Source organism: Microbacterium sp. PRC9, from assembly GCF_031844125.1.
Classification (GTDB): Bacteria; Actinomycetota; Actinomycetes; order Actinomycetales; family Microbacteriaceae; genus Microbacterium.
Map to the genome: position 1 here is coordinate 1 of NZ_JAUZUR010000004.1, position 57,671 is coordinate 57,671.

A 57,671-nucleotide genomic window follows, 5' to 3' on the forward strand; every position below is an offset into this window, starting at 1 on the left:
GCGGCACCGGCACCGGCTCCCGCACCGGCACCGGCTCCCGCACCGGCACCGGCTCCCGCCCCCGCACCGGCACCGGCTGCTCCGGCGCTCGTCGCCGAGGAGGACGGGATCACGTACGTCACGCCGCTCGTCCGCCGCCTGGCTCAGCAGCAGGGTGTCGACCTCGGCTCGGTGAAGGGCACCGGAGTCGGTGGTCGCATCCGCAAGGAGGACGTGCTCAAGGCTGCGGAGGCCGCATCCGCTCCCGCCGCTCCTGCTGCTGCCGCCGCGCCCGCGCCGCTCGAGGTCTCGCCGCTTCGCGGCACGACGCAGCCGATGTCGCGCCTGCGCAAGGTGCTGGCCTCTCGTGCGGTGGAGTCGATGCAGTCGACGGCGCAGCTCACGACGGTGGTCGAGGTCGACGTCACGAAGCTTGCGACGTTCCGCGACAAGGTGAAGAACGACTTCCTGGCCAAGACCGGCGACAAGCTGTCGTTCCTGCCGTTCTTCGCGCTGGCCGCCGCCGAGGCGCTCCAGGCGTACCCCGTCGTCAACTCGACGGTGGACGGCGACCAGATCGTCTACCCGGCGAGCGAGAACCTGTCGATCGCCGTCGACACCGAGCGCGGCCTGCTCACCCCCGTGCTGCGTGACGCGGCGAGCAAGAACCTCGCTCAGATCGCGCACGAGATCGCCGACCTCGCCGCGCGTACCCGCGACAACAAGCTGAAGCCCGACGAGCTCGCGGGCGGCACGTTCACGCTGACCAACACCGGTTCGCGCGGCGCGCTGTTCGACACCCCCGTCGTGTTCCTGCCCCAGACCGCGATCCTCGGCACCGGCGTGGTCGTCAAGCGCCCCGGTGTCGTGACGGTCGACGGCAAGGACGCGATCTCGGTGCGCTCGTACGTCTACCTGGCGCTGTCGTACGACCACCGCGTGGTCGACGGTGCGGACGCCGCTCGTTTCCTCGGCGCCGTGAAGACGCGCCTGGAGACTGCCGCGTTCGAGGGCCAGCTCGGCATCTGATCCGGAGCGGTTCCCGCTTCTAGGGCTGCTGCGCGACGTCGGAGACGTCGCGCAGCAGCCATTTCTCGTCTCTGCGCAGGATCACGACCATCTGCGACGGGGCGGATCCGTCGTTCGCATCGACCCGCAGCACCGCGATGTCGCCGAAGTCGTCGAGGAGCGTGACCGTCCGCTCGGCCGCGCGGCGGCCGATGGCGCCGCCGGACAACGGTGCCCCGTCGACCGTCACGGTAGAGAGGCAGGAGGCGTCGCCGGCGCACGCGATCCGTGCGTCCAGCAGTTCGCCGGTGACGAGGGCGAGGTCGGCCGGCGCGCCGGGTGGGGAGTCGCTGCCGGGTGTCGCGGACGGGTCGGCATCCGCCGGGACGTCTGGCGCGGACCCGGGCGTCGCTGTGGGCGAAGCCCCCGGTCGCGCATCGGTCGCGACCCCGCTCGCGGTCGGCCAGAGTGCGCCGCCGGCCAGCACCGCGACCGCCACGGCCCCTCCGACCAGCCACGGCGCGCGTCGCGTGCCGGCTCTCGGTGCGTCGCCCGTGCGTCGCAGCCGGCGCCACACCGCTGTCGTGGCGCGTGACAGGGTGTCGGAGAGCTCGTCGTCCACGCCGGCCACGAGCGTCTGCCACATCGACCGCGGCGCGGGGTCATGCGGCACGTCCGCCGCCCGGCGCGTCTCGGCGTGCGCACGTGCGACCCCATCGCTCGCACTGCGGGGGCTGAGGCTGACGGTGCTGAGCGGCTCCGCCTCGGCGAGGGCGAACAGCGCCTCCTCGGCTGCCTCGAGCTCATGGACCGAGATGCGCTCCGCGGTGACCGCTCGCAGCGCGGTCTGCCAGGTGCGCTGCGCGGACGGGTCGACGCTCACCTGCTCGAGGACGGCGGCGGATGCCTCGAACACGCGCCGAGCCGAGGCATCCGTCGCCAGCACCGGCCTGCCGGCATCGTCGAGCCACCACTCGCCCTCGGCATCGGGGGTGCTCGCGACCTCGGTGCAGCCGCGCAGCACGCTCACGCCCAGCGTGACGGCCTCGCCCAGGCTGAGGGGCATGCGTGCGGACCTCCGCCGGACGAAGTCCTCGAGGCGCTCGGAGCACACCGGCAGCAGCGCGTCGTGGCCGTCGACGCGTCGCACGATGTCGTCCGGAGCCAGCACGTGACCGCCGGGTGCGGCATCCCATCCCCTCCAGTGCGGGCCGAGGACGTCGGCGTCGACCAGCACGCAGGCGTCGCCGGCGGCGGTGCGGACGAGGGTGCCCGGCCACGGGCCGTCCTCTCGCGCCCGCACCGCGCGGATCGCGCGGTAGGGGCTCCCGAGCGAGCCGTCGGCGGTCGTCATGACGCCAGTGTGCGACGGTGCGCGAGGCGATGGCCTCGACCGGGGGTCGTCTGTGGAAGACCGGCTCCGGTGCCCGACTGTGGAGGAGCCGAGCAGGAGCCCGCGAAAAGGTAGGCTGGAAGCTATGGCCGCGCGCAGTTCCGCCCCCGAGAAGGGCCCGGGATTCTTCTCCCAGATCCGCACCCTCTACACCTTCACCCAGAAGGAGTTCCGCTGGCTGCCGTTCCTTCTGGTCGGCATCCTCCTCCTCGGCATCGCCGTGGGTGTGGGCATCGGGTTCCTCATCCCGCCGGTCGCCGTCTGGAGCGTCATCCTGTGGGGCGTGACCGGCCTCATGCTCGGCGTCCTCGCGTCGATGATGACGATGACCCGGCTTTCGACCCAGGCGATGTACAAGAAGATCGACGGGATGCCGGGGGCCACCGGCCACGTCATGTCGACGTCGCTCGGCCGCAAGTGGCAGGCCAGTGAGATGCCGGTCGGCATCAACCCCAAGACGCAGGAAGCTGTCTACCGCGCCGTCGGGCGCGGCGGCGTCGTGATCGTGGGCGAAGGCGCCCGCGGCCGGCTCACGCGCCTCGTCAACGACGAGCGCTCGAAGGTCCAGCGCGTCGCGTCGGGGGTTCCCGTGACGGTGCTCTACGTCGGTCACGGCGAGGGAGAGACGCCGATCTCGAAGCTCGCGCCGACCATCAAGTCGCTGCCCACCAAGATCGACCGGGCCACGATGGCCGCGGTCATCAAGCGCATCGAATCGGTCTCGCAGTCGCTGACGTCGCTGCCGATCCCGAAGGGCATCGACCCCACGAAGGTGCGCGCGCCGCGTCCGCGCTGAGCCGCGCGCACGTGAACCCGGTCCGGCCCGCACGTCGGGCCGGGTCCTTGCGTGTCACGAGCGGATGAGCACCGTGCCCGCGGCCTTGTCGTGGAGGCCCCGCTGGTCGGCGTCCCAGATGACCGCCGGGATCGCGAGGATCAGGAGCGCGGTGCGGACGACGGGCCGCCACAGGCCCACCCACGCGCCGTCGAGGCGCACCAGGCGCAGGCCGAAGATGCGGTGACCGGGGCTTCCCTGGAGCGTCGGCAGGAACACGATCTGGATGGCGGCGAAGATCGCGAGGATCGCGAGCGGATCCCATCCGAAGAAGCCCGAGATGAGATACGCGGCGCCGTAATCGAGGCAGAGAGCGCCGACGCGGCGGCCCAGACGGCCGATGGATCCGGTGCCCTCGCGGGGCAGTCCGAGGCGTTCGCCGGGGTAGTCCTGGGTGCTCTGCGTCACTTCCCCAGCGTACCCAGGTCGTCGTAACATCCCTGAAACACAAGTGATACTGGAGGGCAATGCCCTGCGGGTACCGTGCCAGAGTGCCCGGCCCGTACGGGCGGATCCGAATGCCCTACCTCTGGAGTCTTCATGTTCAAAGATTCATCCGAGGTGCTGAAGTTCATCAAGGACGAGGACGTCAAGTTCCTCGACATCCGTTTCACGGATCTTCCTGGCGTGCAGCAGCACTTCAACATCCCGGCCTCCACCGTCGACGAAGAGTTCTTCACGGTCGGCCAGCTGTTCGACGGCTCCTCCATCCGGGGCTTCGCGAACATCCACGAATCGGACATGCAGCTGATCCCGGACGTGTCGACGGCGTACCTCGACCCGTTCCGCGAGGCGAAGACCCTCATCATGGTCTTCGACATCTATAACCCGCGCAACGGCGAGATCTACTCGAAGGACCCGCGTCAGGTCGCCAAGAAGGCGGAGAAGTACCTCGCCTCGACCGGCATCGCCGACACCGCGTTCTTCGCGCCCGAGGCAGAGTTCTACATCTTCGACGACGTCCGCTACGAGGTGAAGCAGAACTCCAGCTTCTACTCGGTCGACTCCGAAGAGGGCGCCTGGAACACCGGCCGCGCCGAAGAGGGCGGCAACCTCGCGAACAAGACCCCCTTCAAGGGCGGCTACTTCCCGGTCTCCCCGGTCGACAAGACGGCCGACCTCCGCGACGACATCAGCCTCCGCCTCATCGATTCGGGCCTGCTCCTCGAGCGCGCGCACCACGAGGTCGGCACCGGCGGCCAGCAGGAGATCAACTACCGCTTCGACACCATGGTGCACGCGGCCGACGACATCTTGAAGTTCAAGTACATCGTCAAGAACGTGGCGAACGAGTGGGGCAAGGTCGCGACCTTCATGCCCAAGCCGCTCTTCGGCGACAACGGCTCGGGCATGCACACGCACCAGTCGCTGTGGCTCGAGGGCAAGCCCCTCTTCTACGACGAGAAGGGCTACGCGCAGCTCTCCGACCTCGCGCGCTGGTACATCGGCGGCATCCTGGCGCACGCGCCTGCCCTGCTCGCCTTCACCAACCCGACGCTCAACTCGTACAAGCGCCTGGTCAAGGGCTACGAGGCGCCGGTCAACCTGGTGTACTCGGCCGGCAACCGTTCGGCGGCCATCCGCATCCCGATCACGGGCTCCAACCCCAAGGCCAAGCGCATCGAGTTCCGCGCGCCCGACGCCTCGGGCAACCCGTACCTCGCGTTCGCCGCGCAGCTCATGGCCGGCCTCGACGGCATCCAGAACCGCATCGAGCCGCACGAGCCCGTCGACAAGGACCTGTACGAGCTTCCCCCCGAGGAGGCGAAGAACATCCCGCAGGTGCCGAACTCTCTGCTCGACTCGCTCGACGCGCTGCGCGCCGACCACGAGTTCCTGCTCAAGGGCGGCGTCTTCACGCCCGAGCTGATCGAGACGTGGATCGAGTACAAGATCGAGAACGAGATCCAGCCGCTCAACGCGCGTCCGCACCCGTTCGAGTACGAGCTGTACTTCGGCGTCTGACGTTCCAGCACCGCAAGCGGGCCCCGGGAGACCGGGGCCCGCTTCTGTGTTCGCTGGGAGAAGGATGCCGCGGCCCGGGGCGCGGCCTAGGCTGAACGAGCGCTCCGCGCCCGGAACGACAGCGTGTACCGACAGAAGGCGAAGACGATGCCCAGCCGCACCACCGCGACGACACGACGGCGCAGCGCCCGTCGGTCGCCGCCGGCGCGGAGGCGCAGGCCGCAGCGACACGCCCGCCGGCGCGGCCGGCGCACGGGAGTCGCGCTGGCGATCGCCGTACCGGTGATCCTGTTCGCCGCGCTCCTGGTCGGTGCGGCATTCCTCGCCGGGAGCTTCCGGATGTCATGGGCGGACGAGATCGCACTCGCTCCGGACGATCGTGCGCCCGCGCCGCCGCCGATCATCGAGCCCGCGGTCGCCGGGTACCGGTTCGAGCAACTCACGAACGCCTGCACGATCCTGGCAGCCGGCAGGGACCTCGGATTCGACGCGCGGGATCAGACCATCGCCGTCATGACGGCGATGGGCGAGTCGTCGCTGCGCAACATCGACTACGGCGACTGGGAGACGAGCGGTGTGACCAACCCCGACGGCTCTCGCACCACCTCGATCGGCCTCTTCCAGCAGCAGGACTCCTGGGGCACGCGCGAAGCGCGCCTGGATCCGTACACGGCCGCGACGGTGTTCTACCGCGCCATGGCAGAGCGTGTGCCCGACCGGGCCGCGGTGGAGCCGACCCTCGTCGCGCACCGCACCCAGATCAACTCCGACCCGAACCACTACGCCCGCTATTGGGATCGCGCGGTCCGCGTGGTGGCCGCCGTCACCGGGTACCCGCTGGAGGGCGACCGCATCGACGGCATCCCGCACTGCCCGGGCGCGTGAACGGCCGCGGGGCGCAGCATCCGGATCAGCCGTAGAAGAGCTTCTCGAAGACGCGACGTGCCCGGCGGGTGGTGCCCAGGTAGTCCTCCTCGACCTGTGTGGCCGAGCGGGGCGGGTACTCCAGCAGTCGTCCGATCCCGTCGAGCTTCTTGCGGTCCACGGGGAGGACGTCGCTCGTCTGACCCGACAGGAGCGTGTTCGCCGAGCGGAGGCGGCTCGCGAGACGCCAGGCCTCCGCCAGGCGGTCCGCGGCGCTGGCAGGGATCAGCCCCGCGCTCTCCGCGGCGCGGAGCGCACCGAGGGTCGAGGTCGTGCGCATCTCGGGCACCGCGTGGGCGTGCTGGAGCTGCAGGAGCTGCACAAGCCACTCGACGTCGCTGAGCGAGCCCGGGCCGAGCTTGAGGTGCCGCGAGGGGTCGACGCCCTGCGGCAGGCGCTCACTCTCGACGCGTGCCTTGATGCGCTTGATCTCGCGGGTGGCGGCGAGGTCGACGCTCTCGGGATAGCGCACGCGGTCGGCGAGCTTCATGAACTCGCCGATGAGCTTGACGCTGCCTGCCACGCCGCGTGCCCGCAGCAGCGCCTGTGCCTCCCACGAGAGCGCCCATCGCCGGTAGTACTCCTCGTACGCCTCGAGGGAGCGCGCGAGGGGGCCGTTGCGGCCCTCCGGGCGCAGATCGGCGTCGAGCTCGAGCGGGACGCGGTGGTCCTCGGAGTGGGTGCGCAGTGCGGCGACCAGCTTCAGGGCGAGCTCATGAGCACGCTGCGGATCCACACCGTTCGGGCGGTAGACGTACATGACGTCGGCATCCGAGCCGAAGCCGAGCTCCGCTCCGCCGAAGCGCCCCATCGCGATGACGGAGAAGTCGAGCGCCGCATCCTCCGGAGGCACGACCTCGCGGCGCACCGCCCGCAGCGTCGCCTGGATCGTCACCTCGGTGATCGTCGTGAGCGCGTCCGCGACCTCTTCGATCGTGACGCTGCCGAGGATCGCTCCCATCGCGATGCGCAGCTGCTCGCGGCGCCGGAGCGCCCGCACGGCGCGCATCGCGTCAAGGACCGTCTTGTGCCGGGTCTGGATGGCCCGCGCCTCCTGCTGCAGCGCGACACCGGAGCGCGGACGCAGCAGATCGGGGTCGTCGAGCCACGCGGCGGACTCGGGGATCCACTCGATGAGCTCGCCGACGTAGCGGGAGCCCGACAGCACGCGGGAGAGGCTCTCCGCGGCCCCTGAGGAGTCCCGCAGCATGCGCAGGAACCAGTGCGTGTCGCCGAGTCGCTCGCTCAGGCGGCGGAAGGCCAGGAGGCCGTAGTCCGGATCGACGCCGTCGGCGAACCAGCGGATCATGACGGGCATCAGGTGGCGCTGGATCGTCGCCTTGCGGCTCAGACCGGTGGTGAGGGCCGCGATGTGCCGCAGCGCCCCCGCGGGGTCGGCGAAGCCGATGGCCGCGAGACGGTCGTGTGCCTGCGCGGTCGACAGCACCCGTTCATCGGCGGGGAGCGCCGCGACCGCCGAGAGCAGCGGCCGGTAGAAGAGCCGGACATGGATGTCGCGCACCTCGCGCTTGACCGACTCCCACAGGCCCCAGATCCCCTCGCCGGTGTCGGCGAGGCCCGTCGCGCGCGCGAGGACGCGCAGCTCCTCCGGACGCGACGGCATGAGATGCGTGCGGCGCAGCTGCCGCAGCTGCACGCGGTGCTCGAGGAGCCGCAGGACGCGGTAGTCGCGCGAGAAGGCGGATGCCTCGGCACGGCCGATGTACCCCTCGGCGACCAGGGCGTCCAGCGCCTCGAGCGTGCCGCGCTGGCGGATGCGGTCGTCCGAGAGGCCGTGCACCAGCTGAAGGAGCTGGACCGTGAACTCGATGTCGCGGATGCCGCCCGGGCCGAGCTTGAGCTGGTAGGGCACATCGGCAGGCGGGATGTGCTCGGTGACGCGCTCGCGCATGCGCTGCACGCTGTCGACGAAGTTCTCGCGCGCGGCGCTCGTCCACACCTTCGGCTGCACCGCTTCGATGTAGGCCTGCGCGAGGTCCGCGTCGCCCGCGATGGGCCGAGCCTTCAGCAGTGCCTGGAACTCCCAGCTCTTCGCCCATCGGTCGTAGTACGCCCGGTGGGAGTCGAGCGTGCGCACCAGCGCGCCCTGCTTGCCCTCAGGGCGCAGGTTGGCGTCGACCTCCCACAACGGAGGCTCGATCTCGACGCCGGAGATGCCGCGCATCGTCTGGACCGCCAGCCGCGTCGCGATGTCCACGATGCGGCTCTCGCCGAACTCTTCGACCGCGTCGTCGTCTCCGCCGCCCACGAAGATGACATCCACGTCGCTGACGTAGTTGAGCTCGCGGGCGCCGGTCTTGCCCATGCCGATGATCGCGAGCTTCGTACGCGCCACCTGCTCGTGCGGGAACAGCCCGACTCCGACCGCGCCGCCCGAGACTCGGGTGCGGGCGACCGCGAGGGATGCCTCGAGCGCCGCGCCTGCGGCATCCGCGAGTCGTGCCGACACGGCCGCCACCTCGTCGACCGGTTCGGGGCTCAGGAGATCGTACGCGGCGATGCGCGCGAGCATGCGGCGATACCGCACGCGCAGCGCGACCCAGGCGCTCTCGCCGCCGTCGGCGGCGAACCCGTCCACCGCACCGATCGAATCGAGCAGCTCCGCACGCAGTTCGTCGGGCGTGGGCAGCCGCTCCCCCGCATCGGCGAGCTGGTCGATCTCGGCGGGGTGGCGGAAGAAGAACTCTCCGAAGCCGGTCGATGCGCCGAGCAGCGCCCACAGCGCGCGCCACGCCTCGGGCCGTTCCCGGGCCCGGTGCACGGGCGTGGCGTCCCGACGCGCGAGACGCGCCAGGGCCTGCAGCGCCTCGTCGGGATCCGCCGCGTCGACGGCTCCTTCGAGCAGCGCGTCCCGCGGTACGCCGATGAGTTCGGACAGTTCGGCGAGGAGCGCCTCGGCGTCGGTGAGGCGGCTGAAGCCGAGGCGGGCGAGGGGGGTCAGGGAACCCGGCCGGTCGCTCGCAGACATGCGTCAGCCGGTCTCAGAGCAGCTCGAGGTTGCTCTTGAGCTCGAACGGCGTGACCTGGGAACGATACTCCTGCCACTCGCGGCGCTTGTTGAGCAGCACGTGGTTGAAGACCTGCTCGCCCAGCGTCTCGGCGACGAGCTCGGACTCCTCCATGTACTCCAGCGCGTGGTCGAGGCTCGCAGGCAGCGGGGCGTACCCGAGAGCCCGGCGCTCAGCATCCGTCAGCGACCAGACGTTGTCCTCCGCCTCGGGCGGGAGTTCGTACTCGTTCTCGATGCCCTTGAGGCCCGCCGCGAGCATGAGTGCGTACGACAGGTACGGGTTCGCGGCCGAGTCGAGGGCGCGGTACTCGACGCGCGACGACTGGCCCTTGCTGGGCTTGTAGAGCGGCACGCGCACGAGCGCCGAGCGGTTGTTGTGGCCCCAGCAGATGAAGCTGGGCGCCTCGTCGCCGCCCCAGAGCCGCTTGTACGAGTTGACGAACTGATTCGTCACGGCCGAGATCTCGTTCGCGTGGCGCAGCAGGCCCGCGATGAACTGACGGCCGACCTTCGAGAGCTGGTACTGCGCTCCCTCTTCGTAGAACGCGTTGACGTCGCCCTCGAACAGCGACATGTGCGTGTGCATGCCGCTGCCCGGCTTGCCCGTCATCGGCTTCGGCATGAACGTCGCGTAGACGCCCTGCTCGATCGCGACCTCTTTGATGACGGTGCGGAACGTCATGATGTTGTCGGCCGTGGTGAGTGCGTCCGCGTAGCGCAGGTCGATCTCGTTCTGACCCGGTCCGCCTTCGTGGTGGCTGAACTCCACCGAGATGCCGAGGTCCTCGAGCATGCGGACCGAACGGCGGCGGAAGTCATGGGCGGTGCCGCCCGGGACGTTGTCGAAGTAGCCGGCCGAGTCGACCGGCTCGGGGCCCTCGGTGCCGAAGGACGAGGACTTCAACAGGTAGAACTCGATCTCGGGGTGCGTGTAGAACGTGAACCCCGCGTCGGCGGCCTTCGCGAGCGTCCGCTTGAGGACGTGGCGCGGGTCGGCGACGGCCGGCTGCCCGTCGGGCGTGGTGATGTCGCAGAACATGCGCGCGGTCGGGTCGATCTCGCCGCGCCAGGGCAGGGTCTGGAACGTGGTCGGGTCGGGGTGCGCCAGGAGGTCCGACTCGTAGGAGCGCGTCAGACCCTCGATCGCGGAGCCGTCGAACCCGAGGCCCTCGCTGAAGGCCCCCTCGACCTCGGCGGGGGCGATGGCGACGGACTTCAGCGTGCCGATCACGTCTGTGAACCACAGCCGTACGAACTTCACGCCTCGTTCTTCGATGGTCCTCAGAACGAAGTCACGCTGCTTGTCCATCGCGTCCTCTCCGGTGCCGGATCCCCCGAGGCGTCTCTACCACCGCGGTGAAAGCCAGACTACTGGTCGTCGCCGCCCTCGCCGGACACCGTGTCGGCGCCCCAGGAGTCCTCGCGTGCCTCCTCCGCCGCCCAGGCGCGCGAGCGCTCCTTGATGACTTCGGGGGCGCTGGCCGCCTCCTCGGGAGTGTCGAAGGGGCCTGCGCGATCGGGGGCGGGCGATTCGAAGCCCTTCTCGACCTCACCGGTCTTGAGGTTGTACCAGTACTTGTCGCTGCCGCTCGTCATCGTGCACGCTCCTCGCATCGCGGGCTGGTCGCCGTCAGCACGATCCTACTGACGCCCGCCTCGTCGGCGACGGCTTCCGCGTCGATAGGCTGTCGACATGGCATCTGACGCGGCACGCGCCGTCGGCGTGGACATCGGCGGCACCGGGATCAAGGCGGGGATCGTCGATCTCGACAAGGGCGAACTCGTCAGCGACCGCGTGAAGGTCGCGACTCCCGCCGGGGCGCACCCGCCGGACGTGCTGGCGGCGGTGCGGGAGGTGCTGTCGACCCTCGGCGTCGCCGACGACCGGTCGGTTCCGCTCGGAGTGGCCTTCCCCGCGATCGTCAAGAACGGCCGCACGCTGTCGGCCGCGAACGTGTCGGACGAGTGGATCGACTTCGCCGCCGAGAAGTTCTTCGAGGACGGCCTGGGCCGCGACATCCACTTCGCGAACGACGCGGATGTCGCGGGCGTCGCGGAGGTCCGCTACGGCGCCGCCAAGGACCGTCCCGGGCTCACGATCCTGACCACGCTCGGCACTGGGATCGGCTCGGCGCTGCTGTACAACGGCGTGCTGGTGCCGAACTCCGAGCTCGGTCATGTGCAGCGTGCCCGGCACGGGAAGGATGCCGAGGCCTACGCCGCCTACTCCGCGATGGAGCGGCACGACCTCACGTGGGAGCAGTGGGCCAAGCGGCTGCAGTGGTACTACAGCCACATCGAGTTCCTCTTCAGCCCCGACCTGTTCGTCGTGGGCGGGGGCGTGTCCAAGCACGCCGACAAGTTCCTGCACCTGCTCGACCTCACGACGCCGATCGTGCCGGCGGTGCACCGGAACAACGCGGGGATCATCGGCGCCGCGGCGCTCGCGCGCGGCTGACACGACGGCCCGCGCCGCGCGAGCGGCGGAGAGGGCGAATGGGCCGGCCTGTACGCCGGGTTCTGTCCGGGGGCGTGAGCCCCGTGGACGGTCATCTCTCTCGGCGACACGTTGCCGTGCCGCTCCAGCGGCCTACCCGGGGACTCGGCGGGCCGCGTCTTCATCCCCTGTCTGGCCTTGCTCCGGGCGAGGTTTACCGTGCGGGTCGTGTCACCACGACCCCGGTGGTCTCTTACACCACCCTTTCACCCTTACCCGGCCGAAGCCGGGCGGTCTGCTTTCTGTGGCACTGTCTCGCGGATCGCTCCGGGTGGGTGTTACCCACCGCCCTGCCCTGTGGAGCCCGGACGTTCCTCGGCGCGGAGCGGCGAACCACCCGCGACGCGACCGTCCAGCCGACCCATTCGCTCGCCCGATCTTAGGCGATCCTGCCGAGGCGCGCGTGAGGACAGAGGTTCCGCCGGGCGGAATGTGGGAGTAGAATCACGCGCGCGCTCCTCCTGGGGAGGAGGATCGTCAACCGGGCCCACCCGAGCCCGGTCACGAGCCTCTGGGGAGGCAGTTGTGAAGCGTTCATCATTCAGTGTGCTCGCCGTCGTGATCCTCGTCGCGCTGGGAGCACCGGCATCCGCGCAGGCGGATTCCGAGGATTACACGCCCAGTGAGCATCAGACGCCGACCCTGGCCGGCTCGACCGCCGTCGGCGTATGCGACAAGGATGCCCCGTGGATATCGTTCGACGTGAGGCTCACCGATCCGGACGAGCAGGTCACGAGCGACTCAGCGAGCCTCATCCTCACCGACGGCACCAACACCTCGACCATCCCGCTGGGCACGCTCGTCGACGGCAGGCTGGCGGGCCGGGTGCTGTGGCCAGGAGCCGCGGTCAACGCCGCGGGTGAGGCGACGGGATGGCCCGGCTGGGCATTCCAGAACGGGCAGTGGGTCGAGATCGACGGCAACTTCGCGTGGACCCGCGGCAGGATCACCGCGACCATCGAGGTCAACCCCTCGGTCGTCGTGCCGCTGTCGTACCCACCGGCCACACCGCAGTGCGACGCGAATCCGCCGGGCTCACCCGCGGCGGCATCGGCCGCTCTGCCGGCGACCGGCTTGACCGCCGCCGTCGGGCCCATCGCGGCCGTCGGAGCATCGGTGGTGCTCGCCGGGCTCGTCCTGTTCCTGCTGCGACGGCGCTCAGCGCGACGCTGACGCTCCTCGACGGCGATGGCGCGGCTGCAGAGGCGTCGCCGATGGCTCTGGGTCGGCGTGCTGTCCCTGGGCGTGCTCGCGATCGGCGCCGCCTGGCTCGGATGGCGCGTGTGGACGGTGAAGGGCGAACTCGACCAGCTCGCCTCCCTCTCGAGCGAGGCACGGGCGGCGATCGATGCCGGCGATCCGACAGAGCTGTCGGATGCTGCGCAGGCGATGGCCGCCGTCGCGGGTCGAGCATCCTCGGCCATGGCGGATCCGGTCTGGCGCCTGGCCGAAGGGGTGCCCGGTGCGGGACCCAACTTCACTGCGGTGCGCGTCGTGGCGGCGGAGCTCGGCCGGATCGCGGAAGCCGCACCGGCCGTGCTGACGATCGCGGACGGCTTCGAGAACCGCCCCGACGGCGCGGTCGTGGACACCTCCCGACTCGCTGCCGGCTCCGCGGACGCCGAGGATGCCGCGACGTCGCTCGAGGCTTCGTCGAAGGCGCTGGACGCGCTGCGCACCGGCGAGCTGATCGGCCCCGTGGCGCGCGGCGTGGAGCAGGCGCGCGCCGCAGTCGACGAGCTCGCGCCGCTGGCCGGTGCCGCGGCGGGCGCCGCGCGCATCCTTCCGGGTGTGCTCGGCGACCGCGGCGAGCGGTCGATCCTCGTCATGGTGCTCAACCCCGCCGAGCTGCGGACAGGTGGCGGGATCTCTGGCAGCTTCGTGGAGATGCGGGCTGAGGCCGGCCGTCTGACACTGGTCCGCCAGGCGGAGTCGTCCGAGTTCGTCCCCGTGACGCATCCGATCGCGGAGCTTCCCGAAGCTACGACGGCGCTGTACGGAGACGGTGTGGCGCGCTATGTGCAGAACGCCGCGATGACGCCGGACTTCGCGGCCACCGGGCGGATCGCCTCGGCGTGGTGGGCGGGACTGACCGGTCATGCACCCGACATGGTGCTGGCGGTCGATCCCTTCGTGCTGCAGGCGCTGCTGGCCGTCACGGGTCCTGTCGAGCTCTCCACAGGCGCGGCGCTGGACGCCGACAACGTGCTCGACAGCCTTCTCGTGGACCCTTACCGCTCACTGACCTCCGACGAGCAGACGTCGCTGTTCTCGAGCGCGGCGGACGCGGTGTTCACCCGTCTCGCATCGGGCTCCGCGGATCCGCTCGCACTCCTGCGGGCCCTGGAGCAGCCCGTCGCCGACGGGCGGCTGTCCGCCTGGAGCGCGCGCCCGGTGGAGCAGCGGCTTCTCGAGCACAGCGTCCTCGGTGGTCCTCGAGCGCGGCAGGATGCTGCGGGCCCGGGGGCGTTCGCCGTGTACTTCAACGACGCGACCGGCGGCAAGATGGCGGACTATCTGGACATCGCCATCGACACGCGGACCATCGCCTGCCGCGGGGACGGCATCGCGGAGGTCGCGGTCACCCTGACGATGGCCAGCCGAGCACCCGCGGACGTCGCCTCGCTGCCGGTGAGCGTCACCGGAGGCGGACACTTCGGGGTCGGTGTGGGCGACATCGGCACCAACGTCACGGTCACCGCTCCCGCGGGCTCGTACGTCGGCGCCGTGGATGTCAAAGGCGAGCCCTACCCGGCGCCGACGGCGATCGACGTGGACCGTGCCGCCAGCACCGCGCGGGTGAACCTGTCTCCCGATGAAGTGAATGTGCTCGAGTTCCGATTCCTGATCCCCCGGAGCGGCGCCGATTCCCTGGCCATCGTGCACACGCCGCTCATGAGTCCGGCGGAGGTGCGCATCGGCGACGGGTGCGCGGGGGACATCAGTCCTTGAGCGCGGTCTCGGCGATGCGCACGTCGAGCCGGAAGTCGAGCGGGAAGCCTCCGAAGAGCAGGTGCCCCGCGGCGGCCGCCGCCTCCGTCACCGCCTGGGCGGCAGCATCCGCGTGCTCCTCGGGTGTGTGCACGATCACCTCGTCGTGGAGGAAGAACGCGAGATGCGGCTGTCGCGCGAACGCAGGGCCGGAGCGCGGCGCGCTCCGCTCCGCGGGCACGGACGGGAGGGCGGCCAGACGCCCGCGGAGGTCGGCCAGCCAGGCGAGGGCCCATTCGGCGGCGGTGCCCTGCACGACGAAGTTGCGGGTGAATCGGCCCCGATCGCGCGCCCAGCGCCGGGCGCGGGTCTCGTCGGCTCCGGATGCCTCGGCCTCGGTCGCGCGCGACTGCGCGGCCGACCACTCCGGGGACGGCGGGGGGGACGTGCGACCGAGCCACGTGGAGACGATGCCGCCGTCCTCGCCGGTGCGCGCGGCGTCGTCGACCAGCCCCATCGCGCGGGGGTATGCGCGACGCAGGCGGGGGACCAGCCGGCCGGACTCCCCCGTCGTGGCGCCGTACATCGCGCCGAGGATCGCGATCTTCGCCTCCTGACGGGTCGCCACCGCGCCGCTCTCGACGATCCCGGCGTAGAGGTCGCGTCCGCGTGCCGCAGCCGCGAGCGCGGTGTCGCCCGACATCGCCGCGAGCACGCGCGGCTCGAGCTGCGCGACGTCGGCGACGACGAGCCGCCAGCCCGGGTCGGCGCGCACGGCCTCGCGCAGCTGGCGCGGAAGCTGCAGGGCTCCCCCGCCCGACGACGCCCAGCGCCCGGTCACGACACCGCCCGGCACGAAGACGGGGCGGAACCGGCCGTCGGCGACCCACTCGGCCAGCCAGGTCCACCCGTTCGCCGACAGCAGTCGCGCGAGCTTCTTGTACTCGAGGAGCGGTTCGATGACGGGATGCCGCTGCTCGGCGAGCTCCCATCGGCTCGTGGACTCGACGAGCACGCCGGCGCGGTGCAGCGACCGCAGCAGCTTCGGCTGCGAGTCGAGGCTCGCCGCGGGGTCGCCCAGTGCTGCGCGGACGCGCTCCGCCGAGGCGGCGAGCTTGGCGGGCTGCGCGCCGCCGGGCCGGCGCTCCCCAAGCGTCTCGACGAGGATGCGGTCGTGCGCCTCGGCGTCCCAAGGGAGTCCCGCGGCGCGCATCTCGGCGGCCACGAGCGCGCCCGCCGATTCGGCCGCCGTCAGCAGCCGCAGGCGGCCGGGTTCGGCACTGCCGGCGATCGCGTCGCGCTGCCGCCGGAACTCGGCCAGCGCCGCGTCGGCGTCCGCGGGCGGACCGGTGGGGCGCCCGACGGCGTCCAGCTCGAACAGGGCCGGCGCGGCCTCTTCGGTGTCGACGTGCGGGGCGGCATCCCACTCCCGCGACCGTCTCACCGGGGCCGTCTCGGAGACCAGCGCGGAGTCGCGCAGGATCGCATGGCACAGGCGCAGATCATGGCATCGGGCCACGCGGATGCCGTCGGCGAGCAGCGCGGCGTACCACTGCGGGGTGTCGTGCCAGACCCAGCGGGGTGCCCAGCGGACCTCGGCGTCCGAGATCCACGACGTCAGCGCGCCGCCGTCGACCTCCTCACGCCCGAACTCGTCGGCGTTCGCGTCGAGCAGGATGACGGCGGCTCCGCGTTCGGTCCGCCCCAGGACGATCCAGCCCGGGGCGTCAGACACGCCCACCGCAGGAGAGGCCTGGTGCGGTCACAGCCCGGATTCGTCGTCGCGGACGAGGATGCAGCCGCACTCCGGGCACATCACGACGTCGTTCTCGCCGGCCTGGCGCAGCACCTGCAGGTCGGTGCCGGCGAGCACCATGTGGCAGCCCTCGCACGTGCGACGTCGCAGGAACGCAGCACCGGCGCTGCGGACGGCGAGGCGGTCGTACAGGGCGAGGAGGTCTGCCGGGACGCCGCCGGCGACGGCCGCGCGATCACGGGTGGCGGCGTCGAAGGCCGCGGTCGCCTCGGCGACGGCGCGCTTGCCCTCGGCGCTCAGCTCGGCACCTTCGGCGTTGGTCGCCGCGATGAGCGACTCCTGCTCGGCGACGGCGGCGTCGGCGATCTCGAGCCGCTCCATGATGGCGAGCTCCGCGTCTTCGAGGTCGTTCTTGCGGCGGGCGAGGGCGGCCAGTTCGCTCTCGAGCCCCTGCGCCTCCTTCGAGTTCGTCGAGGCGGCGAGGCGGTCCGAGTCGCGAGCCGCGCGGGCGTCGACGACGGCGACGTCGGACTCGATGCGCGACAGCTCTGTGCGCAGGTCGTCACGGGCGCCCAGACGCGTGCCGAGCTCCTGCGAGAGCTCCTGACGGCGGCCCAGCAGCTCCTGCACCCGACCGGCCTGAGGCGGGTTCTTGCGTGCGTTGTCGGCCTGGCGGATGCGGGCGTCGAGCTGGGCGACCTCGACGAGGCGGCGCTGGTCTGCGGGGCTGGCGTTCACGTCACCAACCTACCGTGGGGCATCGACGGCGCGAGCGGCGGGGACTAGCATTCGACGACCGGCCCTTCCGAAGACGAAAGGCGCGAGCCATGGGCGTTCTCCGCACCAAGTCCGTCGAGCAGTCGATCGCCGACACCGACGAACCGGAATTCCGACTCAAGAAGTCCCTGACGGCCCTGGACCTCACCGTCTTCGGCATCGGCGTCGTGATCGGCGCCGGCATCTTCACCCTCACCGGCCGTGCCGCGCACGAGGTCGCGGGCCCCGCGATCGTGATCAGCTTCGTGGTGGCCGCGATCGCCTGCACGCTCGCGGCGCTCTGCTACGCCGAGTTCGCGTCGACGGTGCCCGTATCGGGGTCCGCCTACACGTTCTCCTACTCCTCGCTCGGCGAGCTGTTCGCCTGGATCATCGGGTGGGACCTCATCCTCGAGATGTTCCTGGGCGCCAGCGTGGTCGCGCAGGGATGGAGCGCGTATCTCGGGACGCTCTTCGAGCAGCTCGGGATGCCGATCCCCGCCGAGATCGGATACGGCGGCACCGTCGACCTCATGGCGATCCTTCTCGTCCTCGTGCTCGGCGGCCTGATGACCTTCGGGATCAAGGAATCGCTGCGCGTGAACATGGTGCTCGTCGCCGTGAAGCTCTTCATCGTGCTGTTCGTCATCGTCGCGGGCCTCTTGTTCGTGAATCCGGCGAACTGGTCGCCGTTCGTGCCGGCGCCCGCGCCGAGGGAGACCGCGACGGGACTGAGCCAGCCGCTGCTGCAGTTCTTCTCCGGCGTCGAGCCCACCGCGTTCGGCGTCGGGGGCATCTTCGCCGGCGCCGCGCTCGTGTTCTTCGCCTACATCGGGTTCGATGTCGTCGCGACCACGGCTGAGGAGACGCGGAACCCGCAGCGCGACCTGCCGATCGGCATCATCGCGTCGCTGGTGATCTGCACGCTCCTGTACTGCGCCGTCGCGCTCGTGGTGACGGGGATGGTTCCCTACCAGGACCTCGACCCGGCGGCCGCTCTCGCCAACGCCTTCGCCTTCCACGGCGCGACGTGGATGGCGACGCTGATCTCGGCGGGCGCCGTGGCCGGTCTCACCACGGTCGTGCTCACCCTGCTGATCGGGGCGACGCGCATCATCTTCGCGATGTCGCGCGACGCGCTCCTGCCCGTTCGGCTCGCGAAGGTGCACCCGCGGTTCCGCACGCCGTGGGTCATCTCGATCCTCGTCACGATCATCGTCGCCGTCGTCGCGGGCTTCACGCCGATCGGCCTGCTCGAGGAGATGGTCAACATCGGCACCCTGTCGGCGTTCGTGCTCGTGTCGATCGGCGTCATCGTGCTGCGGCGCAAGCGCCCGGACCTGCACCGAAGCTTCCGCGTGCCGCTCAACCCGTGGCTCCCGGCGCTGTCGGCGGCGATCTGCGTCTACCTGATGCTCAACCTCACCGTCGAGACGTGGCTGCGATTCCTGGTGTGGCTCGTCATCGGCTTCGTGATCTACTTCGCGTACTCCCACCGGCACTCGAGAATCGGCCAGCCCGGCTATGAGGAGTTCGCGCTGCCGCACGTCGTCTCGCACCAGCGCGACGACGGCGATCGGGACGGAGACGCCGATCCGCGAGTGGATCGGTCCTGAAGTGAGTTCGGTGGGCCCTGCCGGGATCGAACCGACGACATCCACGGTGTAAACGTGGCGCTCTACCAGCTGAGCTAAAGGCCCTCGCGGCCAGTCTACGAGGTGCGTCCGGACCGTCTCGAACTCGCTAGGCTGGCAGTTGGTGCGTTTGTGCAGGGCAGACAACGCCCGCGCCGCTCCGGTAGCGATTACCTGGCACGATCTGCCAGACGACGAAAGGTCTTCTGTGACTGTCAACGATCAGGATCCGTACTCGCAGGAACCCCTCGACAGCGATCCCGATGAGACCTCCGAGTGGCAGGAATCCCTCCAGCAGCTCGTGCAGGCGAAGGGCCACGGACGTGGCCGCGAGATCATGCTGAGCCTGCTGCAGACCTCGCACGAGCTGCAGCTCAACGTTCCGCAGGTTCCCACGACGGACTACATCAACACGATCGCCCCCGAGAACGAGCCCGAGTTCCCGGGCGACGAGGAGCTCGAGCGCCGGTACCGCCGGTGGATCCGCTGGAACGCCGCGGTCACGGTGCACCGCGCCCAGCGCCCGGGCATCGGCGTCGGCGGTCACATCTCGACGTACGCGTCCTCCGCGTCGCTGTACGAGGTCGGCTTCAACCACTTCTTCCGTGGTCTGGACGACCCGACCGGCGGCGACCAGATCTTCATCCAGGGGCACGCCTCCCCCGGCATCTACGCCCGTTCCTTCCTCGAAGGCCGCCTGAGCTCCGAGCAGCTCGACGGCTTCCGCCAGGAGAAGTCGAAGGCGCCCCACGCGCTGCCGTCCTACCCGCACCCGCGCCTCATGCCGGAGTACTGGCAGTTCCCGACGGTCTCGATGGGTCTCGGACCGATCAACGCCATCTACCAGGCGATGTCGAACAAGTACCTCACCAACCGCGGCATCAAGGACCTGTCGGACTCGCATGTCTGGGCATTCCTCGGCGACGGCGAGATGGACGAGGTCGAGAGCCGCGGACAGCTGCAGGTCGCGGCGAACGAGGGCCTGGACAACCTCACGTTCGTCGTCAACTGCAACCTGCAGCGCCTCGACGGCCCGGTGCGCGGCAACGGCAAGATCATCCAGGAGCTCGAGAGCTTCTTCCGCGGCGCCGGATGGAACGTCATCAAGGTGGTCTGGGGCAGCGGGTGGGACGAACTCCTCGCCAAGGACACCGACGGCGCCCTCGTGCACCTCATGAACACCACGCCGGACGGCGACTTCCAGACGTATCGCGCGGAGGACGGTGCGTTCATCCGCGAGCACTTCTTCGGGCGCGACGAGCGCACGGCCGCTCTCGTGAAGGACTGGTCGGACGACGACATCTGGGGCAAGCTCCGCCGCGGCGGCCTGGACTATCGCAAGGTCTACGGCGCCTACAAGGCCGCGACCGAGCACAAGGGCCAGCCCACCGTGATCCTCGCCAAGACGATCAAGGGCTACGGCCTCGGGCATCACTTCGAGGGCCGCAACGCGACCCACCAGATGAAGAAGATGACCCTGCAGGACCTGAAGTACTTCCGCGACTCGATGCGGATCCCGGTCTCGGACGCGCAGCTCGAGGAGAACCCCTACCTGCCGCCGTACTACAACCCCGGATCGAACGACGAGACGATCCAGTACATGCTGGAGCGCCGTCGCGCGCTGGGCGGCTTCCTCCCGGAGCGTCGCTCGCACCACGTCGGGCTGCAACTGCCGGGCGACGACGCGTACGCGCTGCCGAAGAAGGGCTCGGGCACGCAGGAGATCGCCACGACGATGGCATTCGTCCGTCTGCTCAAGGACCTCCTCCGCGCGAAGGACTTCGGCCACCGCATCGTGCCGATCATCCCCGACGAGGCCCGCACATTCGGCATGGACGCGTTCTTCCCCTCGGCGAAGATCTACAACCCGCACGGCCAGAACTACACGTCGGTCGACCGCGAGCTGCTCCTGGCCTACAAGGAGAGCCCGCAGGGCCAGATCGTCCACGTCGGCATCAACGAGGCGGGCGCGGTCGCCGCGTTCACCGCTGCGGGCACCTCGTACGCCACGCACGGCGAGCCGCTCATCCCGGTGTACGTCTTCTACTCGATGTTCGGGTTCCAGCGCACCGGTGACGCGCAGTGGGCGGCGGGCGACCAGATGGCGCGCGGCTTCATCATCGGCGCCACCGCCGGACGCACGACGCTGACCGGTGAGGGCCTCCAGCACGCCGACGGACACTCGCTGCTGCTCGCCTCGACCAACCCGGCGACCGTGTCGTACGACCCGGCGTACGGGTACGAGATCGCGCACATCGTCCGCTCGGGCATCGAGCGCATGTACGGCGGCAACCACCCCGACCCGAACGTCATGTACTACCTCACGGTGTACAACGAGCCGCTGGTGCAGCCGGCCGAGCCCGAGGGCGTGGACGTCGACGGCATCGTGCGCGGCATCCACCGCGTCTCGACCGCCGAGGGCGAGGGCCCCAAGGCCCAGCTCCTCGCGTCGGGCGTGGGAGTGCCGTGGGCGCTCGAGGCGCAGCAGCTGCTGCGCGACGACTGGGGTGTGCAGGCCGACGTCTGGTCGGTCACCTCGTGGAGCGAGCTGCGCCGCGACGGCCTGGCCGCCGACGAGCACAACTTCCTCCACCCGGAGGAGGAGCCGCACACCGCCTACCTGACCGAGAAGCTGAAGGACGCCGCCGGCCCCGTGGTCGCGGTGAGCGACTTCATGCACGCGGTCCAGGACCAGATCCGTCCGTGGGTGCCGAACCGCTTCGCGACGCTCGGTGCCGACGGCTTCGGCTTCTCCGACACGCGCGCCGCGGCCCGTCGCTTCTTCAAGATCGACGGCCCTTCGGTCGCGGTCCGGACGCTTCAGGCTCTGGCGGAAGAGGGTGCGGTCGACCGCAGCCTCGCCGCGCAGGCCATCCAGAAGTACCGTCTGCACGACGTGACCGCCGGTACGAGCGGGAACGCGGGCGGCGAGAGCTGACCTGCGGATGGGCAAGTCCACCGAGGTGATGGACAAGGTCGAGACGCTCGCCTGGCTGCGACGCATCTCCGGCGACCTGGCGACCGTCACCATCAAGCGCCTCGAGGAGACGCTGCCCTGGTACGCCGAGATGCCACCAGCCCGACGGTCCGCCGTCGGGCTGGTGGCCCAGGCCGGAATCACGTCGTTCATCCAGTGGTACGAGGACCCCGCCTCGACGCCGTGGATCGCGTCCGACATCTTCGCGGCCGCCCCCCGCGAGCTGCTGCGCAGCGTCAGCCTGCAGCAGACCCTGCAGCTCATCCGCGTCACCGTCGAGGTGACCGAGGAGCGGGTCGCGGGCAAGGGCGAGCACCTGCGCGAGGCGATCCTGCTGTACTCCCGCGAGGTGGCGTTCGCTGCAGCCGACGTCTACGCCCGCGCCGCCGAGGCGCGCGGCCTCTGGGATGCGCGCCTCGAGGCGCTCGTCGTCGACTCGATCCTCACGGGCGAGGCCGACGAGGAGCTGCCGAGCCGCATCGCCGCCCTGGGCTGGCACGGCCACGGCGAGGTCGCGGTCCTCGTCGGCACGACTCCCCCGCAGTTCGACGTCGATCAGCTCCGTCGTACGGCGCGCAAGCTGGGTGTCGACGTCCTGATCGGTGTCCAGGGCTCGCGCCTCGTACTGGTCGTCGGGCGCTCCGAAGCGTCGACCGGCGCGGACGACCCCGTGGTCGACCTTCCCTTCGCCGAGATCGCGCGCCGCCTCGAGCCCGGCTTCGGTGCCGGGTACCTCGTGCTCGGCCCCACGGTGCCGGCGCTCGTCGACGCGAGCCAGAGCGCGCGCGCCGCCCTCGCCGGGTTCGCCGTCGCGCGCGCCTGGCGTCACGCGCCCCGCCCCGTTGAGGCTGACGACCTCCTCCCCGAGCGCGCCCTCGCCGGAGATCCCCTGGCCAAGCTCACCCTCGTCGAGCGCATCTACCGCCCGCTCCAGGCCCACAGCGCCGACCTCGTGTCGACGCTCTGGGCCTATCTCGACAACGGCCGTTCGCTCGAGGCCACCGCACGCGAGCTGTTCGTGCACCCGAACACGGTGCGCTACCGCCTCAAGCGGGTGTCCGAGGTCATCGGCTGGGACGCCACCGGCCCCCGCGAGGCCCTGATCCTGCAGACGGCGCTGATCCTCGGATCGATAGGGACGGATGCCTCGCGCCGCCGTCCGCCGCCTCGACGCAACCCCGCGTGATCTGTCCGTCGGTGTGGGCCACGCACAAAGGAGCGCGTGATTCTTGTGACGGTGTCGCCAGAACGACCTTCCTGATCCTTGACAGGATGGAACGGTGAGAATCGCGGTCTTCCCGGGGCAAGGCTCCCAGTCCCCCGGCTTCCTGACTCCCTGGCTCGAATCGGACGGCGCGGCGGATCGCCTGGCTCAGTACTCCGAGTGGTCCGGCGTCGACCTCGTCGCCGCCGGCACCGAGTGGGACGCCGACCAGATCCGCGACACCCAGGTGGCGCAGCCGCTCATCGTCGCGGCCAGCCTGCTGTCGTGGAACGCGCTGCCCGACCGTGAGCGCATCGGCGGTGTCGCCGGGCACTCCGTCGGCGAGTTCGCCGCCGCCGCGGCGGCGGGCGTCCTCAGCGAGGAATCCGCACTCACCCTCGTCGGCATCCGCGGCCGCGCGATGGCGGAGGCGGCAGCTGCCGCCGACACCGGCATGAGCGCCGTGATCGGCGGGGACGAGGCATCCGTCCTCGCCCGCCTCGCAGAGCTCGGCCTCTCCCCCGCGAACTACAACGGCGGCGGCCAGCTCGTCGTCGCCGGCGCGCTCGACGCCCTTCAGGCCCTCGCGGCCGAGCCGGTCGCCGGGACTCGCGTGATCCCGCTGCAGGTCGCGGGCGCCTTCCACACCCAGTACATGGCGCCGGCTGTCGAGGCTCTGCGTGCGGCCGCAGCCGACCACGACGTGTCCGATCCGGGGGTCACGCTGTGGACCAACCGCGACGGCTCCGCCGTGGTGTCCGGCCGTGCGTTCGTCGACCTTCTCGTCGACCAGGTCGCCTCGCCGGTGCGCTGGGACCTCTGCATGGCGTCTTTCGCCGACGCCGGGGTATCGGGCATCGTGGAGCTGTCCCCCGCGGGCACGCTCGTCGGGCTCGCGAAGCGCGCGCTCCGCGGAGTTCCCGCCGTCGCCGTCAAGACGCCCGCTGACCTGGAGGCCGCCGCCGCGCTGGTGGCCGCCGACGCCTGACCGGAGTACCCCCGCATGACCCGCAGCCTCATCCAGCCAACCGGTGCCGCCCACACGCGCATCTACTCCTACGGCGCCGCCCGTGGCGAGATCGCGGTGCCGAACGACGACCTCGTCGGCCCGATCGACTCGAGCGACGAGTGGATCCGCCAGCGCACGGGCATCGTCACGCGTACTCGTGCGGTGGCCGAGACGGACGCGATCGACCTCGCGACCGATGCCGCCCGCGAGGCGATCGAGCGGTCCGGCGTCGACGCGTCGCAGGTCGACGCGGTCATCGTCGCGACCATCAGCAACCCGAAGCAGACCCCGTCGGTGTCGGCGATCGTCGCCGATCGCGTCGGCGCCAACCCCGCCGCGGCGTACGACGTGAACGCCGCATGCGCCGGCTTCGCCTACGGCGTGGCCCAGGCCGACGCGCTCATCCGCGCCGGCGCCGCGCACTACGCCGTCGTCATCGGCACCGAGAAGCTCAGCGACATCGTCGACCCCGCCGACCGCAGCATCTCGTTCCTGCTCGGCGACGGTGCGGGTGCGGTCGTCGTCGGCCCGAGCGAGACGCCCGGCATCGGCCCCACCGTGTGGGGCTCCGACGGGTCGAAGGCCGAGGCCGTGGGCATGAACCACACGCTGACCGAGTTCCGCGACGGCGTCGCGCCGTGGCCGACCCTGCGCCAGGAGGGCCCCACCGTCTTCCGCTGGGCGGTCTGGGAGATGGTGAAGGTCGCACGCCAGGCGCTCGAGGCCGCCGGGGTCGAGGCATCCGATCTCGCCGCCTTCGTGCCCCACCAGGCGAACATGCGCATCATCGACGAGTTCGCCAAGCAGCTGGGCCTGCCCGACACCGTCCTGATCGGCCGCGACATCGAGACCACCGGCAACACCTCGGCGGCCTCCATCCCGCTGGCCACGCACCGACTGCTCGAGGAGCACCCGGAGCTCAGCGGCGGCCTCGCGCTCCAGATCGGCTTCGGCGCCGGACTGGTCTTCGGCGCGCAGGTGGTCGTCCTTCCCTGACGCGGCGAACCGCGACCCTAGACTGATTCCCGGCCCGCTCGGGCACGCCTACCCCTAACAAACAGGAGAATCCCATGGCATTCACCAACGACGAAGTCCTCGCGGGACTCGCGGAGCTCATCACCGACGAGACCGGTATCTCGGCCGACGAGGTCGCGCTCGAGAAGTCGTTCACCGACGACCTCGACATCGACTCGATCTCGATGATGACGATCGTCGTCAACGCCGAGGAGAAGTTCGGCGTCACCATTCCGGACGACGAGGTCAAGAACCTCAAGACCGTCGGCGACGCCGTCACCTTCATCACGTCGAACCAGGCGTAGGACCATCCCGGTGGGGGCCGCGGGCCCCCACCGGCCATCATCACGAGGACTCTGATCTCCATGAGCACACCCCGTATCGTCGTCACCGGCATCGGTGCATCGACCCCCATCGGCGGCACCGCCCCCGAGAGCTGGTCGGCGCTGATGAACGGAGCATCCGGCACGCACACGATCGAGCAGGAATGGGTCGCGGAGTACCAGCTCCCCGTCACCTTCGCCGCGCAGGCGCTCGTCCGGCCCGACTCCGTGCTGGAGCGCCCCGTGGCCAACCGCCTCGACCCTTCGGCGCAGTTCGCGCTCGTCGCGGCGTTCGAGGCCTGGGAGGACGCGGGCAAGCCGGAGGTCGATCCCGAGCGGTTCGCCGTGGACTTCGCGACCGGCATCGGGGGCCTGCAGACCACGCTCGCGGGCTGGGACACGCTCAAGACCAAGGGACCTCGCCGCGTCATGCCGATGAGCGTCCCGATGCTCATGCCGAATGCGCCGGCCGCGGCCGTCTCGATGCACCTGAACGCCCGCGCCTACGCGCGCACCGTGGCTTCGGCGTGCGCATCGAGCACCGAGTCGCTCGTCAACGCGTTCGAGAGCCTTCGTGCCGGTCGCGCCGACGTCGTCATCGCCGGTGGCGCCGAGGCGGTCATCCACCCGCTCACCATCGCCGCTTTCGCCGCGATGCAGGCGCTGTCCAAGCGCAACGACTCCCCCGAGACCGCGTCGCGCCCGTACAGCGTCGACCGGGACGGGTTCGTCATGGGCGAGGGCGCGGCAGCGCTGGTCCTCGAGACCGAGGAGCACGCCAAGGCCCGCGGCGCGAAGATCTACGGCGAGGTCGTGGGCGGCGGCGTGACGGCCGATTCGTACCACATCACGGCTCCGGAGCCCGAGGGTCTGGGTGCCTCGCGCGCCGTCCGCCTCGCGCTCGAGCAGGCGGACGCCACGCCCGACGAGGTCACGCACATCAACGCGCATGCGACCTCCACTCCCACGGGCGACATCGCCGAGTACAAGGCGCTCCTGAGCGTCTTCGGCGACCGCGTCCACGAGATCCCCGTCTCGGCGACGAAGGGCGCGACCGGTCACCTGCTGGGCGGCACCGGCGCGCTCGAGGCGATCTTCACGCTCCTCGCGCTGCGCGAGCGCCAGGCGCCGCCGACCATCAACGTGAGCACGCAGGACCCCGACATCCCGCTGCGCATCTCGGACGCCCCGATCGCCCTCGGTGCGGGCGATCAGCTCGCGATCAGCAACTCGTTCGGCTTCGGCGGTCACAACGCCGTCGTCGCCTTCCGCTCGGTCTGACGACCCGCGACGCGAAGACGCCCCCGGCGATGCCGGGGGCGTCTTTCGTGTCAGGCGGCGGTTCGCGGTCCCAGGGCCCGGGATTCATGGCCTCCGAGCCTCGGTAGTGGCGCCTCACGCCGCCTGCGGCTGTGGGGTTGTGGGCGTCAGCCGACCTTGTGCAGCCAGACGACGGGCGCATCGTCGCTCGCGTGGCGGAACGGCTCGAGCTCCTCGTCCCATGCGGCGCCGAGCGCGACATCGAGTTCGCGCTGCAGCTCGAACGCGTCGCCGCCGGCGATCTCCATCGCGTAGCGGATGCGGTCCTCGCCGATGACGACGTTGCCCGCGGAGTCGGTCTGGGCGTAATGGATGCCGAGGCCCGGCGTGTGCAGCCAACGGCCGCCGTCGCTGCGGGGCGTGGGATCCTCGGTGACCTCGAAGCGCAGGTGCTCCCAGCCGCGGATGGCGGTGGCCAGGGCCGAGCCGGTCCCGGCGGCGCCTTCCCAGTAGAACTCGGACCGCCTGCTGCCGGTCAGCACGGGCTGATCCGCCCAGTCGAAGCTGACGGCGCGGCCGAGGGCTCGCCCCACAGCCCACTCGAGGTGGGGGCACAACGCTCGTGGCGCGGAGTGGATGAAGATCACCCCACGCGCCTTTTGTGTCGCCATGATCTCTCCGTTCGTCAGGTGCGTCTTCCCCTACGACCTGCGACGGTGTCACGACGTGCTGTTCGGTTGTGCTGCCGCCATTATCGCGGAGAGGGCCCGGGAATCACAAGACTGTGATTCCCGGGCCCCCTCGGATCAGGCGGGCGGTGCTCAGGCCTCGCTCATGGCCTGGACCTCGGCCTTGCCCTTGGCGGCGTAGTACGCGGCGCGCGCGGCGTCACGGCGGGCCTGCTCGGCCTGACCGGCGTCGAGCACCTCCTGCGCCACCTCGAACTGCGGCGCGGTCGGCACGGCGTGATACTTCTCCATGTAGGCGTCGAGCTCGGGGCCCGACTCCCAGGAGGTGATGAGGCAGTAGCGCGGCTCGGTGCCGTCGTGGTGCACGGCGTGCCACAGGCGCTGCGTGTCGACGATGAGCTGGGCGCCGGCGGGCAGCGCCACGCGGTACTCGATGCTCGGGTCGGTGCGGTTCTCACGCAGCACGAAGTAGGTGTTCTTGTCGTCGGTGAGGTTGAAGAAGCCGCGCACGACCCAGCCGGTGCCGTCGGGGTTGAGGCGGTTGTTGTCGTCCTGGTGGAGGTTGTACAGCGCGTCGGCGTAGGTGTTGGGCTGCAGCTCGATGATGCGGCAGCGGCCGACGTTCGCGCCCGGCTCCTGCGCGCGACGCGTCAGGGTCGGCGCCTTCTCGGTCTGCTCGGGGATCCAGACGCCGTCCTTGTCGGTGCGCGGCGGCGTGTGGTTCCAGAACCCGTTGCACTCGATCTCGCCCTTGGCGGACGCGAGCGGCGCGAAGCGGGTGTCGCCCGACGACTTCCAGTCGACGTACTCGATCGACAGCCACTCCTGCGGGTCGATCTCCTCACCGTAGGAGTCGAGCACCACGAAGCCGGTCTCGTCGAGAGCGGCGGACTTGATGTAACCCATGACGAATCATGCCTTTCGGTCAGTGAGCCAGCACGTTTTAACAGGCTCAACTTAGGCAAGCCTACCTCGGGGGTCTGGACGCCCCCCAAGCCCGCGCCGTGAATAACCGGCGGCCGTCGTGCGCCCGATTCGAGGCGGGGAGCCCGGCCTAGACTGGACGGGCCATGGTCACTGCCACGAACGTCGATGCCACTGCTGTCAACACCATCGGCTGGCTCTCCGCCGCGGACTGGACGATCGTCGTTCCGGTGTATCAGCGGCAGTACCGGTGGGACATCGGCGGGTGCGAACAGCTCCTCTCCGACATCCGTGCGGTGGCGGATCTCGACGATCGGCAGATGCACTTCATCGGCTCGATCCTCTCTTCGGCGAGCGGCGAGGGATCCGACGCCGAACTCGTGCTGATCGACGGGCAGCAGCGCACGACGACGCTCATGCTGCTGGTCGCCGCCCTGCATCACACCGTGCGCGAGGCGGATCCGGACCTCGCCGATCAGCTGCAGCGCGTGCTCGTCCATTCGCACGACGCGACGCGCACGAAGCTGCGCCCGCACCGCGCATGGGCCTCGGTGTTCGAGCGTGTCGTGCTCGATCTCCCCCTCGCGGCGGGCGAGCACCGAGATTCGCGGTTCGACGACAACTACGCGTTCTTCCGCAGCCAGATCAGCCTCGAGGAGGCGCCCCACATCTGGCGAGGGCTCCAGAAGCTCGAGCACGTGGCGATCACGCTCGGCGCCGGCGCCAACGCCCAGCAGATCTTCGAGAGCCTCAACTCGACCGGGGAGCCGCTGCGCGACCACGAGCTCATCCACAACTACGTGCTGATGGGGCTCAACCACTCGGAGCAGCGGGAGATCGAGGCCGACTACTGGCAGGCGATCGAGCAGAACACCGGCGAGTCGATCGCGGAGTTCTGGCGGCAGTACCTCGTCATGCGGACAGGCCGAGAGGTCACCGTCGTCGGCGGCCGCGGCGTGTACGACGCCTTCCGTCACGAGTTCCCGCGGCTCGATTTCGAGGCACTCCTGAGCCACGCCGACGAGTGGCGAGAGCTCTCCCGCGTGTACCGCATCCTGCTGCGGCCGAAGGAGGCGCCGGATGCCGAGATCACGCGTCACCTCGCCTACCTCGGCACCTTCGGCACGGGCATGTACCCGCTCGTGATGCGGGCGTACCGCGACTTCGAGCTGGGGTCGCTCGGGCGCGACGAGCTGATCGACACGCTCGAGATGGTGCAGTCACTGCTCGTGCGCCGCGCGGTGGTCGGCACCGGGGTGGATCGCCTGGTCGCGCGCCTCTGCCGCGCGCGCGAAGAGGGTGCCGGCGCGCTCGTGGCGGCGATCTCGCGCATCACGCCGTCCGACGAGCGGATCGCGGTCGCCCTGAAGTACTCGGAGCTCCCCCACGCGGCCTACGTCCTCGGCCGCATCTCCGGTGTGGACGGCGCGGGCGGGCTCGACGTCGAGCACATCTTCCCGCTCGCCCCCGGCGACGGCTGGTCGGGTGACGGCGTGCGCGAGTGGGCGTCGTACACGGACGACGAGCAGAACAGCCATCGCGCCCTCGCGAACACGATCGGCAATCTCACCGTCCTCGAGGAGGATCTCGCCCTCCGTGCTCTCGATCGCTCGTTCCCCGAGAAGCGGGCCCTCTACGCGCGCAGCGCCGTCGCCACCACCGCCGAGCTCGCCGCGCTCCCGTCCTGGGGCACGGCGGCGATCGCGCACCGTTCGGCGCAGCTCACCGGCCGGTTCGTCGAGGTCTGGAAGCGTCCGGGCGGTCCGGCGATCGACGACGACGGCCTCACCCCGATCCTCGACGCCGTCCGCCGTCGCGGATGGCCTCCCGGATGGCACCGGGAGTGGTCGTATGTCGAGTACTGCGGCGAGCACTGGGAGGTGCCCGACGTCAAGTACCTCTTCAACCGCGTCTTCAAGCGGCTGTGGGCGGATTCCCGCGAGTCGGTCGTCGCGTACAGCGCGCGCCGGGGTGGTCCGGTCTACACCGCGCAGTCCTGGAACGGTCAGTGGGACCGTCTCGACGACGAGCACTCGCTCTACATGGGCTGGGACTCCAGCTACATGCTCAGCGCCGTGCAGGGCGTGCTCGAAGAGGCAGGGCTGGCCCCCGAGGTCTTCGTGAAGTACTCCTACATCGGCAACGCGATGTGAGAGCGGGACGGATGCCTCGCCACGAGGCATCCGTCCCGTTCATCGCTGGGACGCCGGCATCACTCGAAGGTGACGGTCGCGTTCTCGTTGTTGAGCACGATCACCGGCGTGATCGAGGGGTGTCCGGCGGCCTGGATCTTCGCGAGGTCGAAGCGCAGGAGCGGCGTGCCCGCCGTGACCTTCTGCCCCTTCTCGACGAGAGTCTGGAAACCGTCGCCCTTCATGCCGACCGTGTCGATGCCGACGTGGATGAGCAGCTCGGTGCCGTCGTCGAGGACGAGCGCCACCGCGTGGCTGCTGTCGAACGTGGCGCCGATGGTGCCGTCAGCGGGCGCGACCACGGTGTCGCCGGTCGGCTCGATCGCGACGCCCGGGCCCATGATCCCCTGCGCGAACGTCGGGTCGGGCACCGCCGTCAGGGCCACGACCCTTCCCTCGAGCGGCTGGCGGAGCTTGACGGTCGTCGTGGCGGGAGCGTCGGTCAGGACCGCGGTGCCGGCCGCAGCGGGAGCGATGGCCGGCTCGGGCGCAGCACCGGTCGGGGCTGCCACCTCGCCCGCGATGATCTGCTCCATCGCGTCTTTGACGAACTGGACGTTCGTGCCGTAGACCACCTGCACCGATTTGCCACCGGGCTTCATCGTGCCCGCCGCGCCCGCGCGCTTGAGGGCGGTGTCATCGACCTTGCTGACGTCGTCGATCTCCATTCGCAGGCGTGTCGCGCAGTTCTCGAGCTCGAGGATGTTCTCTTTGCCGCCGAGTGCGTCGATGAAGCGGCTGCCGGTGATGAGGTACTTGTCGTCCGCGGCGTGCGTGTCGTACTCGGTGCCCTCGCCGAGGATGTCGTCGTCCTCGCGGCCGGGCGTCTTCAGGTTGAACCGCTTGATGAAGAAGTAGAACACCCCGAAATAGATGAAGAACCAGAACACGCCCATCACGGGGATGAGCCACGGGTTCTGGGCCATCGGATTCATCCAGTTGAGGACGAGATCCACGAAGCCGCCCGAGAACCCGAAGCCCATGCGCACCGGCAAAAGCTGACTGATCGCCATCGAGATGCCGGTGAAGAGCGCGTGGGTCACGTACAGCACGGGCGCCAGGAACATGAAAGCGAACTCGAGCGGTTCGGTCACGCCCACGAAGAAGGACGAGACCGCGCCGGCGAACAGGATGCCGTAGGCGAGCTTCTTGCGCGTGGTCTTCGCGGTGAGATACATGGCGAGGGCGGCGCCGGGCAGACCGAACATCATGATCGGGAAGAACCCGGTCATGTACTGACCGGTCACGCCATACGTGCCTTCTCCGGAGAGGAAGTTGTTGAGGTCGTTGATGCCGGCGACGTCGAACCAGAACACCGAGTTGAGCGCGTGATGCAGGCCGACAGGAATGAGGAGCCGATTCAAGAAGCCGTAGATCCCTGTGCCGAAGGCTCCCAGCGTCACGATCCACTCACCGAATGTGACGAGTCCGCCGTACACCCACGGCCACACGAAGTACAGCGCGATGGCGACGACGAGCGAGATGCCCGCGGTGACGATCGCGACCGAACGCTTGCCCGAGAAGAACGACAGGGCGTCGGGCAGCTTGGTGTCCTTGAAGCGGTTGTAGCAGAACGCGCCGATCAGGCCGCAGATGATGCCGACGAAGACGTTCTGCACCTTCAAGAACGAGGGGTCGACCTCGTTGACGTCCGCCACGCCCGTGTACAGCGCCACCGTCTCCGGCTTGAGGAGCGTCGTCACCACGAGCCACGACACCAGCCCCGCCAGGGCTGACGTTCCGTCGGACTTCTGCGCCATGCCGAGCGCGATGCCGACGGCGAACAGCAGCGCCATGTTGTCCAGCAGCGATCCGCCCGCTGCGCCGAGGAAGGCTGAGGCGATGTTGGGACTCTTCCCGCCGTCGCTGATCCAGTACGAAATGCCGGACAGGATCGCAGCCACCGGGAGCACAGCCACCGGGAGCATGATCGATCTGCCGAGCCTCTGCAAGAACTTCATTGTTCGCCTCCAAAAGGCGCGAGGGACAGTTGCTGCCGCTGACGCTACAGCCAAACCACGGCGCGCGTCACTGGGTCCCCCTCCGAAAGTTAGGGGTATGAACGAATTTCTCATCGACCCGTGATCCGCACCAGGAGAGAAGTGAGGTCCGTCGCAACCCGGTGGGTTGCGACGGACCTCGATACGTAGGGCGGGTGGGACTTGAACCCACGATCGTCGGGTTATGAGCCCGCTGCCTTGACCAGCTTGGCCACCGCCCCGTGCGCGTCTGGCGCGCGGAGACGAGCCTACCTGCCCGCCGTGCCCCCGGGCTCGTCCGCGCGGTCCTTCACGGGCGGTTCGGGCCACACCTTGGCGACGGCCTCGGTCACCTTGATGGATCCCGTGCGCGGGTGTGCAGCATCCGCCGCCCCTCCGGCACTTCCCCGCTGGATCGGGAGCTCCTGGCTTTCGCTCAGCACCTGGGGATGATGGCGGGCGAGCTGGAATACGCCCCACACCGCGACCGCGCCGACCAGCGCGAACGAGATGTAGACCCACAGCGGTGCGCCTGCCGCCTCCTGCAGCACCGTCAGGCCGATGAAGATCGCGACGATCGGGTCGATGACGGTGAGGCCGGCGACGACGAGGTCGGGCGGCCCGGAGGCGTACGCGTTCTGCACGAAGTACGCGCCGACGATGGCGCCCGCGATGAGCGCAGCGAGGCACGTGAACGTGAGCCAGTTGAAGTCCTGCGACTGGATGCGCACGATCACGACCTTGGCCAGCGTCGCGACGAAGCCGTAGATGACGCCGGCGGCGATGATGTAGAAGAGCGCGCCCATGCGCGAGCGCAGCCAGATCCACAGGCCCGCGAAGACGACGGTGACGATCCCGAGCATCACCAGGATCGTGATGAGCTGGCCGTTCGACACCGGCTTCTCGGTCGCGAACAGCGCCGCGATGGTCACGAAGATGAAGATGCCGCCCACGCAGGCGCCGATCGCGGTCAGCGAGCGTCTGGTCGGTTTGTGCCCGCTGATCTGGGCGTTCAGCAGCGTCGTGATCACGAGGGCGATCGCCCCCAGAGGCTGCACGACGATGAGCGGCGCGAACGCGAGCGCCGAGAGCTGGCACACGATCGCGAGCCCCAGCATGACGGTCCCGATCACCCAGGACGGTCGCGAGAGCAGCTTCACCAGGTGGTTCGCGCCCAGCCCGCCGCTCCCCTGCGAGCCGTAGAGACGCTCGACCTTCGTCACGCCGCGGTGCTGGTACTGCGCGCCGAACGACATGAAGATCGCGCCGAGCAGGGCCAGCGGGATGCCGATGAGGATTCCGGGATTCTGGAACGCGCCGACGAGCTGATCGCCTACGTCCTCGAGCTCAACCGCCGTCCACACCACACATCGACACTAGCCGCAGGCACCGGTCGATAGGCTCAAGGCGTGGCTGTTCTCCCGATTCGCATCATGGGCGATCCCGTCCTGCACTCCCCCGCGTCCGCCGTCGAAGAGATCACGGACGAGATCCGCACCCTGGTCGCCGACATGTTCGAGACGATGGATGCGGCCCCCGGCGTGGGCCTCGCGGCCCCTCAGGTCGGCGTGCCGCTGCGCATCTACACGTACAACTACGCCGACGACGACGGTGCGCCCTGGCGTGGGGTGATCATCAACCCCGAGCTCTGGATGAAGCCGCTCGAGCCGGGTGCGCCCGACCCCGACGAGGAGTCCGAAGGATGCCTCTCGTTCCCCGGCGAGCGGTTCCCGCTGCGCCGGTCGGACGAGGTGCTGGTGACCGGAACGGACCTCGAGGGCGATCCCGTCCGCGTCCAGGTCGACGGCTGGCGGGCGCGCATCATGCAGCACGAGTTCGACCATCTCGACGGAATCCTCTACGTCGACCGTCTCGACGACGGCGACTGGAAGACCGTGCAGAAGCTCGCGCGCAAGCGGGGATGGGGGCGTCCCGGCAGCTCGTGGACGCCGGGCGTCGACCAGATCGACGCCTGAGTCGTCGCTCTCCTCTATACCCTCTAGGGGTATGCCGCTAGACTCGTCGAGACGCTGAGACCGCGTCCCGATGTGGAGGGGTGAACGGATGCCGCTTCTGCAGCCTGAACCTCGCCCGGCGCGGATCGGGCTCGGTGTGCACGCGATGATGATCGCGGCCATCGTGCTGGGACTGCTGGGGATGCACGTGCTCGCGTCCGAGGGACCTCACGCGGGGCACGGACCGTCGATGGCCGTGATGTCGGCCGAGCCCGACCCGGTGACCCATCACGGGCACGACGGCGCGATGACCGAGAAGGTCGGCACGCCGGCTGGGACCACCGTGCCGGGTGTGTGGGCGGTGATCTGCGTCCTCGCCCTCCTCCTCACCGTTGTTCTCGTCGCCCCGCTCGGCTCTTCGTGGCGGCTCGGTCGACGCGATGCGTCCCGGAGGGCGGCGGCCCTGGGCGCGCCCGACGACGCGCCGCGGCATCCACCCTCCCTTGCTCTTCTCTCGATCAGTCGGACGTGAGCGCCTCGGCGCCCGACCCGTCGGGCGCTCACGCGCCGCACCCTCACGACAGAGAGAAGAAGAGATGAACAACCACCGCAAGCGCGCCCTCGTCACCGCACTCCCCCTGGCCGTCGCGCTCGGACTGGCGGGGTGCGCGAATGTCACCGCCGGCCCGGGGTCGATGCCCGGGATGGACCACGGATCCCCGATGCCCTCGAGCTCGGCGACCTCCGTCTCGATGGCCGACCAGATGTTCGTGACCATGATGATCCCCCATCACCAGCAGGCGATCGAGATGTCCGAGCTCATTCTCGAGAAGGACGGGGTCGACACCCGCATCGTCGAGCTGGCGGAACGGATCAAGGCCGCCCAGGGGCCGGAGATCGAGCTCATGCAGGGGTGGCTCGACGACTGGGGCGTGCCGCACGACCCGGACGCATCGGGAGGCATGGATCACGGCGACGGGATGATGTCGGAGGCCGACATGACCGCGCTCCGCGAGGCCGCCGGCCCGGAAGCCGGTCGCCTGTTCCTCGAGCAGATGATCGCGCACCACGAGGGGGCCGTCGAGATGGCGGAAGCGGTGCTGTCCGACGGACAGGATCCGGACGTGCTCGCCCTCGCCGAGCGGATCATCGACCACCAGACCGCGGAGATCGCGGAGATGCAAGGACTCCTGGCGGGCGTCTGACGCGCGCGCAACGGCGTCGTGGTCCGCATCGTCCTTCGGTCCGGACCACGACCCGTCTGCGGTCAGGCAGAGGTCGCCGTGCTCCGGCGGTTCTGGCGCTCGACCCACCGGCGCAGCTCCGCATCTGCGCCGGGAGGCGCCTGGGCGATGACGTTCATGCCCTGCCGCACGAGGGTCGTGCCGATGCGCATCGGGCCCCACACGCGAGCGGTGGAGAGTTCTCCGGTGTCGACGTCGCGCACCTGCACCTGGGTGGTGTCGGTGCGCTTGCGCGCACCGGGCTTGCCCGCGACATGCTGCACGACGAGCACCGGAAGGTCGTGCGCGGCGGCGGTGGCGATCACCGAATCGAGATCGTGGGCGGCCCACTGCCGGCGGATGCCCCGCACGGTCCAGAGGGCGATCAGGACGACGGTGATCGTGGCGATGCCCGTGGGAACGAGCCAGAGGCTCGCCACGGCGGACAGCAGCGACCACAGCGCGATCCCCCGAACGGCGAGCAGGATCGCGATGATCGACGGCACGAGCGCGAGGAAGAGCCAGGGCGCCGGTGCGGAGACCGGGAACATCCAGGGATCCCCGCCGAACAGCACCACGAGCCCGACCCACAGCACGGCGCCGCCGAAGACGGCGAGGGCGATCAGAAGGGGGACCGAGCGATAGACGGGCGCCGGCGCAGGGACCCCTCCTTCGATGGCCAGACGCGGCGAAGGCTGCGCGCGAGCCGCCATGTGCACTCCTCGATGTGTTCCCCGGAGACGAAGAAAGCCTCGGGGGTGGAGCCCCGAGGCTTTCGCTCCCCCACTTGGACTCGAACCAAGAACCTATCGGTTAACAGCCGATTGCTCTGCCAATTGAGCTATGGAGGAATGTTCCGCACTCTCGTGCGGGCAACCAGTCCATACTAGCAAAGCTCGAGCCGTGCTCATGACCACGCGGGCCCGATCAGGAGTTGACGACGCGTCGATCGGCCTGCCCGTCGGGCGTCCACAGCAGATCCTCGGTGCCGTGCCCGAAGGCGACGGCGTGGCCCGCGCGCAGCACCAGGACGTCCGCGTCCAGCTCGTTCACGACCTCCGGCTCGTTGGTCACGACGAGGGCGGCCATGTCGAGCTCGCGTCGACGGCGGAGCACAGCTTCACGTGCGGCCTTGCGCACCTCGACGTCCATGTTGGCGAAGGGCTCGTCGGCGATCAGCACGCGGGGCTGCAGCACGAGGGCTCGGGCGAGCGCCACGCGCTGGCGCATGCCCGCGCTCAGTTCGTACGGGTACTTGGGCGCCGCGCCGAGGGGCAGCATGAGCTCGTCGAGCAGTGACGCCACCCGCACCGCGAGTGCTCGCGCGCTGACGTGCCGGTCGCGACTGGTGATCGGCTCGCCGATCACCTCGGCGACAGTGAGGCGGGCCGGAAGATGGGCGCCCGCGGCCTGTGGGACGTAGCCGGCGTAGTACGTGAGGTAGCGGTGGGCGCGGCCGGGACGGCGCACCGCGACGCCTTCCACGATGCCGCGGCCCCCGACGACAGCGAGGCCGGGCTCATCGGCGCCGGCCAGTACTGCGGCGAGCGACGACTTGCCGGAGCCTGTCGGGCCCATCAGCGCCAGGATGCCGCCGTGCGGCAGTCTGAACGACACACCGTCGACGACGCGCTGCGACGGACCGCCGCGACCGGAACGGGCGATCGACAGATCCGAACAGTCGATCGCGACATCCGCATCTCGCCGGTGAGCCATCTCCTCATCCTGCCTGCTGACAGGCGTCGACGCCAGCCGACGGCACCGGATCAGGAGGCCTCGTCCGCGAGGGCCTGACGCTGGGCGTCGAGCTCGCGCAGGCGCAGCCTGATGGTGCGGCCTTCCTCCGACTCCGCGGGCACGCGCTGGATCGCGCCGAGCAGCTCCGCCTTCTCGCGGTCGAACCCGCGCATCACCAGCCTGCGTGCGAGGTCGCTCGCCGAAGAGACCGCCTCGTCGTCGCTCAGCGCCGGGAAATCGGCGGCGAGCAGCTCCGCTGCGAGCGACCGGTAGGGCTCGCGGACGGTGGCGACGGCATCCACGGCCCAGCCGGGCCGCTGCATGCCGGCGGCGTCGCGCACGGCGATGCGCACGGCATCGAGTGCCGGGTGCCGGAACGGCAGGTCGAGGGCGCGCGCGACGAGCGACGGGTCCATGCGATGGCCGAACTGCAGCACGCCCATCACGGCGCCTCGCTCCAGCCCGACCTCCGGGGTGCGTGGCAGGGTTGCGAGCGTCACGCGCAGAGCGCCGTCGTCGACCGGCGGCTCCGCAGGCCCGGCCGGGCCGGGCGCGGCGTCGCGCCGGCCGCCCCCGCTGCTGCGACCCGCCCGCTCGACTTCACGGCGGACGTCCTCGGTGTCCATGCCGAGTCGCCTGGCCAGCACCCGCACGTACTCCGGCTGCAGCAGCGGGTCGCGCAGTTCCGCGACGACGGGTGCGGCGGTGCGCAGCGCGCCGACACGCCCTTCGACGCTGCGCAGGTCGTAGCCCGAGATGCGCTGGTCGAGCACGAACTCGACCATCGGCACCTTCGTCTCGAGGAGCGCCCGCACTGCGCCGTCGCCGCGCGCGAGGCGCAGATCGCACGGATCGAGTCCTTCCGGACCCGTGGCGACGTAGGTCTGCGCGTTGAACCGCTTGGCGTCGGCGAAGGCGCGCAGCGCCGCCTTCTGTCCCGCGGCATCCGGGTCGAAGGTGAACACGACCTCGCCGGCCGTGGAGTCGTCGCCCATCACGCGCCGGAGCACAGTGATGTGGTCGGAGCCGAATGCCGTGCCGCAGGTCGCGATCGCGGTCGTGATGCCCGCGAGATGGCACGCCATCACGTCGGTGTAGCCCTCGACCACGACGACCTGGTGCTGGCGGGACACCTCGCGCTTGGCGAGGTCGAGCCCGTAGAGCACCTGCGCCTTCTTGTAGATGGTCGTCTCGGGCGTGTTCAGGTACTTGGGGCCGTTGTCGTCGTCGAAGAGCTTGCGCGCCCCGAACCCGATCACCTGCCCGGTCACATCGCGGATGGGCCAGACCACGCGTCCGCGGAAGCGGTCGTACACGCCGCGCTGCCCCTGCGACACGAGGCCCGCGGACGAGAGCTCCTCGTCGGTGAAGCCCTGGGTGCGCAGCGCCTTGGTCATGCCCTCCCAGCCCTTCGGGGCGAATCCGACGCCGAAGTGGGCCGCGGCGCCGGCGTCGAAGCCGCGCTGACCGAGGAAGCGTCGCGCGATGTCGGCCTCGGGCGTCATGAGCTGCGCGCGGAAGAACTCCGCGGCCGCGGCGTTCGCCGCGTACAGGCGGGCGCGACCCGTGTGCTCGGGGGCGGCGCCGCCGTCCTCGTAATGCAGGGCGTAGCCGATGCGTCCGGCCAGGCGCTCGACGGCCTCGGTGAACGTCACATGGTCCATCGCACGCAGGAACGAGTACACATCTCCGGACTCGCCGCAGCCGAAGCAGTGGTAGAAACCGGCCTGGGGGCGCACATTGAAGCTCGGACTGCGCTCGTCGTGGAACGGGCAGAGCCCCTTCATCGAACCCACGCCGGCGGACTTCAGGGCGACCCGTTCTCCGATGATGTCGGCGATGTTCGTGCGCGCCTTGACCTCATCGACGTCCGCCTGGCGGATCCGCCCCGCCATCAGTGCGCCTCGGACGCGCGGAAGGCGCGGGAGGCCGTGTCCATGGGTCGTGCGCCGGGAGCCCATACGCCGACGGATGCCGCGTCCACAGGTCCTACGAGCGAACCGTGCCACGCGATCGCGAGCTGATCGGTGAGGCTGGCGACCTGGTCGACGATCACACGGCGGCGCGCCGCATCCGTGTCGGCCGCTGCGAAGTCCTCGGCGTGGAGCGCGTCGAGCGCGTCGGGGTGCTCCCACAGGGCTGTCGCGACGCGCTTGAGGACGCGTCGCTGCTCCTTGTAGAGGTCCTTGCGACCTTCGATCGACACGACCGCGGCGCCGATGATGCCCTTGAGCACTGCCATCTCGGCCTCGACGATGCGGGGCACGATGAGGTGGCCGCGGTAACGGGTGAGCACGGATGTCGCGTACGACTCGCGTGTCGCCGTCGTCGCGGCGCGCGCGAAGCGGCCGATGAGGTCGGAGGTGAGGTTCTTCAGCCGCGCGAGCGCGGCGCGGGTGCCGTCGAAGGAATCGATCCACTCGGGCATGCGGGTGAGGCGGAAGAGCGCGTCCTCGAGTTCGTCGCGGGCGAAGTCGAAGCCGACCCACGACTGGATCGCGGTGAGGAGCCATTCGTGCTCGCGCGGGTCGACCAGGCGCGCCGGGTCGAGGTAGCCGTTGACGACCGCGTCCTCGAAGTCATGGACCGAGTAGGCGATGTCGTCGGAGAGGTCCATGACCTCGGCCTCGATGCAGCGGAGCCGGCCCGGTGCGCCCTCGCGCACCCAGCGGAACACCTCTTCGTCTTCGGGGTACACGCCGAACTTGAGCCGGCCGCCGGGATCGGGCAGCGGGTGATCGGCCGTCCACGGGTACTTGCAGGCGGCGTCGAGGCTCGCCCGCGTGAGATTGAGTCCGAAGCTGCGCCCGTCGGCGTCGACCACTTTGGGCTCGAGCCGTGTGAGGATGCGCAGCGTCTGCGCGTTGCCCTCGAAGCCGCCGACGTCCTCGGCCCACTCGTTCATGGCCCGCTCGCCGTTGTGGCCGAAGGGCGGGTGTCCGAGATCGTGGCTGAGGCAGGCGGTGTCGACGACATCGGCGGCGAGGTCGAGGGCCGTCGCCAGCTCGCGGCCGACCTGGGCGACCTCGAGCGAGTGGGTGAGGCGGTTCCGCGCGAAGTCTGCGGGACTGGCGGGACTGAGCACCTGGGTCTTCGCGGCGAGTCGGCGCAGCGCGGCCGAGTGCAGCACACGCGCGCGGTCGCGCGCGAAGTCGTCGCGCTGTGAGCGGTGGCGCTCGGCATGGAAGCGGGCGGCATCGGCGTCGTCGTAGCCCATCGGGCGCTCGGACGCGCCGGCCAGATCACCCGCCACTGTGGTCGAGTTCCGCTTCGGCGATGGCGGTGGTGGCCTCGGCGCTGAGCTCGCGCGATTCGAGCCAGCGGTCGGGCAGAGCGGGGCGCTTCGGGGTTCCGGCGCGACCTCGCTGCCCTTCGGCCGCCGCGCCCGGGTACGGGGCGTCGGCATCGAGGGTGGCGAGCAGGTCGTCGATCTCGGCGAGGCTCGATGCGGTGGCGAGGCTCGCGCGGAGCTCTCCGCCCACCGGATAGCCCTTGAAGTACCACGCGACGTGCTTGCGGATGTCACGGCAGCCGCGGCCCTCGTCCTCGAAGAACTCGACGAGCAGCTCGGCGTGACGGCGGAACGCGCGCGAGACGAAACCGAGGGTCGCGTCGACCGGCTCGGCCGGTGCGGCGCCGGGGCCGCCGAGCGCGCGGGCGAGATCGCCGAACAGCCACGGACGGCCGAGGCAGCCGCGACCGACGACGACGCCGTCGCACCCGGTCTCGTCCATCATGCGCACCGCGTCGTCGGCCGACCAGATGTCGCCGTTGCCGAGCACCGGGACGCTGGTGACCGTCTCTTTGAGCCGGGCGATCGCGGACCAGTCCGCCTGGCCGGAGTAGAACTCCGACGCGGTGCGGGCGTGCAGGGCGACGGCAGCCACGCCGGCGTCCTCCGCGATGCGTCCGGCGTCGAGGTAGGTGAGGTGGTCGGCGTCGATGCCTTTGCGCATCTTCACCGTGAGGGGGATGTCCCCGGCGGCGCGGGCGGCGCGCGTCACGATGTCGCGGAACAGGCCGAGCTTCCACGGGAGGGCCGCTCCCCCGCCCTTGCGGGTGACCTTCGGGACGGGGCATCCGAAATTCAGATCGATGTGATCGGCGCGATCCTCTTCGACGAGGAGGCGCACAGCGGCCTCCGTCGTCGCAGGATCGACGCCGTACAGCTGGATCGAGCGGGGCGTCTCGGACTCGTGGTGGGTGATCAGGCGCATCGTCGTCGCGTTGCGCTCGACGAGGGCGCGCGTCGTGATCATCTCGCTGACGTAGAGACCGGCCCCGTATTCGCGGCAGAGGCGCCGGAATGCGGTGTTCGTGATGCCCGCCATCGGCGCGAGCACCACGGGGGCGTCGAGTTCGATGGGCCCGATGCGCAGCGTCGGCGCAGGGGCGAGGGCAGTAGTCACGCGTTCCATTCTCTTACAGGAATCCGTCCCTTGGCTGAACGGCCGCGCCCCTGTGCACAGGGCTTAGCCTGGGGGGATGACCGAGGCCACGATCACCGACCTGCGCGAGATCCCCTTCACCACCGCCGACGGCGGCACCGCGACCCTCTCCGAGTACGGCGACCAGGTGCTCCTCGTCGTCAACGTCGCGTCCAAGTGCGGCCTGACTCCGCAGTACGAGCAGCTCGAGCAGCTGCAGCGGGCGTACGCCGACCGCGGCTTCACCGTGCTGGGCTTCCCCTGCAACCAGTTCATGGGGCAGGAGCCGGGGTCGATGGAGGAGATCCTCGAATACTGCTCGGTCACGTGGGGTGTGACGTTCCCCGTCTTCGACAAGGTCCGGGTGAACGGCCCCGGCGCCGCTCCGGTCTACAAGGCGCTGAAGAAGTCGCGCGATGCCGAGGGCAAGAAGGGCCCGATCGTCTGGAACTTCGAGAAGTTCGTCCTGACGCCGGAGGGCGGCATCCACCGCTTCCGCCCGAACGTCAAGCCCGACGACCCGGCGATCGTCGAGGTCATCGAGGCGAACCTGCCTCGCTGACCCGCAGACATCGAACGGGCCCGCCGCGACGAATCGCGGCGGGCCCGTTCTCGATTCGGAGGTTCAGGCGTCGACGTCGGCGGGCTCGCGGTGCTCGGACCACACCTGCCGCACGATCTGCGCGAAGGCCTCAGCGGGCTGCGCACCCGACACTCCGTACTTGCCGTCGATCACGAAGAAGGGCACCCCGTTGATGCCGTAGGCCGTGGCCTGCGCCTGGTCGGCACGCACCGCGTCGAGGTAGCGGCCGCTCTCGAGGGCCTCCCGGGCGGCGTCGGCGTCGAGTCCGGCATCGGTGGCGAGGTCGACCAGTTCGTCCTGTCGCCCGAGGTGGCGCCCCTCGGTGAAGTACGCGGCCATGAGGCGCTCGGCCAGCTCGTGCTGGCGGCCGTGCTCCTTCGCGAAGTGCAGGAGCTCGTGGGCCTTCACGGTGTTGGTGTGCTTGAGGAGGTCGAACCGGTACTCCAGCCCGGCGTCGGCGGCGACGCCGGTCACGCGCTCGAGCATCTGCTGCACCTGCGCGCGCGGCATGCCCTTGTGCTTCGCGAGGAAGTCGAGCTCATCGCCCTCGAAATCGACGGGCGTGTCGGGCGACAGCTCGAACGAGTGGTACGTCACCTCCACGGCGGGGGCGTCGTCGTCCGCGGATGCCGCGGCCAGTCCGTTCTCGAGGTTGCGCTTGCCGATGTAGCACCAGGGGCAGGCGATGTCGCTCCACACGTCGATCTTGATGGCGTCCGTCATGCTGAGGACAACCGCGCGCGTCCGCGCATCTATTCCGCCGAATGCGTCGGTCCGGTGCGGATGCTCAGGGAACGGGCGGATCGGCGTCGGGCACGAACCGGAACCGCACCCGCACGTCGTCGTACGGCACCACCAGGGTCGAGGCATCCGGCGACCAGGCGTCGGGCACGAGGTAGAGGCGCCCGCCGCCCTGCGCGAGCAGCCTCAGCCCGAAGTATCGGTATGCGAACGTCTGCGGCGAGGCCGCGGGATCTTCGACGGATGCCTCGTCCCCGAGCTGCTGGAAGGTGATCGCGTCGTTGCCCGGATAGAGCCGCTCGGGGGTGTCGAGCACGACGGCGGGGAGCGTCGTGAGGTCGGCGGCGAGCGAGCGGGCCTGCCCGAGGCCCCACCACTGCGCGATGGTCGCTGTTGACCAGAACGTGCCGGCGATCATCACCAGGACGAGGAGCACGACGACGCCTCGCCCGCCGCTCGAGCGGTCGAGGGCGCGCACGGTGGCCGAGGCGTAGGCCGCGAGGCCCGCGCCGATCGCGAGGAACAGCGGGGTGAGGAGCCGGCCGTACGTCCATCCCGGCAGGAACGGCACGAGGAAGGCCAGGACGAGGCCCGCGAGGATGAAGCCGATCCCGGTCCAGGCGAGGATGCCGATCACACGCCGTTGCGCGGGGCGCTCCTGGGCCAGCAGCCCTTTCCGCAGGGCGCGATGGCCGAGGATCGCGGCGGCGGCGAGCAGGGTGAGGACCATGACCGGGATGAACAGTGCGCCGGGGCTGCGCATCACGAACTCCTGCGAGCTCAGCCCGATGATGTCGACGTCGACGCCGAAGTACCGGAAGAACTCGCGCGTCGACACGTAGCCGAAGTAGAAGAGCAGCGCGGTGACCAGGGTGAGCGGAGCCACGAAGGAGGAGAGGAAGCCCATCCACTTCTCGAAGCCGAGCCCGGGGTCGACCCGGAGCGGCTCCTCGGCCGTCGGCGCGGAGGGCCCGGCGGGTGCGGGGGCGCCGTGGCCCGCGGCATCCGCTGCTGTCGGGGCCGGAGGTTCGGGCGATGCTGCGGCAGGCGGGTGAGCTGCCATCAGCCGTCCACCTCTGTGGTGGGCGTGTCGGAGGGCTGCGGCTCCTGCTGCTGATCCGGGTCGTCGACCTGCTCCTGGTCATGCTCGGCGGTCGGTTCCGGGTCGTTGACGATGATCGGGGGTCCCGGGTCGACCTCGCGCGCCGCGACCTGGTCGCAGATCTGGGCGGTCGGGCACTCGAGAGTGCCGCGGAAGGTGATCGTGGTGCCGTCCTGGAAGTCGCCGCCGGGGCGCAGGACGAGGCTGCAGAAGATGCCGGACTCGTTCGCCGCGACGGGCATGCCGAGGCAGGAGCGGTCCGCGCCGCGGGTTCCGCAGACGCCGCCGTCGACCCGCAGGCCGGGTCGATCGGTCACCGCGTTCTCGAACGTGAAGCTGACGCCGTCCGGCACCGCGTCGCCGCCCCAGAACACCGCGATCGTCTTGCACCAGACCCCCGGCTCGAGGACCTCGGCGGTGCCCTGGTCGCCGTAGGCCGGTCCGCCGTACTGGGCGACGGGGCCGGTGCGGACGCGGTCCTGGGCGGGATCCTCTCCGCCGTCGGAATCCGCCTGGCCCTGGTCCTCACCGCCGGTGTCGGTCTCCCCTTCGGCGGTGGCCTCTTCGGTGGCGTCGGTGGACGGGGAAGGGCTTGCCGTCGTCGTGCGTCCCGCGTCCTCGGTGGTCACCGGCGTCCCGCACCCCACCAGGGCGAAGGCCGCGACAAGGCTCAGGATCGCGGCGAGGCCCACCCGAGGCCCTGACAGCGCCATGACGCGCCTCCTGACCGGCCGCATGCGCGGCTCACGTCAATGATGAGGGCGCAAGGGCTCGCTGGATACCCCGTCGGACGCAGACGTGAGATCAGGATGTGGCGGCGTCGGGGGCGTCCACGGCGCCGCCGAATCGGCGATCACGTCCGAGGTAGGCGTCGATGCCGTGCCACAGGTCCTCCCGCGTGAAGTCAGGCCAGAGCGTGTCGAGGAACACGAACTCCGCATACGCCGATTCCCACAGCAGGAAGTTCGAGGTGCGCTGCTCGCCGCTCGACCGCAGGAACAGGTCCACGTCCGGCATGTCCGGGCGGTAGAGGCGTCGCTGGATCAGCTTCTCCGACACCGCCGAGGGCTTCAGCCGGCCCGCCGCGACGTCGTCGGCGATCGAGCGCATCGCATCGACGAGCTCGATGCGGCCGCCGTAGTTCACGCACATCGTGAGGGTCAGTGCGTCGTTGCCGGCGGTCAGCTGCTCCGCGAACTGCAGCTCCTTGATGACGCTCCCCCAGAGGCGCGGTTTTCGGCCGGCCCACTGGATGCGGACGCCCCACTCATTGAGCTGATCGCGCCGACGGTGGAGCACGTCGCGGTTGTAGCCCATGAGGAAGCGCACCTCTTCGGGCGAGCGCGACCAGTTCTCGGTCGAGAACGCGTAGACCGACAGGTGCTTCACGCCCGCCTGGATGGCGCCGGCCACGACGTCCAGCAGCGCGGCCTCGCCCGCCTTGTGCCCCTCGATGCGGGTGAGACCCCGGCGATTGGCCCAGCGGCCGTTGCCGTCCATCACGATGGCCACGTGGTTCGGCACGGCACCGCGGGGGTACTCCGGCGGGTAGACGCCGGTCCAGTCGAGCGGGCGGTACGGCACCGCGTCGCGGTGCGTGTAGGGCTTCGGGGTCACCTGGTGCCTTCCTGCGGGGCTGCCGAGACATGGGAGAGCGAACGGATGCCGCGCTCGAGGTGCCACTGCGCGTAGGCCGCGATGAGACCCGAAGCGGCGGCAGTCGACCCCGGCGCCGCGGCATCCACCGCGTCCCACTCCCCCGCCATCAGCGACTGCAGGAGCGACACGGTGGCGGCGTCGACGCGTGCGGCCCCGGTCGGAGCGCAGTCGCGGCAGACGATGCCGCCCTGCTGGGCGACGAACGTGTCGTGGGGGCCGCGGCGACCGCAGAGCGCGCATTCGCCGAGGCCGGGCGCCCAGCCCGACAGCGCCATCGCACGCAGCAGGTAGGAATCCAGCACGCTGCGCGAGGCATGCTCGCCGCGCGAGAGGGCGCGGAGCCCTCCGACGAGGAGCAGGTACTGCTGGGGCGTGGCCTCGGCCTCGTTGAGGCGATCGGCCGCCTCGACCATCGCGTGCGCGGAGGTGTACCGGTCGTAGTGGGCGACGATCTCGGCGCCGTAGGAGCCGAGCGATTCGGCCTGCTGGACGATGTCGAGCGAGCGCCCCTGGTACAGCTGCACATCGGCGACCATGAAGGGCTCGAGGCGTGCGCCGAACCGCGACGATGTGCGCCGCACCCCCTTCGCGACGGCGCGCAGCTTGCCGTGACGGCGGCTGAGCATCGTCACGATCCTGTCGGCCTCCCCCAGCTTGTGGGTGCGCAGGACCACGACTTCATCGCGGTAGGTGGGCACGGGTCAATTATCCCTGCGCACCCGTCCGATCGGGCGGCACGGCCCGCGGGTGGCGCGGGCCGTGCCGCCGGCCATGCCGCTAGGCTCCGCAATGTGATGCTGCCGCGTGCCGCCGCCGTCCTGGGCCTGGTCGTGCTGCTCTCCGGGTGCACCGCCGCGGAGACGCCCGGACCGACGCCCACCGAAGACACCCGTGTGGCGGAATGCGACGCGGCGGCGGCCGCCGTCTCCGACGCGGTCGCGGACGTCGTGGCCGGCTACGAAGGGCCGTTGGGGCCTGACGGATCGATGACGGCCTCGCCAGAGCCGCTGCCGAGCGCAACCCCCGACACCGACGGGTCCGGCGACCCGCTCTCCGCCGCGGTCGCCGCGGCGCGCGAGACACGCGAACGCCTCGGCTGCGACGCCGACCGCTTCGAGGACGAACTGCAGACAGGGCTTGACGAGGTGCGTCCTGAGGGCGCGATCGCGACCGCCGTCTGGCGCAGGCTCTCGGCGACGCTCCTCGGGCGGATCCCCACGGACACGACGGAGCGCACGCTGGAGGCGGGCGAGGATCTCGCCGAGGTCATCTCGCAGATCCCCGAGGGCGGAACCCTCGTGCTGCCGGCGGGGACGGTGGAGGCGGACGACACCGTCGTCCTCCTCGACGGCGTGACGCTGCGCGGCGCCGGTCGGGACGCCACCGTCCTGCGCTCCTCGGCGTCCGATGCCGCCGTCCTGATCGCCGCGACCGGTCTGGTGAAGGTCGTCGACATGACGGTCGAGGTCGCGGGTCCCGATCCCGCATCGGCCGTCGTCGCCGGTCCGTGGGCGTCGCTCGTGCTGAGCGGCGCGCGGGTGGCGGGCGCCACCATCGCCGACGGCATCGGCGGTGCCGGCGTGTACCTGTCCGCCGGCGCCGACGACGTCACCGGCGAGCAGACGACGCTCGAGGTGACCGACACCCTGTTCGAGCGGAACGCGTGGGCAGGCCTCGCGGTGACCGGCCGGCACCGCGTGAGCATCGAAGCCTCCCGGTTCGCCGGCAACGGCGAGGTGGGCCTGCTGTTCATGGACGCGACCAGCGGCTCGGTGCGCTCGAGCACGTTCGCCGACAACACGGTCGGGGTCGCGATCGCGGGCACATCATCGCCGACACTGTTGTCGACCACTGCGAGCGGTGGGTCGGTCGCGTTGCAGACGGACGATTCCGCGGCTCCCACGGTGGACGGGATGGACATCGGCGGCGCGACCACCGCGGCCGTGATCCTCGGGGGCGAGTCGGGGGGATGGATCGGCGGCGTGGCCTGCCATGACGTGCCGTTCGGCATCGTGGTCTCCAGCGGCGCCGCACCGACGATGGGACCGAATTCCTGCGCGCTGAGCCAGGGCGGCTCCTGAGAGCCAAGACCCCGGCGACAGCTTCGCGACACGCCGGCGAGCTTTCGCGACACGCCGTAGAAGTCCAGATGTTTGAGGATTTTGCTTGTACGCGATCCGAGGTCGGTGCCATACTCGGCGACGTCGACCCCACTTCGGGTGGTGGGGTCAGGCGTGGGGGGAATCGTGCCGTCGGGGGCCGCTGAATCGAGTGCGCGCAAGAGCGCCGCTCTGCGGCGCGCGCACGGTGCCGGCTCCGCCGCCATCGCCGCCCTCGTGAGCGTCGCACTCGTCGTCGCCGGCGTCGCACCCGCACATGCCGCCGCCCCGGAGCCCCCCGCGGTCGAGCGAGCGCCGGCGGCGCAGACAGCTCCCGCAACGACTCCCGCGCAGACCCCGGCCGAGATCATCCACCTGCGCGACGCCGAGGTCGTCGTCGTCCAGGTGCTGCCCCGCGACGAGGCTCGCGCAGCGCTGGATTCCGTCTTCGCCGCTCAAGAGGACCGGCGCACGGAGGCGGCTCGTCGCGAGCGCGTCGTGCGTGCGCAGCAGAGCGCGTACGTCACGGAGCTGGCCGTGGCCCAGCAGGCCGCGCAGGCCCAGGCGGAAGCGGATGCGAAGCTGCAGGAGGCGCTCGCGGCGCTCGCCAAGGCACTCTCGACGAGCCAGTGCACCACCGTCGGCGGGACCAACGGGCAGCCCGCGTCGATCTCGTGCCCGATGGAGAACGGCGATGCGACGATCTCCGGCGACGACGGCGCGGGAGTGACGACGCCCCCGCCCACACCGACGCCGACCCCGCCGCCTGCGGCCGAGGAAGACGACGCCGCGCAGCCCATGACCGCGTCCAGCGCGCCCGGCGACCCCGTCGGCCCCGACCAGTTCCTCGGCGCGGGCGCGCTCGCAGGCGCCCTGGCGCAGGTCCTGGGCGAGTGGGCGAACACCGGAGCGGACGTCTCGGGCATCACCGCGTCCGTCGGTTCGCTGCCGGACGGCCGCCTCGGCGAGGCATCCGGTCGCACGATCGTGATCGACGATGACGCCGCCGGCTGGGGCTGGTCACGCATGGACCTCCTCACCGTCGTGCGGCACGAGGTCGGACACGCGCTCGGCGCCGGCCACGGCGGCGGGCTCATGGCCGAGACGCTGTCGCCCGGTGAGAGCCGGGGCGTCGACGCGTCGATCCTCCCCGCGCCCGAGCCCCCTGCACCGGCGGAGCCCGCCCCGGCGGAGCCCGCACCGGCGGAGCCCGCACCGGCAGAGGTGCCCGCGCCGGTGGTCGAGCCGACGGCAGAGGCGCCGGCCGCGCCCCACACCGTGGAGCCGTCCGCCGACACGCCGCCCACCGACGCGACGACGCCGGAGATGTCGGCGCCGCCGACCGCGGCCGGCCTCGGCTGGACCGTCGCCGACGGCACCGCGACCCTCGCCCTGACCGCGGCCGAGGCCGCAGCCGGCGGCATCGCCCTCGTCGGAGGGCGGATCGTCTTCACCTCCGGCTCCGGCGCGACCGTCGCCGTCGAGGCGCAGGGGCTGACCCACGTCGTCGTGCGCGGCGTCGACGGCGCTGCGTCGTTCACCGTCGACCTCACCGGCATCGCGGGACTCGCGCTCGCGATCGACGGGGCGCTCGACGCTCTGCTGGTGAAGGGCCTCCCGGCTGCTGTCGTACTGTCGGGCGCGCCCGCCCGGCTGCGACTGGACGCCGTGGTCGCGAGCCTGACCTTCCTGGCCCCGCGTGTGGCGGCGCTGATCACCGGCCGCAGCGCCGTGGCGGTCGACGGTGCCGTCGTCCTTCCGGGGGCCGACCTCACGATCCAGGCGCGATCGATCACGGTGCGCTCCGGCGCGTCGGTCGACACGACCGGCACCGACCGCGACGGAGCGATCACGTTCCTCGCGAGCGACACGAGCACGCACGGAGAGGATGCCGCGGCCTCCATCACCGTCACGGGCGCGCGGCTCTCCGGCGGCGAGGTGACGCTGCGCGCCGACTCGACGGATGCGACAGGCCCGTGGTCGTCGTCGTCCGCAGGAGTCGCGGTGGTGGACTCCGCCATCTCGGCGACCGGCGACGTGCTGCTCAGCAGCTCCTCGACGACCGCCTCCTCCGCGAACGGCCTCGCAGCCCTGGTGAAGAACCAGTCGTCGGCCGTGACGCGCCTGGGCGGCAGCACCTCGATCACCACCCCCGGCAGCGTCCGCATCGAAGCGCGCAACGCCGCATCCGCGAGCGCGATCGCCGCAGGCGGCGCCGGGATCGGACTCGCCGAGGCAGACGTCGTGCGGCTCACGCATGCCGTCGTCGAGGGCGATCAGTCGATCACCGCGGCGCGGCTCTTCCTGCTCGCGACCGCCGCGGGATCGCTGCGCGTGGTCGCGGCCGGCACCGGTGGCTCGACCCCCGCGCAGTCCGAGCTCAGCGGGGCGGCGCTCGCGGCGAACCCGCACGCGGGAGCGGTCGCCGTCGGCCGCGCGTTCCTCGAGACAATCGCCCGCTTCGCCCCGTCGGCCAAGGTCGTTCTCGACGAGACGCAGGCGACGGTCCAGGCGGACTCGTCCATCGACGCGACCGCGGAAGCAGCTGACGGCATCACGGCTCTCGTCGTGCGCGAGGTGTCAGGCGCCGCGGTCGGCGAAGGAGCCGAGCTGAGCGGCGTCTCAGATCTCACCGTTCGCGCCACCGCGCGCCACGCCGTCGCCGCTGACGGCGGCGCGGGATGGGCGCTCGTCTCGTCGACAGCGCTCACCTCGGCCTCGATCGACGGCGGCTCGCCGCTCACGGTCGCCGGCGACCTTTCGCTCCGCGCCGAGCAGACGGCGACCGTCCGCGCCACCGGCGCGGGTGCCGCCCTCGCCCTTGGTGTCCACGACGCCAGCGTGCGACTGGCGCGCGGCGCCGATGTCGCCGGGGCGGTGGAGCTCGCCGCGGTCGGGCGGTCGGACGCCACGGCCATCGTCGCGACAGGTCGTGCCGGTGCACCATCGACCGCGGTGTCGGTGCTCGCAGGCCTCGGCGGGGCGACGGCGTCGCTGCCCGCGCTCGCCCCGACCGCTGTTCCCGTCCGCGCCTTCGGCGGCGTCGCGATCGCCGCGACGGTCACCACCTCGCTCGGCTCACTGGGTGCCGGGTCGGCGCCGCTGCGCTCCGGTGGCGGTGTCAGCCTCGCCGCCGTGAGCGGCGGTACGACGACGACCGGCGGCTCCGGAGCCCTGGGCGGCGAGACGTTCCTGCTCCCTTCCCCCGTGCGCGCCGGCACGGTACGCGTCAGCAGCCACATCCTGTCGGGCGGCGACGTGGTGCTCCACGCCGGGCGCGGCCCCCCGGGGGCCGACGGACCCGTCTCCCTCCGCGTCGACGTCGACGCCGCCATCACCCTCCTCGACCCCACCGCCACCCTCGAGGTCTCGCCCTCCGAGCAGACGCCGGCGATCACGCCGCCTGCCGGGGCCGTCCTCGTCTCCGCCGCCGCAGGCGGCACCGTCGCCCTCGGCCGCGCCACCCTCTCGTTCGCCGCCGGCGCACTGCCCGCCGATGCCTGGGTCTCGATCACCGCACGGGATGCTGCGGTCCCCGGCATCCTCACCCGCTCCGCCGTCTTCGACCTGCGGGCGTACGACGCCCGCACCGGCGCCCTGATCTCGACGTTCCTGATCGATCCGGTGCTGACCATCGCCGTCGCCAGCACGATCGGCCAGCCGCGCATCTGGTACGTCGCACCGGACGGCTCGGTGCAGGCGATCGCGACCACCGCGGATGCCGCAGCAGGCACGCTGACCGCCGCGCTCCCCCACTTCTCGGACTATGTCGCCGGTTCCCCGCTCGCCGGCATCGTCGGCGTCATCGTGCAGCAGCTCGAGGCGTACATCGCGAGCCACCCGTACGACCAGGACCTCGACGACATCGTGCTCGGCGACGCGCTCTCGCTGACCGGCATCCACCTCTCGATCGCGCTGAGCGGGCTCACCTCGCCGTACACGGGGACGGCGAGCTTCACCGCGACGCTCCAGCTCGACCTCGCGGTCGGCGCCCTGCGCATCCGGGCGAGCGCCGCGGTGACTGCGACCTACACGCTCGCGGGCGCGACGACGCTCGACGCCGGGAGCCTCCTGATCACCCTGGGCCCGGCGGCCCCCGACACGTCGTTCGGCATCTCGGTGTCGTCGGGCGGCACCGAGATCGCGGAGCTGGCGGTGTCGTCGGCCACGCTCAGCCAGGACGGCTCCGACCTCACGATCACGGCCACCGGGGTCTCCGCCGCGTTCGGCGATGCGGTCGAGATCACCGGCGGGACGCTGCGCCTGGTCTCCCGCGACGACACCGGCGACGTCGACTTCACGCTCACTGGCGGCACCGTGAGCTTCACCGCCGGCGGATCCGGACTGACGGTGTCGAACGCCACGCTGAGCTACAACGGCACCGACGGGCTCTCGCTCGCGGGCGACATCGAGCTGAACATCGCCGACACCACGCTCACCGGCAGGGTGCGCATCACGCACGCGGCGGGCGTCACGACGCTCATCGTCAGTGAGCTCCGTGCCACACTCGCCTCGGGCAGCGCGCAGACCCTCGACCTCGCCGACGGCGGCGGCACCCTCGTGCTCGCGCCCGCCGGCGTCAGCGGCGTGCTCACCGCGACGGTCGTCGCGACGGGCCTGGTCACCGCGACGCTGGCCGGACGAGTCGAGATCGACACGGCGACCGGCACGACGACCGTCGCCATCGCGGCCCGGAACCTCGGCATCGACCTCGGTGGCGGCCTCGCGCTCACGGGCGCCGTCGTCGGCCTGTACGTGGAGTCGTCGGCCACCGGCACGGCGATGGCGCTGGACGCGAGCGGCACGGTCTCCCTCACCGGCTGGACGGACGTCTCCGTCAGCGGACTCTTCCGTGCGCGCGTGAACGGGTTCACCGGCGTCGTCGACGAGGTCGTGGCGCTCGGCGACGGCTCCGGAGACGTCACCATCTCGTTCGCCGCGGCCGAAGGCGACACCTACAGCGGGACCGGACTCACGATCACGGTGCTGGGACAGGCGATGACGGGCGACCTGGCGTTCGCCACCACGGCCGATGGATTCACGGTGACCGTCGCCAATCTGTCGCTCGCGTTCGGCGCCGGCGCGGCATCCGCCCGCTTCGAGAACGCCGGAGGCACCCTCACCCTCGACGGCGGAGAGGCCACCGCCACGCTGACCGGCGACCTGCGGATCTCGGTTCCCGGTCTCGCCCTCGACACGTCGCTCGACCTCGACCTCAGCACTGCCGCCGCGGATCGCCACGTGCGGGTGAGCGGAGCGGGAGTCGTCCTGGCGCTGGCCGGACAGCAGGTCACGTTCGACGAGTTCACGGTGGAGAGCGCTGTCATCGACGGCGCGACCCAGACGCGGATCACCGTCGCGGGCGGCGCCTTCGCGATCGCGTCGGGCACGACCGACCTCCTCGCCCTCTCGGACATCACCGGATCCCTGACGATCACATCGACGGGCGTCGCCGGGCGGCTGAGCGCGGGCATCTCGTCCGAGGTCACCGGCTTCTCGTTCGCATCGCTGGTCGGCGTCGCGGTGAACACCGGATCCGCCGCCGTCGGAGATCTGCCCGCCGGACCGTATCTGCGCATCGAGGCCACGGGCACGGTGATCACGGTCGCGGGTCAGGAGCTCACCGCCGACGTGACCTTCGAACGCGGCGTCGACGCCGCCGGCGCGGTGGTGGTCCGGGCGGGGATCGCAGGCGGCCGGCTGGTGTTCTCCGCGGGCGGCACGCCCGTCGTCACGCTGACGAAGGGCGCTGGGGCGCTCGTGATCTCGGCTGCCGGCGTCGCCGCCTCGTTCACCGGCGTCGTCGCGGTCGCCCTGCCGGGCGTCTCGTTCACGGGCGGCCTGGCCGTGCGGCTGAACACGACCGGCGCGGACGTCGACACCACCGTCACCGTGGGCGGGACGGACGTCGCGCTGGTCCTCCCGGCCGGAGGCGCGAGCTACCTGCAGCTGTCGGGCACCGGCATCGTGCTCACCGTCGCCGGCCAGCGCCTCACCGGGTCTGTATCGGTGGAGCGCACGGGTGGTGTGACGACGATCGGCATCACCGACGGCAGCCTCGCCTTCGGTGACGGGATCCTGACGGTCACCGGTGTGACGGCGACGCTCGGCGTCGGCGCCGGCGGTGTCTGGGGCTCTTTCACCGGCACGCCGGCCCTCGTCCTTCCCGGAGTGAGCATCAGCGCCGGCTCGCTCACCGTGGAATTCAACACGGACACCGCGGCACACAGCGCGATCGCGCCCGGTACGTTCCGCGTCGGCGCCTCCTCCCTCGTGCTCACCGTCGCCGGGGTGTCGATCACCGGCGCCGTCTGGTTCGAGCGGACCGTCGCGTCGGGCTCGGCCTCATACCGCGTCGCGGTGACCGGCGGCACGGCGAGCCTCGGTTCGTTCGTCTCGGTCTCAGCCATCACCGGGGCGTTCCTGATCACCCCCGCCGGCGTCGCCGGCAGCATCTCGGCGACCGCGAACCTGAGCGTGCCCGAGTTCCTCTCCGTGACGGGAACGACGGTGGGCGTCGCGGTGAACACGACGCCGGGGCCGCTCGACCCGGGAAGCGGCGTCCTGCCGGCAGGACCCTATCTTCGTGTCGACGTGTCGGGGCTCACCGCGGAGATCCTGGGGGCGGGCACGATCGAGGGCTCGTTCTCCTTCACCCGATCGACTGCGCCGGGTGGAACGGCGGAGACGATCGTCGCGATGACGGGCGTCGCCGTGACGCTCGACGGCGATGCGGACCCGTCGCTGTTCGACGGGTCGGGTGCGCTGATCCTCCGCGCCGACGGTGTCGCGGGCTTCCTGTCGGGGTCGGCGTCGCTCGGCGGCGGAGGCGTGTCGGTCGACGGCACCGTGCTGCTGCAGATCAACACCACAGCGGCCGCCATCGACACGGTTCTGCGCGTCGGCGGCTCGGACCTGGTCTTCAAGCTCCCGGCGCCGGCGAGCGGCGACATCATCTTCAGCCTGACCGCGTCGGACCTCACCCTGACGATCGGCGACTTCGTCACGATCGAGGGCAATCTCACCTTCAGCGACACGGTCATCGGCGGCGTGCCGGTGCGCGTGGTCGCCGCATCCGGTCTCACGATCTTCCTCGGGCGAGGCCCGGCGTTCCTCGAATCCGGGGCGCTCAACCCTCTCGCGATGGGAGTGCTCCTCACCGACGCCACGATCGGCCTCGTGGAGATGGGCGGAGGCCACGCGTTCGTCGCGACGGGCACGGTCAGCATCATCGGCGTGCCCGGCGTCACGATCACCGGCACGACCAGCGTGCGCGTCAACGACACCGGCCTGGCGGTCACGCAGACCATCGAGATCCCGGGCAGCACCGCGCCGGGCGTGCTGGTCGATTTCGCTACGGATGCTGCGATCGCCGAGTTCGTCGTCACCGGGGCGACGCTCGCCTTCGGCGGGCAATCGCTGAGCGGCACGTTCTCGTTCGGCCGTGACGGCACCGATCTCACCCTCTCGGTCAGCGGCGGGGCGATCGCCCTCGGAGATGCCGTCGCCGTCACCGGTATCCAGGGCGACCTCGTCGTGCGCTCCGGTGGCGTGGCGGGCACACTGAGCGCCACGATCACGATCGCCGCCCTCGGCGTGAACGCCGTGCTCGCCGAGCTCGCGATCAACACGTCGGCGGCAGCCGTGACCGTGGGCACCGCGGCGCTTCCCGCCGGGCCGTACCTGCGGGTCGCGCTCACCGGCCTCGACCTCGCCGTGCTCGGACAGACGATCCGCGCCGACATCGCCGTCGAAAGGGTGACGGCCGACGGCGTCGCCACCACGGTCGTCGGGCTCACGAACGTCGCGCTCTTCCTCGGCGACGACGGCGGTACCCCTGGTGACACCGGCACCGCTCTCGACGACGACCTGGGCGTGCGGCTGAGCGCGGGATCCGGCCTCCTCGTGCTCACGTCGGCAGGTTTCGCCGGACGCATCGACGGCACGATCTCGGTGCGCCTCGGCGCCGACGCGAGCCTCGAGGGCGAGTTGTCCCTCGTGCTCAACACCACGGGAGCGCGCGTGCAGGCGTCGGTGGTCGTCGGAACCACGGCGCAGGTGCTCGACGTCGCCGCTGGTCCGTACCTCCGCTTCGAGGGAGCAGGCCTCACGCTCCAGGTGCTCGGCCAGTCGCTCACCGCGAACCTGGCGATCGAGCGGGTCACGCCGCTCGGCGCGGGAGGTGCGCCGGACACCACGAAGACGCTCCTGCGGATCGCCGCCACGGACGTCGAGCTGCGGCTCGCCGGCGACGCCCTCGTGCTGTCGCACGGAGCCGCGCTGATCCTGCTGTCGTCCGCGGGCGCCTCCTCGACCTTCGCCGGCCGCATCACCGGTGATCTGACCCTCGACGTCCCCGGCGTCGCCATCTCGGCCGGACTGGCCGTCGAGTTCAACACCGGAACGGATGCCGTCGACCAGACGTTCCTCGTCCGCGGCCAGACCCTGACGCTCGCGCTGCCGGCGGGCGGCGCGACCGGCTACGTGCGGGTGGCCGGCACGGGAGTCGCGGTCACGATCGCCGGGCAGACGCTGACCACCGACATCGAGGTCGTCGACGACGGCGGCACGCTGACCCTCACCCTTCGCAACACGCGGATCGTGCTCGGCGGAGCGGCCCCGCTGCTCACGGTGAGCCAGCCGGCATCCGGCACCGGCTCGACGGCGACGATCGTGCTCGCACCCGAAGGGGCATACGGCGCGATCACCGTCGCCGTCGCGTTCGGGGTCTCCGACATCGCGGTGACGGGCACCATCACCGTCGCCTTCAACACGACGGGCACGGCGCAGACCGTCGCGGGGTGGTCGGAAGCCTTCCCCGGCGGCCTGATTCGCGTCGGCGGCGAGAACCTCACGATCACCGTGCTCGGCCAGTCGCTCAGCGCCGACGTGACCTTCGAGCAGGTGACCGGCGCGACCGGGACGGTGGTGCGGGTCGGCGTCGCGAACGTCGCCCTCGCCCTCGGCCCGCTCACGGTGAGCGACGGCTCGGGGCTGTTCGTCATCACCCCGAGCGGTGTGGCCGGCTCGCTCGCGCTCACGGTGGATGTGTCGGGCTCGGCCTTCTCCCTCGAGGGCGCCTTCGACCTGCAGGTGAACACGACCTCGCTCGCGGTGAACGACACGCTCCAGGTCGGCGCCGGCATCGTGACCATCGACGTCCCCGCCGGGCCGTACCTGCGCATCGCGGGGACCGGGGTCGTCCTGACGGTGCTGGATCAGCGGATCCGCGCGGATGCCGCGTTCGAACGCGCGACCTCCTACGGTGCCGACGGCGTCGCGGGCGGCACCGACGACTCTGTGGTCACCCGCATCGCGCTGACGAACGTCTCGGTCTCGATCGGTGCGGGTTCCGCGGCGCTCTCACTCACGGGTGGCGAGGCGCTCTTCGTGCTCCCGTCGACCGGCGGACTCGCGGGCCGCGTCACGGGCACGGCCGCGCTGACCGGTGTGCCCGGCGTCAGCATCGCCGCGACGTTGACGATCGAGATCAACACCACCTCCGCGGAGGTCGACGAGACCGTCCGGGTGGGTGCGGGCACCGTGTCGGTGAACCTCCCCGCGGGCGGATCGGGCGGATCGGGCGGGTATCTGCGGGTGGTGGGCGACGACGTCGCGATCGTCATCGCGGGCCAGACCCTCGCCGGGGACATCGAGGTCGTCACGCAGGGCACCGCGCTCACGCTGACGGTGTCGAGCGGCGTCATCGCGTTCGGGACCCCGACGTCGCCCCTCGTGCGCGTCACGGGCATCCAGGGGTCCTTCCGGATCACGGCCGCCGGCATGGCGGGGTCGCTCGAGGCCACGCTGGAAGTCACGGTGCCCGGGCTGGCGGTGAGCGGCGACGTCGCGGTGCAGGTCAACT

Annotated in this window: 42 protein-coding genes, 3 tRNA genes and 1 other RNA gene (1 of these 46 running past the window's edge); 21 read left to right on the forward strand and 25 right to left on the reverse strand. The window is 70.8% G+C overall.

Going from position 1 to position 57,671, the window contains the following annotated elements; all coding sequences use genetic code 11:
- On the forward strand, positions 1-1,008 hold a 1,008-nt coding region (gene sucB / locus Q9R33_RS09425), incomplete at its 5' end, for a 2-oxoglutarate dehydrogenase, E2 component, dihydrolipoamide succinyltransferase (RefSeq protein ID WP_311293591.1).
- A gap of 19 nt (positions 1,009-1,027) precedes the next feature.
- On the opposite strand, the gene Q9R33_RS09430 is transcribed toward sucB, so the two are convergent.
- The gene (locus tag Q9R33_RS09430; RefSeq protein ID WP_310246687.1) at positions 1,028-2,341 is read right to left on the reverse strand and encodes a hypothetical protein; all 1,314 of its coding nucleotides are present in this window, start codon (positions 2,339-2,341) and stop codon (positions 1,028-1,030) included.
- 124 nt (positions 2,342-2,465) lie between these two features.
- Between Q9R33_RS09430 and Q9R33_RS09435 the strand changes: the two genes are divergently transcribed.
- Positions 2,466-3,176 (forward strand): DUF4191 family protein, encoded by a 711-nt coding sequence (locus tag Q9R33_RS09435; protein ID WP_056367342.1) that lies wholly within the window; start codon positions 2,466-2,468, stop codon positions 3,174-3,176.
- A 54-nt stretch (positions 3,177-3,230) separates the two neighbouring features.
- Here Q9R33_RS09435 and Q9R33_RS09440 read toward each other — a convergent pair whose 3' ends face one another.
- Positions 3,231-3,623: an RDD family protein gene (locus tag Q9R33_RS09440; protein WP_235560150.1), complete on the reverse strand. Its 393-nt coding sequence runs from the start codon at positions 3,621-3,623 to the stop codon at positions 3,231-3,233.
- Between the two features lie 132 nt (positions 3,624-3,755).
- Between Q9R33_RS09440 and glnA (Q9R33_RS09445) the strand changes: the two genes are divergently transcribed.
- Positions 3,756-5,180, forward strand: coding sequence for a type I glutamate--ammonia ligase (gene glnA, locus Q9R33_RS09445; protein WP_311293592.1), 1,425 nt, complete (start codon positions 3,756-3,758; stop codon positions 5,178-5,180).
- A 147-nt stretch (positions 5,181-5,327) separates the two neighbouring features.
- Entirely contained in the window at positions 5,328-6,065 is a 738-nt protein-coding gene (locus tag Q9R33_RS09450) for a peptidase M23 (protein ID WP_311293593.1), read from the forward strand.
- A 25-nt stretch (positions 6,066-6,090) separates the two neighbouring features.
- Here the strand turns inward: Q9R33_RS09450 and Q9R33_RS09455 are convergent, their stop codons facing one another.
- Genes Q9R33_RS09455 through Q9R33_RS09465 form a run of 3 tightly spaced genes read right to left on the reverse strand, consistent with a single transcriptional unit; the run spans position 6,091 to position 10,731 of the window.
- Entirely contained in the window at positions 6,091-9,093 is a 3,003-nt protein-coding gene (locus tag Q9R33_RS09455) for a bifunctional [glutamine synthetase] adenylyltransferase/[glutamine synthetase]-adenylyl-L-tyrosine phosphorylase (RefSeq protein WP_310246697.1), read from the reverse strand.
- Positions 9,094-9,106: 13 nt separating this feature from the next.
- Entirely contained in the window at positions 9,107-10,444 is a 1,338-nt protein-coding gene (gene glnA, locus Q9R33_RS09460) for a type I glutamate--ammonia ligase (protein WP_056367346.1), read from the reverse strand.
- A gap of 59 nt (positions 10,445-10,503) precedes the next feature.
- Positions 10,504-10,731: a hypothetical protein gene (locus tag Q9R33_RS09465; RefSeq protein WP_056367347.1), complete on the reverse strand. Its 228-nt coding sequence runs from the start codon at positions 10,729-10,731 to the stop codon at positions 10,504-10,506.
- A 97-nt stretch (positions 10,732-10,828) separates the two neighbouring features.
- Here Q9R33_RS09465 and ppgK point away from each other — a divergent pair, with 97 nt between their 5' ends.
- Positions 10,829-11,593 carry a polyphosphate--glucose phosphotransferase gene (ppgK, locus tag Q9R33_RS09470; RefSeq protein ID WP_056367348.1) on the forward strand — a complete coding sequence of 255 codons (765 nt, stop codon included), beginning with the start codon at positions 10,829-10,831 and terminating at the stop codon, positions 11,591-11,593.
- Between the two features lie 35 nt (positions 11,594-11,628).
- On the opposite strand, the gene rnpB is transcribed toward ppgK, so the two are convergent.
- Positions 11,629-11,996, reverse strand: an RNA gene (gene rnpB, locus Q9R33_RS09475) — RNase P RNA component class A.
- Between the two features lie 161 nt (positions 11,997-12,157).
- Here rnpB and Q9R33_RS09480 point away from each other — a divergent pair.
- Together Q9R33_RS09480 and Q9R33_RS09485 are read left to right on the forward strand one after the other, a co-directional pair.
- Positions 12,158-12,805: an LPXTG cell wall anchor domain-containing protein gene (locus Q9R33_RS09480; protein WP_311293594.1), complete on the forward strand. Its 648-nt coding sequence runs from the start codon at positions 12,158-12,160 to the stop codon at positions 12,803-12,805.
- 15 nt (positions 12,806-12,820) lie between these two features.
- The gene (locus Q9R33_RS09485) at positions 12,821-14,584 is read left to right on the forward strand and encodes a DUF4012 domain-containing protein (RefSeq protein WP_311293595.1); all 1,764 of its coding nucleotides are present in this window, start codon (positions 12,821-12,823) and stop codon (positions 14,582-14,584) included.
- Here Q9R33_RS09485 and Q9R33_RS09490 read toward each other — a convergent pair.
- Complete coding sequence (locus tag Q9R33_RS09490) at positions 14,574-16,298, reverse strand: bifunctional 3'-5' exonuclease/DNA polymerase (protein WP_396654083.1); 1,725 nt, start codon at positions 16,296-16,298, stop codon at positions 14,574-14,576. The genes Q9R33_RS09485 and Q9R33_RS09490 overlap by 11 nt on opposite strands.
- Before the next feature lie 27 nt (positions 16,299-16,325).
- On the reverse strand, positions 16,326-17,057 hold the full coding sequence (locus tag Q9R33_RS09495) for a zinc ribbon domain-containing protein (RefSeq protein ID WP_056367350.1): 732 nt from the start codon (positions 17,055-17,057) through the stop codon (positions 16,326-16,328).
- Positions 17,058-17,146: 89 nt separating this feature from the next.
- Between Q9R33_RS09495 and Q9R33_RS09500 the strand changes: the two genes are divergently transcribed.
- The gene (locus Q9R33_RS09500) at positions 17,147-18,691 is read left to right on the forward strand and encodes an amino acid permease (protein ID WP_310246706.1); all 1,545 of its coding nucleotides are present in this window, start codon (positions 17,147-17,149) and stop codon (positions 18,689-18,691) included.
- A gap of 11 nt (positions 18,692-18,702) precedes the next feature.
- Here Q9R33_RS09500 and Q9R33_RS09505 read toward each other — a convergent pair.
- Positions 18,703-18,775 (reverse strand) — tRNA-Val (locus tag Q9R33_RS09505).
- Positions 18,776-18,917: 142 nt separating this feature from the next.
- On the opposite strand from Q9R33_RS09505, the gene aceE reads away from it, so the two are divergent.
- From aceE to Q9R33_RS09535, 6 genes are all read left to right on the forward strand, one after another.
- Entirely contained in the window at positions 18,918-21,647 is a 2,730-nt protein-coding gene (gene aceE, locus Q9R33_RS09510) for a pyruvate dehydrogenase (acetyl-transferring), homodimeric type (protein ID WP_311293597.1), read from the forward strand.
- Between the two features lie 7 nt (positions 21,648-21,654).
- Positions 21,655-22,872, forward strand: a complete 1,218-nt coding sequence (locus Q9R33_RS09515) for a PucR family transcriptional regulator (protein WP_396654084.1) — start codon at positions 21,655-21,657, stop codon at positions 22,870-22,872.
- Between the two features lie 94 nt (positions 22,873-22,966).
- Positions 22,967-23,878: an ACP S-malonyltransferase gene (locus Q9R33_RS09520; RefSeq protein ID WP_056367354.1), complete on the forward strand. Its 912-nt coding sequence runs from the start codon at positions 22,967-22,969 to the stop codon at positions 23,876-23,878.
- Positions 23,879-23,893: 15 nt separating this feature from the next.
- Positions 23,894-24,895: a beta-ketoacyl-ACP synthase III gene (locus Q9R33_RS09525; RefSeq protein ID WP_056367355.1), complete on the forward strand. Its 1,002-nt coding sequence runs from the start codon at positions 23,894-23,896 to the stop codon at positions 24,893-24,895.
- A 74-nt stretch (positions 24,896-24,969) separates the two neighbouring features.
- Positions 24,970-25,218 (forward strand): acyl carrier protein, encoded by a 249-nt coding sequence (locus Q9R33_RS09530; protein WP_013586517.1) that lies wholly within the window; start codon positions 24,970-24,972, stop codon positions 25,216-25,218.
- 60 nt (positions 25,219-25,278) lie between these two features.
- A complete protein-coding gene (locus tag Q9R33_RS09535; protein WP_311293598.1) occupies positions 25,279-26,517 on the forward strand; it encodes a beta-ketoacyl-[acyl-carrier-protein] synthase family protein in 1,239 nt (412 codons plus the stop codon).
- A gap of 146 nt (positions 26,518-26,663) precedes the next feature.
- On the opposite strand, the gene Q9R33_RS09540 is transcribed toward Q9R33_RS09535, so the two are convergent.
- Complete coding sequence (locus Q9R33_RS09540) at positions 26,664-27,167, reverse strand: DUF3145 domain-containing protein (protein ID WP_082496903.1); 504 nt, start codon at positions 27,165-27,167, stop codon at positions 26,664-26,666.
- Positions 27,168-27,317: 150 nt separating this feature from the next.
- Entirely contained in the window at positions 27,318-28,091 is a 774-nt protein-coding gene (locus Q9R33_RS09545) for a hypothetical protein (RefSeq protein WP_056367358.1), read from the reverse strand.
- Positions 28,092-28,255: 164 nt separating this feature from the next.
- On the opposite strand from Q9R33_RS09545, the gene Q9R33_RS09550 reads away from it, so the two are divergent.
- Positions 28,256-30,262 carry a DUF262 domain-containing protein gene (locus Q9R33_RS09550; protein WP_311293599.1) on the forward strand — a complete coding sequence of 669 codons (2,007 nt, stop codon included), beginning with the start codon at positions 28,256-28,258 and terminating at the stop codon, positions 30,260-30,262.
- A gap of 59 nt (positions 30,263-30,321) precedes the next feature.
- On the opposite strand, the gene nagE is transcribed toward Q9R33_RS09550, so the two are convergent.
- The 3 genes from nagE to Q9R33_RS09565 form a co-directional block, all read right to left on the reverse strand.
- On the reverse strand, positions 30,322-32,262 hold the full coding sequence (gene nagE / locus Q9R33_RS09555; RefSeq protein WP_056367360.1) for an N-acetylglucosamine-specific PTS transporter subunit IIBC: 1,941 nt from the start codon (positions 32,260-32,262) through the stop codon (positions 30,322-30,324).
- Between the two features lie 186 nt (positions 32,263-32,448).
- Positions 32,449-32,522 (reverse strand) — tRNA-Ile (locus tag Q9R33_RS09560).
- A gap of 27 nt (positions 32,523-32,549) precedes the next feature.
- Positions 32,550-33,647, reverse strand: a complete 1,098-nt coding sequence (locus Q9R33_RS09565) for a DMT family transporter (protein WP_056367361.1) — start codon at positions 33,645-33,647, stop codon at positions 32,550-32,552.
- Between the two features lie 42 nt (positions 33,648-33,689).
- Here Q9R33_RS09565 and def point away from each other — a divergent pair, with 42 nt between their 5' ends.
- The 3 genes from def to Q9R33_RS09580 all read left to right on the forward strand — a co-directional run bounded on the left by def (position 33,690) and on the right by Q9R33_RS09580 (position 35,440).
- On the forward strand, positions 33,690-34,256 hold the full coding sequence (def, locus tag Q9R33_RS09570) for a peptide deformylase (protein ID WP_310246737.1): 567 nt from the start codon (positions 33,690-33,692) through the stop codon (positions 34,254-34,256).
- 88 nt (positions 34,257-34,344) lie between these two features.
- Positions 34,345-34,767 (forward strand): DUF6153 family protein, encoded by a 423-nt coding sequence (locus Q9R33_RS09575; RefSeq protein ID WP_311293600.1) that lies wholly within the window; start codon positions 34,345-34,347, stop codon positions 34,765-34,767.
- A 64-nt stretch (positions 34,768-34,831) separates the two neighbouring features.
- The gene (locus tag Q9R33_RS09580; RefSeq protein WP_311293601.1) at positions 34,832-35,440 is read left to right on the forward strand and encodes a DUF305 domain-containing protein; all 609 of its coding nucleotides are present in this window, start codon (positions 34,832-34,834) and stop codon (positions 35,438-35,440) included.
- A 62-nt stretch (positions 35,441-35,502) separates the two neighbouring features.
- Here the strand turns inward: Q9R33_RS09580 and Q9R33_RS09585 are convergent, their stop codons facing one another.
- From Q9R33_RS09585 to dusB, 6 genes are all read right to left on the reverse strand, one after another.
- Positions 35,503-36,171 (reverse strand): hypothetical protein, encoded by a 669-nt coding sequence (locus Q9R33_RS09585; RefSeq protein WP_311293602.1) that lies wholly within the window; start codon positions 36,169-36,171, stop codon positions 35,503-35,505.
- 65 nt (positions 36,172-36,236) lie between these two features.
- Positions 36,237-36,309 (reverse strand) — tRNA-Asn (locus Q9R33_RS09590).
- A 76-nt stretch (positions 36,310-36,385) separates the two neighbouring features.
- Positions 36,386-37,174 (reverse strand): ATP-binding cassette domain-containing protein, encoded by a 789-nt coding sequence (locus tag Q9R33_RS09595; RefSeq protein WP_056367365.1) that lies wholly within the window; start codon positions 37,172-37,174, stop codon positions 36,386-36,388.
- A gap of 50 nt (positions 37,175-37,224) precedes the next feature.
- Complete coding sequence (dnaG, locus tag Q9R33_RS09600; RefSeq protein ID WP_311293603.1) at positions 37,225-39,090, reverse strand: DNA primase; 1,866 nt, start codon at positions 39,088-39,090, stop codon at positions 37,225-37,227.
- Positions 39,090-40,448 (reverse strand): deoxyguanosinetriphosphate triphosphohydrolase, encoded by a 1,359-nt coding sequence (locus Q9R33_RS09605; RefSeq protein ID WP_056367367.1) that lies wholly within the window; start codon positions 40,446-40,448, stop codon positions 39,090-39,092. The genes dnaG and Q9R33_RS09605 overlap by 1 nt, the downstream gene beginning before the upstream one ends.
- A complete protein-coding gene (gene dusB, locus Q9R33_RS09610) occupies positions 40,438-41,604 on the reverse strand; it encodes a tRNA dihydrouridine synthase DusB (protein ID WP_056368277.1) in 1,167 nt (388 codons plus the stop codon). The genes Q9R33_RS09605 and dusB overlap by 11 nt, the downstream gene beginning before the upstream one ends.
- Positions 41,605-41,680: 76 nt before the next feature.
- On the opposite strand from dusB, the gene Q9R33_RS09615 reads away from it, so the two are divergent.
- Positions 41,681-42,184 carry a glutathione peroxidase gene (locus Q9R33_RS09615; protein ID WP_311293604.1) on the forward strand — a complete coding sequence of 168 codons (504 nt, stop codon included), beginning with the start codon at positions 41,681-41,683 and terminating at the stop codon, positions 42,182-42,184.
- A gap of 63 nt (positions 42,185-42,247) precedes the next feature.
- Here Q9R33_RS09615 and Q9R33_RS09620 read toward each other — a convergent pair whose 3' ends face one another.
- The 5 genes from Q9R33_RS09620 to recO form a co-directional block, all read right to left on the reverse strand.
- Positions 42,248-42,928 (reverse strand): DsbA family protein, encoded by a 681-nt coding sequence (locus Q9R33_RS09620; RefSeq protein WP_056367369.1) that lies wholly within the window; start codon positions 42,926-42,928, stop codon positions 42,248-42,250.
- Positions 42,929-42,992: 64 nt separating this feature from the next.
- Positions 42,993-44,009 (reverse strand): hypothetical protein, encoded by a 1,017-nt coding sequence (locus tag Q9R33_RS09625; RefSeq protein ID WP_311293605.1) that lies wholly within the window; start codon positions 44,007-44,009, stop codon positions 42,993-42,995.
- Entirely contained in the window at positions 44,009-44,761 is a 753-nt protein-coding gene (locus Q9R33_RS09630; protein WP_311293606.1) for a hypothetical protein, read from the reverse strand. The genes Q9R33_RS09625 and Q9R33_RS09630 overlap by 1 nt, the downstream gene beginning before the upstream one ends.
- Positions 44,762-44,852: 91 nt before the next feature.
- Positions 44,853-45,665 carry an isoprenyl transferase gene (locus tag Q9R33_RS09635; RefSeq protein ID WP_056367372.1) on the reverse strand — a complete coding sequence of 271 codons (813 nt, stop codon included), beginning with the start codon at positions 45,663-45,665 and terminating at the stop codon, positions 44,853-44,855.
- Positions 45,662-46,405, reverse strand: a complete 744-nt coding sequence (recO, locus tag Q9R33_RS09640; RefSeq protein ID WP_310246769.1) for a DNA repair protein RecO — start codon at positions 46,403-46,405, stop codon at positions 45,662-45,664. The genes Q9R33_RS09635 and recO overlap by 4 nt, the downstream gene beginning before the upstream one ends.
- A 96-nt stretch (positions 46,406-46,501) precedes the next feature.
- Between recO and Q9R33_RS09645 the strand changes: the two genes are divergently transcribed.
- Positions 46,502-47,788 (forward strand): right-handed parallel beta-helix repeat-containing protein, encoded by a 1,287-nt coding sequence (locus tag Q9R33_RS09645; protein WP_311293829.1) that lies wholly within the window; start codon positions 46,502-46,504, stop codon positions 47,786-47,788.
- 153 nt (positions 47,789-47,941) lie between these two features.
- On the forward strand, positions 47,942-57,671 hold the 5' portion of the coding sequence (locus Q9R33_RS09650) for a hypothetical protein (RefSeq protein WP_311293607.1). 27,725 nt of this gene lie beyond the right edge of the window; the window shows 9,730 of its 37,455 coding nt (coding positions 1-9,730); the start codon lies at positions 47,942-47,944; its stop codon lies off the right edge, out of view.

Coding starts and splice junctions, on each gene's coding strand:
- Q9R33_RS09485 (WP_311293595.1), top strand. CDS start 12,821: ATGGCGCGGCTGCAGAGGCGTCGCCGATGGCTCTGGGTCGGCGTGCTG.
- Q9R33_RS09530 (WP_013586517.1), top strand. CDS start 24,970: ATGGCATTCACCAACGACGAAGTCCTCGCGGGACTCGCGGAGCTCATC.
- Q9R33_RS09625 (WP_311293605.1), bottom strand. CDS start 44,009: ATGGCAGCTCACCCGCCTGCCGCAGCATCGCCCGAACCTCCGGCCCCG.
- Q9R33_RS09525 (WP_056367355.1), top strand. CDS start 23,894: ATGACCCGCAGCCTCATCCAGCCAACCGGTGCCGCCCACACGCGCATC.
- nagE (WP_056367360.1), bottom strand. CDS start 32,262: ATGAAGTTCTTGCAGAGGCTCGGCAGATCGATCATGCTCCCGGTGGCT.
- Q9R33_RS09645 (WP_311293829.1), top strand. CDS start 46,502: ATGCTGCCGCGTGCCGCCGCCGTCCTGGGCCTGGTCGTGCTGCTCTCC.
- glnA (WP_311293592.1), top strand. CDS start 3,756: ATGTTCAAAGATTCATCCGAGGTGCTGAAGTTCATCAAGGACGAGGAC.
- Q9R33_RS09465 (WP_056367347.1), bottom strand. CDS start 10,731: ATGACGAGCGGCAGCGACAAGTACTGGTACAACCTCAAGACCGGTGAG.
- glnA (WP_056367346.1), bottom strand. CDS start 10,444: ATGGACAAGCAGCGTGACTTCGTTCTGAGGACCATCGAAGAACGAGGC.
- dnaG (WP_311293603.1), bottom strand. CDS start 39,090: ATGGCGGGGCGGATCCGCCAGGCGGACGTCGATGAGGTCAAGGCGCGC.
- Q9R33_RS09515 (WP_396654084.1), top strand. CDS start 21,655: ATGGGCAAGTCCACCGAGGTGATGGACAAGGTCGAGACGCTCGCCTGG.
- Q9R33_RS09540 (WP_082496903.1), bottom strand. CDS start 27,167: ATGGCGACACAAAAGGCGCGTGGGGTGATCTTCATCCACTCCGCGCCA.
- Q9R33_RS09630 (WP_311293606.1), bottom strand. CDS start 44,761: ATGGCGCTGTCAGGGCCTCGGGTGGGCCTCGCCGCGATCCTGAGCCTT.
- Q9R33_RS09500 (WP_310246706.1), top strand. CDS start 17,147: ATGGGCGTTCTCCGCACCAAGTCCGTCGAGCAGTCGATCGCCGACACC.
- Q9R33_RS09450 (WP_311293593.1), top strand. CDS start 5,328: ATGCCCAGCCGCACCACCGCGACGACACGACGGCGCAGCGCCCGTCGG.
- Q9R33_RS09435 (WP_056367342.1), top strand. CDS start 2,466: ATGGCCGCGCGCAGTTCCGCCCCCGAGAAGGGCCCGGGATTCTTCTCC.
- Q9R33_RS09575 (WP_311293600.1), top strand. CDS start 34,345: ATGCCGCTTCTGCAGCCTGAACCTCGCCCGGCGCGGATCGGGCTCGGT.
- Q9R33_RS09580 (WP_311293601.1), top strand. CDS start 34,832: ATGAACAACCACCGCAAGCGCGCCCTCGTCACCGCACTCCCCCTGGCC.
- Q9R33_RS09595 (WP_056367365.1), bottom strand. CDS start 37,174: ATGGCTCACCGGCGAGATGCGGATGTCGCGATCGACTGTTCGGATCTG.
- Q9R33_RS09615 (WP_311293604.1), top strand. CDS start 41,681: ATGACCGAGGCCACGATCACCGACCTGCGCGAGATCCCCTTCACCACC.
- Q9R33_RS09455 (WP_310246697.1), bottom strand. CDS start 9,093: ATGTCTGCGAGCGACCGGCCGGGTTCCCTGACCCCCCTCGCCCGCCTC.
- Q9R33_RS09430 (WP_310246687.1), bottom strand. CDS start 2,341: ATGACGACCGCCGACGGCTCGCTCGGGAGCCCCTACCGCGCGATCCGC.
- Q9R33_RS09620 (WP_056367369.1), bottom strand. CDS start 42,928: ATGACGGACGCCATCAAGATCGACGTGTGGAGCGACATCGCCTGCCCC.
- Q9R33_RS09550 (WP_311293599.1), top strand. CDS start 28,256: ATGGTCACTGCCACGAACGTCGATGCCACTGCTGTCAACACCATCGGC.
- Q9R33_RS09585 (WP_311293602.1), bottom strand. CDS start 36,171: ATGGCGGCTCGCGCGCAGCCTTCGCCGCGTCTGGCCATCGAAGGAGGG.
- Q9R33_RS09545 (WP_056367358.1), bottom strand. CDS start 28,091: ATGGGTTACATCAAGTCCGCCGCTCTCGACGAGACCGGCTTCGTGGTG.
- Q9R33_RS09535 (WP_311293598.1), top strand. CDS start 25,279: ATGAGCACACCCCGTATCGTCGTCACCGGCATCGGTGCATCGACCCCC.
- ppgK (WP_056367348.1), top strand. CDS start 10,829: ATGGCATCTGACGCGGCACGCGCCGTCGGCGTGGACATCGGCGGCACC.